This is a genomic window from Butyricicoccus sp. AF35-5AC, assembly GCF_003477715.1.
Classification (GTDB): domain Bacteria; phylum Bacillota; class Clostridia; order Oscillospirales; family Butyricicoccaceae; genus Agathobaculum; species Agathobaculum butyriciproducens.
Genome location: NZ_QUDX01000009.1, coordinates 56,865 through 105,034, shown reverse-complemented (window position 1 = coordinate 105,034; position 48,170 = coordinate 56,865). Strand labels below are relative to the sequence as shown.

54 protein-coding genes and 1 tRNA gene (1 of these 55 only partly in view) are annotated in these 48,170 nt (G+C 54.4%); 28 read left to right on the top strand and 27 right to left on the bottom strand.

The genetic code is table 11. The annotated features are described in order from the left end of the window. Positions 1–625 precede the first annotated feature (625 nt). Positions 626–1,540, top strand: coding sequence for a homoserine O-acetyltransferase MetA (gene metA / locus DWZ82_RS11675; RefSeq protein WP_118360959.1), 915 nt, complete (start codon positions 626–628; stop codon positions 1,538–1,540). 77 nt (positions 1,541–1,617) lie between these two features. On the opposite strand, the gene DWZ82_RS11670 is transcribed toward metA, so the two are convergent. From DWZ82_RS11670 to DWZ82_RS11650, 5 genes are all read right to left on the bottom strand, one after another. Beyond that, complete coding sequence (locus tag DWZ82_RS11670; protein ID WP_118480993.1) at positions 1,618–2,274, bottom strand: redox-sensing transcriptional repressor Rex; 657 nt, start codon at positions 2,272–2,274, stop codon at positions 1,618–1,620. A gap of 39 nt (positions 2,275–2,313) precedes the next feature. Beyond that, complete coding sequence (locus tag DWZ82_RS11665) at positions 2,314–3,471, bottom strand: isocitrate/isopropylmalate family dehydrogenase (protein ID WP_118480992.1); 1,158 nt, start codon at positions 3,469–3,471, stop codon at positions 2,314–2,316. A 106-nt stretch (positions 3,472–3,577) separates the two neighbouring features. Next, positions 3,578–5,500, bottom strand: a complete 1,923-nt coding sequence (locus tag DWZ82_RS11660; protein WP_118480991.1) for an aconitate hydratase — start codon at positions 5,498–5,500, stop codon at positions 3,578–3,580. 320 nt (positions 5,501–5,820) lie between these two features. Beyond that, positions 5,821–6,666, bottom strand: coding sequence for a type III pantothenate kinase (locus DWZ82_RS11655; protein ID WP_118480990.1), 846 nt, complete (start codon positions 6,664–6,666; stop codon positions 5,821–5,823). Between the two features lie 26 nt (positions 6,667–6,692). Then, positions 6,693–7,199: a metallophosphoesterase family protein gene (locus DWZ82_RS11650; protein ID WP_158575219.1), complete on the bottom strand. Its 507-nt coding sequence runs from the start codon at positions 7,197–7,199 to the stop codon at positions 6,693–6,695. A gap of 172 nt (positions 7,200–7,371) precedes the next feature. Between DWZ82_RS11650 and DWZ82_RS11645 the strand changes: the two genes are divergently transcribed. The 3 genes from DWZ82_RS11645 to DWZ82_RS11635 are packed head-to-tail and all read left to right on the top strand — an operon-like array spanning position 7,372 to position 8,269. Further along, entirely contained in the window at positions 7,372–7,638 is a 267-nt protein-coding gene (locus tag DWZ82_RS11645; protein WP_116705580.1) for a hypothetical protein, read from the top strand. 12 nt (positions 7,639–7,650) lie between these two features. Next, positions 7,651–8,016, top strand: a complete 366-nt coding sequence (locus DWZ82_RS11640) for a hypothetical protein (protein ID WP_118480988.1) — start codon at positions 7,651–7,653, stop codon at positions 8,014–8,016. A gap of 13 nt (positions 8,017–8,029) precedes the next feature. Next, a complete protein-coding gene (locus DWZ82_RS11635; protein WP_118480987.1) occupies positions 8,030–8,269 on the top strand; it encodes a hypothetical protein in 240 nt (79 codons plus the stop codon). Between the two features lie 168 nt (positions 8,270–8,437). Here the strand turns inward: DWZ82_RS11635 and DWZ82_RS11630 are convergent, their stop codons facing one another. Beyond that, on the bottom strand, positions 8,438–8,935 hold the full coding sequence (locus tag DWZ82_RS11630) for a GreA/GreB family elongation factor (protein ID WP_118480986.1): 498 nt from the start codon (positions 8,933–8,935) through the stop codon (positions 8,438–8,440). Positions 8,936–9,241: 306 nt separating this feature from the next. Here DWZ82_RS11630 and DWZ82_RS11625 point away from each other — a divergent pair, with 306 nt between their 5' ends. From DWZ82_RS11625 to DWZ82_RS11620, 3 genes are all read left to right on the top strand, one after another. Beyond that, the gene (locus tag DWZ82_RS11625; protein WP_118360975.1) at positions 9,242–10,885 is read left to right on the top strand and encodes a SulP family inorganic anion transporter; all 1,644 of its coding nucleotides are present in this window, start codon (positions 9,242–9,244) and stop codon (positions 10,883–10,885) included. Between the two features lie 201 nt (positions 10,886–11,086). Continuing rightward, entirely contained in the window at positions 11,087–11,209 is a 123-nt protein-coding gene (locus DWZ82_RS15880) for a hypothetical protein (protein ID WP_256372561.1), read from the top strand. A gap of 384 nt (positions 11,210–11,593) precedes the next feature. After that, a tRNA-Gly gene (locus DWZ82_RS11620) sits at positions 11,594–11,667 on the top strand. 154 nt (positions 11,668–11,821) lie between these two features. Here DWZ82_RS11620 and DWZ82_RS11615 read toward each other — a convergent pair. Further along, a complete protein-coding gene (locus DWZ82_RS11615; protein ID WP_118480997.1) occupies positions 11,822–12,454 on the bottom strand; it encodes an inorganic diphosphatase in 633 nt (210 codons plus the stop codon). 192 nt (positions 12,455–12,646) lie between these two features. On the opposite strand from DWZ82_RS11615, the gene ppk1 reads away from it, so the two are divergent. After that, entirely contained in the window at positions 12,647–14,776 is a 2,130-nt protein-coding gene (gene ppk1, locus DWZ82_RS11610) for a polyphosphate kinase 1 (RefSeq protein WP_118480985.1), read from the top strand. Between the two features lie 74 nt (positions 14,777–14,850). Here ppk1 and DWZ82_RS11605 read toward each other — a convergent pair whose 3' ends face one another. After that, on the bottom strand, positions 14,851–15,372 hold the full coding sequence (locus DWZ82_RS11605) for a CarD family transcriptional regulator (RefSeq protein WP_118480984.1): 522 nt from the start codon (positions 15,370–15,372) through the stop codon (positions 14,851–14,853). Between the two features lie 444 nt (positions 15,373–15,816). Then, positions 15,817–16,830 carry an ABC transporter substrate-binding protein gene (locus DWZ82_RS11600; RefSeq protein ID WP_118480983.1) on the bottom strand — a complete coding sequence of 338 codons (1,014 nt, stop codon included), beginning with the start codon at positions 16,828–16,830 and terminating at the stop codon, positions 15,817–15,819. 309 nt (positions 16,831–17,139) lie between these two features. Between DWZ82_RS11600 and DWZ82_RS11595 the strand changes: the two genes are divergently transcribed. After that, on the top strand, positions 17,140–17,535 hold the full coding sequence (locus DWZ82_RS11595; protein ID WP_118480982.1) for a CBS domain-containing protein: 396 nt from the start codon (positions 17,140–17,142) through the stop codon (positions 17,533–17,535). Here DWZ82_RS11595 and DWZ82_RS11590 read toward each other — a convergent pair. The 3 genes from DWZ82_RS11590 to pyk all read right to left on the bottom strand — a co-directional run bounded on the left by DWZ82_RS11590 (position 17,532) and on the right by pyk (position 21,537). Next, entirely contained in the window at positions 17,532–18,779 is a 1,248-nt protein-coding gene (locus DWZ82_RS11590) for a M16 family metallopeptidase (protein ID WP_118360985.1), read from the bottom strand. The two genes, DWZ82_RS11595 and DWZ82_RS11590, sit on opposite strands and share 4 nt — an antisense overlap. A gap of 123 nt (positions 18,780–18,902) precedes the next feature. Beyond that, positions 18,903–20,081: an LCP family protein gene (locus DWZ82_RS11585; RefSeq protein WP_118480981.1), complete on the bottom strand. Its 1,179-nt coding sequence runs from the start codon at positions 20,079–20,081 to the stop codon at positions 18,903–18,905. A 4-nt stretch (positions 20,082–20,085) separates the two neighbouring features. Then, a complete protein-coding gene (pyk, locus tag DWZ82_RS11580) occupies positions 20,086–21,537 on the bottom strand; it encodes a pyruvate kinase (protein WP_118480980.1) in 1,452 nt (483 codons plus the stop codon). Positions 21,538–21,820: 283 nt separating this feature from the next. Between pyk and DWZ82_RS11575 the strand changes: the two genes are divergently transcribed. From DWZ82_RS11575 to DWZ82_RS11560, 4 genes are all read left to right on the top strand, one after another. Continuing rightward, a complete protein-coding gene (locus DWZ82_RS11575) occupies positions 21,821–22,741 on the top strand; it encodes a nucleotidyltransferase family protein (protein ID WP_118480979.1) in 921 nt (306 codons plus the stop codon). Between the two features lie 16 nt (positions 22,742–22,757). Further along, positions 22,758–23,267 (top strand): hypothetical protein, encoded by a 510-nt coding sequence (locus DWZ82_RS11570; protein ID WP_118480978.1) that lies wholly within the window; start codon positions 22,758–22,760, stop codon positions 23,265–23,267. Positions 23,268–23,404: 137 nt separating this feature from the next. Beyond that, complete coding sequence (gene secG, locus DWZ82_RS11565) at positions 23,405–23,641, top strand: preprotein translocase subunit SecG (RefSeq protein WP_110436055.1); 237 nt, start codon at positions 23,405–23,407, stop codon at positions 23,639–23,641. 1 nt (position 23,642) lies between these two features. Next, the gene (locus DWZ82_RS11560) at positions 23,643–23,864 is read left to right on the top strand and encodes a hypothetical protein (protein ID WP_118480977.1); all 222 of its coding nucleotides are present in this window, start codon (positions 23,643–23,645) and stop codon (positions 23,862–23,864) included. Between the two features lie 157 nt (positions 23,865–24,021). Here the strand turns inward: DWZ82_RS11560 and DWZ82_RS16125 are convergent, their stop codons facing one another. From DWZ82_RS16125 to DWZ82_RS11535, 5 genes are all read right to left on the bottom strand, one after another. Beyond that, positions 24,022–24,861: a GIY-YIG nuclease family protein gene (locus DWZ82_RS16125; protein ID WP_158575217.1), complete on the bottom strand. Its 840-nt coding sequence runs from the start codon at positions 24,859–24,861 to the stop codon at positions 24,022–24,024. Then, on the bottom strand, positions 24,858–25,274 hold the full coding sequence (locus DWZ82_RS11550) for a flavodoxin (RefSeq protein WP_118360997.1): 417 nt from the start codon (positions 25,272–25,274) through the stop codon (positions 24,858–24,860). Before DWZ82_RS11550 ends, DWZ82_RS16125 begins: the two co-directional genes overlap by 4 nt. Positions 25,275–25,287: 13 nt before the next feature. Beyond that, on the bottom strand, positions 25,288–25,926 hold the full coding sequence (gene pth, locus DWZ82_RS11545) for an aminoacyl-tRNA hydrolase (RefSeq protein ID WP_117751949.1): 639 nt from the start codon (positions 25,924–25,926) through the stop codon (positions 25,288–25,290). A gap of 23 nt (positions 25,927–25,949) precedes the next feature. Continuing rightward, on the bottom strand, positions 25,950–26,438 hold the full coding sequence (locus tag DWZ82_RS11540; protein ID WP_110436051.1) for a deoxycytidylate deaminase: 489 nt from the start codon (positions 26,436–26,438) through the stop codon (positions 25,950–25,952). A gap of 84 nt (positions 26,439–26,522) precedes the next feature. After that, a complete protein-coding gene (locus DWZ82_RS11535) occupies positions 26,523–27,179 on the bottom strand; it encodes an ABC transporter ATP-binding protein (RefSeq protein ID WP_199667488.1) in 657 nt (218 codons plus the stop codon). A 158-nt stretch (positions 27,180–27,337) separates the two neighbouring features. Between DWZ82_RS11535 and DWZ82_RS11530 the strand changes: the two genes are divergently transcribed. After that, positions 27,338–27,961, top strand: a complete 624-nt coding sequence (locus DWZ82_RS11530) for a peptidase C39 (protein ID WP_118480975.1) — start codon at positions 27,338–27,340, stop codon at positions 27,959–27,961. 265 nt (positions 27,962–28,226) lie between these two features. Here the strand turns inward: DWZ82_RS11530 and DWZ82_RS11525 are convergent, their stop codons facing one another. The 3 genes from DWZ82_RS11525 to DWZ82_RS11515 form a co-directional block, all read right to left on the bottom strand. Then, the gene (locus DWZ82_RS11525; RefSeq protein WP_117488339.1) at positions 28,227–28,406 is read right to left on the bottom strand and encodes a hypothetical protein; all 180 of its coding nucleotides are present in this window, start codon (positions 28,404–28,406) and stop codon (positions 28,227–28,229) included. Positions 28,407–28,422: 16 nt separating this feature from the next. Beyond that, on the bottom strand, positions 28,423–28,965 hold the full coding sequence (locus DWZ82_RS11520; protein ID WP_118480974.1) for a stage V sporulation T C-terminal domain-containing protein: 543 nt from the start codon (positions 28,963–28,965) through the stop codon (positions 28,423–28,425). A gap of 113 nt (positions 28,966–29,078) precedes the next feature. Next, entirely contained in the window at positions 29,079–29,540 is a 462-nt protein-coding gene (locus DWZ82_RS11515; RefSeq protein WP_147356932.1) for a hypothetical protein, read from the bottom strand. Between the two features lie 50 nt (positions 29,541–29,590). On the opposite strand from DWZ82_RS11515, the gene DWZ82_RS15195 reads away from it, so the two are divergent. After that, a complete protein-coding gene (locus tag DWZ82_RS15195; protein WP_158575215.1) occupies positions 29,591–29,728 on the top strand; it encodes a hypothetical protein in 138 nt (45 codons plus the stop codon). A gap of 159 nt (positions 29,729–29,887) precedes the next feature. Here the strand turns inward: DWZ82_RS15195 and DWZ82_RS11505 are convergent, their stop codons facing one another. From DWZ82_RS11505 to DWZ82_RS11495, 3 genes are all read right to left on the bottom strand, one after another. Next, positions 29,888–30,724 (bottom strand): DegV family protein, encoded by an 837-nt coding sequence (locus DWZ82_RS11505; RefSeq protein ID WP_158575213.1) that lies wholly within the window; start codon positions 30,722–30,724, stop codon positions 29,888–29,890. 420 nt (positions 30,725–31,144) lie between these two features. Next, positions 31,145–31,915 (bottom strand): TraX family protein, encoded by a 771-nt coding sequence (locus DWZ82_RS11500; RefSeq protein WP_118361015.1) that lies wholly within the window; start codon positions 31,913–31,915, stop codon positions 31,145–31,147. Between the two features lie 265 nt (positions 31,916–32,180). Then, positions 32,181–32,426 carry a hypothetical protein gene (locus DWZ82_RS11495; protein WP_118480969.1) on the bottom strand — a complete coding sequence of 82 codons (246 nt, stop codon included), beginning with the start codon at positions 32,424–32,426 and terminating at the stop codon, positions 32,181–32,183. A gap of 445 nt (positions 32,427–32,871) precedes the next feature. On the opposite strand from DWZ82_RS11495, the gene DWZ82_RS15410 reads away from it, so the two are divergent. The 3 genes from DWZ82_RS15410 to DWZ82_RS11485 all read left to right on the top strand — a co-directional run bounded on the left by DWZ82_RS15410 (position 32,872) and on the right by DWZ82_RS11485 (position 35,229). After that, complete coding sequence (locus DWZ82_RS15410; RefSeq protein ID WP_199667486.1) at positions 32,872–33,024, top strand: hypothetical protein; 153 nt, start codon at positions 32,872–32,874, stop codon at positions 33,022–33,024. A gap of 287 nt (positions 33,025–33,311) precedes the next feature. Further along, on the top strand, positions 33,312–34,376 hold the full coding sequence (locus DWZ82_RS11490; RefSeq protein ID WP_118480967.1) for a helicase-related protein: 1,065 nt from the start codon (positions 33,312–33,314) through the stop codon (positions 34,374–34,376). A gap of 1 nt (position 34,377) precedes the next feature. Then, positions 34,378–35,229, top strand: coding sequence for a hypothetical protein (locus DWZ82_RS11485; RefSeq protein WP_118480965.1), 852 nt, complete (start codon positions 34,378–34,380; stop codon positions 35,227–35,229). Positions 35,230–35,473: 244 nt separating this feature from the next. On the opposite strand, the gene DWZ82_RS11480 is transcribed toward DWZ82_RS11485, so the two are convergent. Next, positions 35,474–35,821, bottom strand: a complete 348-nt coding sequence (locus DWZ82_RS11480; protein WP_243022945.1) for a helix-turn-helix domain-containing protein — start codon at positions 35,819–35,821, stop codon at positions 35,474–35,476. Between the two features lie 304 nt (positions 35,822–36,125). Between DWZ82_RS11480 and DWZ82_RS11475 the strand changes: the two genes are divergently transcribed. The 7 genes from DWZ82_RS11475 to DWZ82_RS11445 all read left to right on the top strand — a co-directional run bounded on the left by DWZ82_RS11475 (position 36,126) and on the right by DWZ82_RS11445 (position 41,553). Next, the gene (locus tag DWZ82_RS11475) at positions 36,126–37,040 is read left to right on the top strand and encodes a LysR family transcriptional regulator (protein ID WP_118480963.1); all 915 of its coding nucleotides are present in this window, start codon (positions 36,126–36,128) and stop codon (positions 37,038–37,040) included. A gap of 284 nt (positions 37,041–37,324) precedes the next feature. Further along, complete coding sequence (locus tag DWZ82_RS11470; RefSeq protein WP_118480961.1) at positions 37,325–38,491, top strand: hypothetical protein; 1,167 nt, start codon at positions 37,325–37,327, stop codon at positions 38,489–38,491. A 46-nt stretch (positions 38,492–38,537) separates the two neighbouring features. Further along, the gene (locus tag DWZ82_RS11465) at positions 38,538–39,725 is read left to right on the top strand and encodes a M20/M25/M40 family metallo-hydrolase (RefSeq protein ID WP_118480959.1); all 1,188 of its coding nucleotides are present in this window, start codon (positions 38,538–38,540) and stop codon (positions 39,723–39,725) included. 32 nt (positions 39,726–39,757) lie between these two features. Then, positions 39,758–40,402 (top strand): nucleoside recognition domain-containing protein, encoded by a 645-nt coding sequence (locus DWZ82_RS11460; protein WP_118480957.1) that lies wholly within the window; start codon positions 39,758–39,760, stop codon positions 40,400–40,402. A gap of 13 nt (positions 40,403–40,415) precedes the next feature. After that, entirely contained in the window at positions 40,416–40,934 is a 519-nt protein-coding gene (locus DWZ82_RS11455; RefSeq protein ID WP_118480955.1) for a nucleoside recognition domain-containing protein, read from the top strand. A 15-nt stretch (positions 40,935–40,949) separates the two neighbouring features. Beyond that, entirely contained in the window at positions 40,950–41,150 is a 201-nt protein-coding gene (locus DWZ82_RS11450; protein ID WP_118361023.1) for a hypothetical protein, read from the top strand. A gap of 46 nt (positions 41,151–41,196) precedes the next feature. Beyond that, a complete protein-coding gene (locus DWZ82_RS11445) occupies positions 41,197–41,553 on the top strand; it encodes a DDE-type integrase/transposase/recombinase (protein WP_158575211.1) in 357 nt (118 codons plus the stop codon). A 22-nt stretch (positions 41,554–41,575) separates the two neighbouring features. Here the strand turns inward: DWZ82_RS11445 and codB are convergent, their stop codons facing one another. The 3 genes from codB to DWZ82_RS11430 all read right to left on the bottom strand — a co-directional run bounded on the left by codB (position 41,576) and on the right by DWZ82_RS11430 (position 45,325). Beyond that, on the bottom strand, positions 41,576–42,811 hold the full coding sequence (codB, locus tag DWZ82_RS11440; RefSeq protein WP_118480951.1) for a cytosine permease: 1,236 nt from the start codon (positions 42,809–42,811) through the stop codon (positions 41,576–41,578). Between the two features lie 189 nt (positions 42,812–43,000). Then, positions 43,001–44,098 (bottom strand): hypothetical protein, encoded by a 1,098-nt coding sequence (locus DWZ82_RS11435; protein WP_192924471.1) that lies wholly within the window; start codon positions 44,096–44,098, stop codon positions 43,001–43,003. A 219-nt stretch (positions 44,099–44,317) separates the two neighbouring features. Further along, positions 44,318–45,325 (bottom strand): ATPase P, encoded by a 1,008-nt coding sequence (locus tag DWZ82_RS11430; RefSeq protein WP_118480949.1) that lies wholly within the window; start codon positions 45,323–45,325, stop codon positions 44,318–44,320. A 396-nt stretch (positions 45,326–45,721) separates the two neighbouring features. Here DWZ82_RS11430 and DWZ82_RS11425 point away from each other — a divergent pair, with 396 nt between their 5' ends. The 3 genes from DWZ82_RS11425 to DWZ82_RS11415 all read left to right on the top strand — a co-directional run. After that, on the top strand, positions 45,722–46,669 hold the full coding sequence (locus DWZ82_RS11425; protein ID WP_243022944.1) for an ABC transporter permease: 948 nt from the start codon (positions 45,722–45,724) through the stop codon (positions 46,667–46,669). Further along, on the top strand, positions 46,663–47,442 hold the full coding sequence (locus DWZ82_RS11420; protein ID WP_118480945.1) for an ABC transporter ATP-binding protein: 780 nt from the start codon (positions 46,663–46,665) through the stop codon (positions 47,440–47,442). Before DWZ82_RS11425 ends, DWZ82_RS11420 begins: the two co-directional genes overlap by 7 nt. A gap of 71 nt (positions 47,443–47,513) precedes the next feature. Further along, positions 47,514–48,170: the 5' portion of an ABC transporter substrate-binding protein gene (locus tag DWZ82_RS11415; protein WP_118480943.1), read on the top strand. Its footprint extends 534 nt past the window's final position; only the first 657 of its 1,191 coding nucleotides appear in the window; its start codon is at positions 47,514–47,516; its stop codon lies off the right edge, out of view.

The window sequence follows — 48,170 nt, the reverse complement described above, 5'->3', positions numbered from 1 at the left end:
CATCCTGAGCCAGGATCAAACTCTCTAAAAATTGTATTAGAACGAAATTTCTTTCGTTTTAACCGACTTTAGAGTCTGACGTGTCACTTTATTTTAACTGGAGTTGTGACTTCCAGCGATTTACCAAGAGTAAAAAACTCTCGAAATTTCAGGTTCGCACTACAACCTTCGTTCTTTTGAACAAAAGTTTAAGCACATCGTTGTTTAATTTACAAGGTACAATCTGCTGTTTTCAAAGAGTTTTCACAACTTTTCGTTGTTCTTAACCGCTCATCAATAGCTTATTTAGTATATCAAAACCAGAAGCGTTTGTCAAGAACTTTTTTCGATTTATTTTTCAATCAATTTTCGTTCATCGACTCGATTCTATTTTGACCGCTGTCGAAACAGCTTATTCAGAATACCAAACTTTTCGCCGTTTGTCAAGAACTTTTTTCAAGTTCTTTTTGGTACGCTGAACCGCTGTTTGAAAACAGCTTATTTAGGATACCATCGTTCCCCCTGTTTTGTCAATAACTATTTTTCATTTTTCTGCATTTTATGCAAACCCTTGAGATACCGCCGTAAATCTGCTATACTGAATATATTATATAAAGATTTGTGAAGAGAAAAAGGAGGTGTCGGCTTGCCTATCAAGATAGCCGACAGTCTGCCGGCACGCGCCGTATTGGAGAGCGAAAACATTTTCGTTATGACCGAACACCGTGCCGCGACACAGGACATTCGTCCTCTTCGCATCGGTTTACTCAACCTGATGCCATTGAAAATCATTACCGAGACCCAGATCCTGCGCTGTTTATCCAACACGCCGATCCAGATCGAGGTCGATCTGATCCAGACCGAAACGTACCATTCCAAAAATACGCCGGAGGATCATCTTCTCACCTTCTACAAGACGTTCGACGATATCCGCGACCAGAAATATGACGGTTTTATCATCACCGGTGCGCCGGTAGAGACCATGCCGTTTGAGGAAGTCGAATACTGGAAGGAACTGACCGAGATCATGGACTGGACTAAAACGCACGTTCATTCCACGCTGCACATCTGCTGGGGGGCGCAGGCCGGTCTGTATTATCACTACGGTATTCCGAAGTACATGCTGCCCGAGAAAATGTCCGGTATTTTCAAGCACCATGTTCTGCTGCCGAAGGAGCCGCTGCTGCGCGGCTTTGATGATATCTTCTGCGCACCGCACTCGCGCCACACCGAGGTGCGTGCCGCCGACATCCGCAAAAACGATCGTCTGACCATTCTCGCGGAGTCGCACGAAGCCGGTGTGCACATCGTAGAGGCAATGAATGGCCGTCAGATCTTTGTGCTGGGTCACGGCGAGTACGACGCCGACACGCTCAAAAAGGAGTATGAGCGTGATCTGGCTAAAGGCATGAACCCGGAGGTGCCGCGCCATTACTTCCGCAACGATGATCCCAACGAGGACGTACTGGTGACCTGGAAGGCACATGCCAACCTGTTTTACACCAACTGGGTCAACTACTATGTGTACCAGACAACACCGTATTATCTGGACAAAATGTAATACCAAAGCCGCTCATCCATTGGATAGCGGCTTTTTTCGCACAAAAAAGGGAGTATCAAAAGATACTCCCTTTCGTTTTACAGGTTCTGCTCTCTTTCCCCGTCTGCTGCGCCGACCAGATGGCACAGTGTCATCAGGCTGTCCGACAGATGCACGTTTTCGACCGGAACGCCCAGTCCCTCCAAATGAAGGTCCTCGCCGGTGAAATTCCACAGACCGCGGATACCGCGCTCTACCAGACCGTGTGCGATACGCGGGGCATCTCCGCGCGGAATGGTGAGCACCGCCACATCCGGCTTGTTGCGCTCAATAAACTCCGCAAGCGTATCCGCGCTGCGTACCTCATGGCCGCCAAAGCGCTGACCAATGAGCTGCGGATTTGCGTCAAACGCACACAGCAGCTCAAAGCCGCTGGCAGAAAAGTTAAAGTTATTAAGCAGTGCACGACCGAGGTTACCGGCACCCAGCAGAATCGCCGTGCGGCCGGTCCGCAGACCCATGATCGCACCCAGCTCCTCCTGCAGTTTGTCGATATTATAGCCGTAGCCCTGCTGACCAAAGCCGCCGAAGCAGTTAAAGTCCTGACGAATCTGCGAAGCGGTCAGTCCCATGCGCTCTGCCAGTGCTTTGGAGGAGATACGCTGCTCCCCTTCAGCCTTCAGCTCACAAATATTCCGATAATAGCGAGGCAATCGCTGAATTACCGCTTTGGAAACCTCTTGCTTGTGTTCCACAGACCCTCTCCCTCTCTCAAATTCTATTTCTCGTGTAAATTACAGCTTAGCGATGGTATCCAGCACATAATCGGTAAATTCCTGTGCGGTTGCACCGGTATCACGACCGGTAACAACAACCTTGTGCTCCTCTACCATGCAGATATCAAGTGCTCGGTCGAGCTTCTTTGCCAGTTCGATTTCACCGATGTGCTCAAGCAGCATAACGGCTGCACGCAGTACGGAGGACGGATCCGCGTACTTTGCACGGCCTTCCTGTACCATACGCGGCGCAGAGCCATGAATTGCCTCGAACATCGCATAGCGCTTGCCGATATTGGCAGAGCCTGCCGTGCCGACACCGCCCTGGATCTCAGCGGCCTCGTCGGTGATGATGTCGCCGTACAGGTTCGGCAGAACAACGACCTTAAAGTCGCGGCGGCGCTTGTCATCGAGCAGCTTTGCGGTCATGATGTCGATGTACCAGTCATCAAACTGTACTTCCGGATACTCCTTGGCTACCTTCTGGCAGGTATCGAGGAACTTGCCGTCGGTGGTCTTGATGATATTCGCCTTGGTGACGCAGGAAACGCGGTTCTTGCCGGTCTTGCGTGCATAGTCGAAGGCCAGACGAGCGATACGCTCGCAGCCCTGCGAGGTAGCTACGGTAAAGTCGATGAACAGATCGTCGTCGATCTGCACACCCTGCGAACCGACAGCGTAGCCGCCCTCGGTGTTCTCACGGTAGAACGTCCAGTCGATACCCAGCTCAGGTACCTTTACCGGGCGCACATTGGCAAACAGGTCGAGACCCTTACGCATTGCAACGTTCGCGGACTCTACGTTCGGCCACGGATCACCCTTGCGCGGAGTCGTGGTGGGACCCTTCAGGATAACGTGGCACTTCTTCAGCTCTTCCATAACGTCGGGCGGGATAGCGCAGCCGAGCTCGGCACGGCGCTCGATGGTCAGACCGTCGATCACGCGGAACTCTACCTTACCGGCCTTTACCTTGTCCGCCAGCAGAACCTCCAGCGCGTGCTGGGCCATGCCGGTGATCATCGGGCCGATGCCGTCGCCGCCGCACACGCCGATGATCAGCTTGTCCAGCTTGGAGTAATCAATAAAATCGTCCTGCGCCTTCATATCCATGATACGCTTGCGCTGGCTCTCTACAACTGCCTCAAATTTATCCAGAACAGACTGGTCGATAGACATGGTTTTGTCCTCCTACACCATTGATATTATTTTAACAAAAGAAAATATGGCTGTCAAGTCCGACCAGAGAACCCGCTTGGCTCTCCGGTCGGCATAACGTCTTGACTTACTTGCTCTGCTGACGTGCGTACAGCAGCGTGCCGCCTGCAAGCAGTGCGTGACGCTGGCGCTCGGAAACCTCACAGTCGGCCTTGAAGGTCTTGCCGCCGCAAACAACGGTGACCTGCTCGCCGTTCTTCACTTCCTCGAGCACGTTCGGCAGAGAGATTTCATCCAGCAGATTGATCGCATCGTAATCCGCCGGATCGGCAAAGGTCAGCGGGATGATACCGGAGTTGACCAGATTTGCCTTGTGAATTCGTGCGAAGGACTTGCACAGTACGGCCTTTACGCCCAGATACAGCGGAACGAGCGCTGCATGCTCACGGGACGAGCCCTGACCGTAGTTTGCGCCGCCGACAATTACGCCGCCGCCCTGCTCCTTGCAGCGGGACGGGAACTCCGGATCGACGTTGATAAAGCAGTAGTTGGAGTAGTACGGCACGTTCGAGCGGTACGGCAGCAGTTTTGCGCCGGCCGGCAGGATGTGGTCGGTGGTGATGTTGTCCTCAGTCTTGAGAACGACCTTGCCGGTGTAGGATGCCTCGAGTGCCTTGCCCAGCGGGAACGGCTTGATGTTCGGGCCGCGAACGACCTCAACCTCAGCCGGATTCTCGGCCGGCTTTACGATCATGTTGTCATTGATGGTGAAATGCTCGGGCATTTCGATCTCCGGCATCTCACCGAGGGTGCGCGGATCGGTCAGCACACCGGTCAGTGCAGACGCTGCTGCAACCTCCGGAGATACGAGGAAGATCTGTGCATCCTGGGTGCCGGAACGGCCCTCAAAGTTGCGGTTGAAGGTACGCAGCGATACGCCGCCGGACTCCGGCGACTGGCCCATGCCGATGCAGGGACCGCAGGCGCATTCAAGGATACGCGCACCAGCCGAAATGATATCCGCCAGAGCGCCGTTCTGCGCCAGCATATTGAATACCTGCTTGGAACCGGGGCTGATGGTCAGCGAAACCTCCGGGCTTACGGTCTTGCCCTTGAGGATGGAAGCGACCTTCATCATGTCGTAATAGGAGGAGTTGGTGCACGAACCGATGCAGCACTGGTTTACCTTGATCTCGCCGATCTCGGATACCTTCTTGACGTTATCCGGCATATGCGGCATAGCTGCCAGCGGCTCGAGTGCGGACAGGTCTACGGTGTACTCCTCGTCATACTCTGCGTCCGGGTCGGAGGACAGCGGTACCCATACGTCGCCGCGGCCCTGTGCTTCGAGGAACTTCTTGGTTGCCTCGTCGGACGGGAAGATCGAGGTGGTAGCGCCCAGCTCAGCGCCCATGTTGGTGATGGTGGCACGCTCCGGTACGGACAGGGTCTTTACGCCCTCGTCTGCGTACTCTACGATCTTGCCGACGCCGCCCTTGACGGTCATCTGGCGCAGTACGTCCAGAATAACGTCCTTCGCAGATACCCACGGCGACAGCTTGCCGGTCAGGTTGACGCGGACCATCTTCGGCATCGGAATGTAGTACGCGCCGCCGCCCATTGCGACTGCAACGTCCAGGCCGCCGGCACCGAACGCCAGCATGCCGATGCCGCCGCCGGTCGGCGTATGGCTGTCCGAGCCGATCAGGGTCTTGCCCGGTGCGCCGAAGCGCTCCAGATGCACCTGATGGCAGATGCCGTTGCCTGCCTTCGAATAGTAGATACCGTGCTTCTTAGCGACAGAACCGATATATTTGTGGTCGTCCGCATTCTCGAAGCCGGACTGCAGGGTATTGTGGTCAATGTAAGCGACCGAGCGCTCGGTCTTGACCTGATCGACGCCCATCGCCTCAAACTGGAGATAAGCCATCGTGCCGGTGGCATCCTGCGTCAGCGTCTGGTCGATCTTGAGACCGATCTCCTGACCCAGTGCCATTTCGCCGTCTACCAAGTGCGCTTTCAAAATCTTCTGCGCGATTGTCATACCCATGTGTGTTTCCTTCGCTCCTTTATGTCCCGACGCGAAAGGCTTTCGCTTTCGCGCCCCATTCTCGTCAGAATGGGTGGTTGCGGCTTCCACAGCCTTCTCCACGGTGTAACCCACACCGTGCCCAAAAACAAAAATAGAAGTGGTGTTCGCATACACGAAACCACTTCTATTTTACAACATTCTATCGGTTTTGCAAAGCACTTTTCACCGCAGTGATTTGAAAAAGTTCAAGCCTTTTTCTGCGTTTTTTCAGCAGAATTACTGTTTTCGGCAGAAAGTTACTTGTGTTTGCTGAAAAAGCGGTTCCGCGGCAGCTCAACTCACTTGTTCTCCTGCCATGTACCTTCCTCGGTCACTTCGATGACGCTGCTGGTCATATCCAGCTTGCGGTTTTCAAACGCCTCGCGGTTGTTCTCGTAGATGAGACGCAGACCCTCGAGCGTCAGGTTCGGGTCCACATCGTCAATGAGGTCGCAGTATTCCGCCATCATGCGGCCCATGCCGCCGGTAGCGACGACTCTCGCCTTGCCGCCCAGCTCCTTCTGGATATCCGTGATAATGCCGGTCAGCGCGCCGACATAGCCGCGCACCGCACCGGACTGCATGGACTGCACGGTAGTCTTGCCGATGGCATTCTCCGGGCGCTCGATGTCCACGCGCGGCAGCTTGGACGCCTTGAGGAACAGCGCCTCCATCGCCACCTTCAGACCTGGGAAAATCGCGCCGCCCTGATACGCGCCGTTCTCGTCAATGGCGTCAAAGGTAGTCGCCGTGCCGATATCCACAATAATGAGCGGCTTGCCATACTTGCGAACCGCAGAAACCGCGTTGACCAGTCGGTCCGCGCCGACCTCGCGCGGGTTGGCATAGCAGTTTTCAATGCCGATATCCGCATCGCGGCCTGCAATGACCGGCTGCACAAACAGATACTTGCGGATGGCATTGATCAGCGTATACATCACCGGCGGCACGACCGATGCGATCACGACCGCCGTCGTTTCCGCGCAGCTGATCTCGTGGAAGTGATAATACTGCGCGATCAGCATGCCCAGCTCATCCGAGGTGCGCTCAGAATTGGTGGAAATGCGGAACGAGCCGCGCAGCTTGTCTCCGTCATATAAACCGAACACCATGTTGGTGTTGCCTACGTCGATTGCTAAAAGCATAATGTTCTCCTAATTTTCTATTTCTCTTACAGACTCTCTTTTCGCAGCAGACTGCCGTCCTCATCGACCAGCTCGAGCAGCGCAGCCCGTCCGTTCTCGACAGTCAGCCGAGCATAGCTGGCCGGGCCGCCGCGCGGCAGACTGATGCTGCCCGGATTGCATACCCACACGCCGTTCTCCCGCTCGAGCATCATGCGGTGCGTATGCCCGAAAAAGGCAAGCGCGCAGTGCTCCTCGTAAGCCCGCTGGGACACAATGCCGCTCGACAGCATGCCGACACGCTCACGGTGGCCGTGCGTGATATAAATCCGCACGCCGCCCGGTGTCACAACCGCATTCAGCGGCACATCGGGGTCAAAATCGTTGTTGCCCCGCACGCGGTAGATCGGCATGGCCGGGAACACGCGCTCGATCTCGCGAGCATCCTCGGCGTGATCGCCTAAGTGAATGACCGCATCCGGTTCTTCCCTGTCTACCGCAAAGGCCATTGCCATGTTATAGCCGTGGGAATCTGCAAATATCAGCACTTTCATGTTGTTCCCTCTCTCTGCGCCGCACATATAGCTGTATTTTACACCGAGTATCCCGCGATGTAAAGTAATTTTCTTGCGATCAGCCACAATTTATTTCCCTGTGCACACACTTCTCCTCCCGGCGGCATATACTGTCATGAAACAACTTCTTATGAGAGAGGACGGGACGCGAATGGATCAGAACGAACTGCTCCGCAGACTTGCGGCACAGGCCGGCGGTGACGCGGCGCTCGAACGGCTTTCCGGTGCGCTCGGCACCGCAGACGGCAGGCGTGCGGTCGAGCAGCTGTCCGCACAGCATGCCGATGAGTTGGAACAGGCCGCAAAAGCCGCTCAAAGAGGTGACATGCGCAGCGCAGCACAGGCAGCGCAAAAACTCATGCAGACACCCGAGGGTGCGCGGCTTGCCGCTCAGCTTCGGCACATTTTCGGCAAATAAGGAGGCGTTTGGATGGAAAACGATATGCTTTCCTCGCTGCTGAGCGACCCGGAGTCACTGCAGAACGCGATGAAAACCGTGTCCGACCTGCTCGGCGGTCAGCCGTCCGCACAGGCAGAGCCGCAGAGCACCTACGATCCGGCCTCCGAAATGATGCAGAAGGCGCTTCCGGTCATCGGCGCGATCGCGCAGAGCGGGCAGAATGCCGTAAAACCGGAAAAACGTGCACTGCTCGGTGCGCTCAAGCCGTTCGTTGCCGAGGAGGTCTCCGGCCAGTTCGACCGTGCCCTCCGTCTGGTCAGCATGGCTCGGATGGCGCGCGCGGCACTCGGACAGGTGAACCTCTCTACAGACGATACCGCGCCGCGAACCTTATAGGAGGTGCTGACCCATGTATAACCGCTATCTTGCCGCCGCAGAGCAGACCGCACCGGAAACAAGCGAGCCGCCGCAGAGCAGCACCTTTTCCGGTCTCGGACGCACGCTGAATGAGCGTCTGCAGGGTGTCCGGCTGGACATGGATACTATGATCGCCCTGCTCATCGTGTGGTTCCTGCTGATGGACGATGACGGCGTGGTGGATTGGGAACAGTTTCTGCTCACCGCCGCCCTGCTCCTGTTTGGGCTGTGAGTACATGAAAAAACTGCTGCACCGAAGTTTATGCAGCAGTTTTTATTTATCATGTTGAATAATGGAAAATGGAGAATTGAGGATGGAGAATGAAGGTATCGTGCATAGCACGATTATTTAATCCGCGCCTTCGGCGCGCACATTCATTTTCCATTCTCCATTTTCCAATTACAAAATAGGTCCCGAGCCATCATCCTTCTCCTTGGTGATGGACTTGATCACAACAGTATAGCTGTCGCCCTCTTCGGTGGTGACATCCACCCGGTCACCGACCTTTTTGCCGAGCACCGCCTTACCGAGCGGTGCCTTGCAGCTGATTCTGCCGTTCAGCGGATCACACCGCACGGTCGTTACCACCTGAATGGTATCCGTGTCATCATCGTCCTCAAACAGCAGCTCCACCTTATCGAACAGACCGACCTCATCCGCGCCCGCTTTATCCTCAATCACATGCGCGGATTTAATCATGCGCTCCAGATAGCGGATGCGGCTGCGGTTGCGGTTCTGCACCTGCTTGGCGGCTTTGTATTCAAAATTTTCACTCAGGTCGCCGAACGCGCGTGTGCGCTTGACCTCCTCGATCAGCTCGGGCATCAGCTCCAGCTTGCGGTGGTCCAGTTCCTTCTGCATCATTTCAATGTCCTGTGCGGTCAGATCGTCATGCATAGCTTTTCATTTCCTTTCATGCTTCCATGCTCATGCCTTAGATTATATGCTGTTTAGCGGAATTTTGCAACGCCTGTCCTCCCGTCAAATTTCCGCATGGTCAACTTCACGTGATAACCGCGCAGAATGTTCAACAATTTGCACAATTTTCTATTTTTCTGCCATTTTGATTTGCTGTATCGTTTTCTATATGATATACTGTTGCTATACGCCTGTACACCACAAAGCAGGGTGCTGACGTTTTCCGTTGGCCGCCCTGCTTTTTGCTGTGTACGGGAGAATCACGAAAAGGGGAATAAAAACATCATGGGAACTGCATTTTTGCGGCAGCTTCAGCAGGAATTCAAGGGCTACAACGGGCAAAAGCTGGCCAAGGACCTGATGGCCGGTCTGACCGTTGCGGCAGTGGCGCTGCCTCTGGCACTGGCGTTCGGCGTATCGGCCGGTGCGACGGCGGCCTGCGGCCTGGTTACAGCGATTGTTGCCGGTCTTATCATCTCGGCGCTGACCGGCGGCTATTATCAGATTTCCGGTCCGACCGGTGCGATGGCAGCCATTCTCGGCTCGCTGATCGCGACCTACGGCATGCAGGGCATGTTCGTGGCAACCTTTCTCGCCGGTGCACTGCTCATCCTTGCGGCGGTGCTGCACCTCGGCAACCTGACCGCCTTCGTACCCGCGCCGGTTATCACCGGTTTTACCTCGGGTATTGCGGTCATCATCGCGATGGGTCAGATCGACAACTTCTTCGGCACGCACTCGGAAGGGGCCAGTGCGATTGCGAAGATCATCTCGTATAAGGATCTCGGCTTTCATCCGGATATTGCTACCACACTGATTGCGCTTTTTGTCGTTCTGCTGATGGTGTTCTTCCCGAAAAAATGGAACGCGGTCGTACCGGCCTCACTCATCGGCATTATCATCGCAACTGCGGCAACGATGATTCTGAAGCTCGATATAGCAACCGTCGGCGAGATTCCGAAAACGCTCATGCTGCCGGATCGTCTGTCTCCGGCACAGATTGACTGGAACACGGTTCCTGCTCTGTTGGCACCGGCATTCTCCATCGCGGTGCTGAACATGCTCGAAAGCCTGCTGTGCGGTGCGTCTGCCGGCCGCGCGACCGGCGTCAAGCTCAACAACGATCAGGAGCTGTTCGCACAGGGCGTCGGCAACATGGTGCTGCCGATGTTCGGCGGCATTCCGGCGACTGCTGCTCTGGCGCGCACCTCGGTAGCAGTTCGCTCGGGTGCGCAGACCCGTCTGACCGGTATCTTCCATGCGGTCGGTCTGTTGATCATGATGTTTCTGCTCGCGCCGGTCATTCAGAATGTGCCGCTGGCCGGTCTGGCAGGCGTGCTGATGGTCACTGCATGGCGCATGAACGAGTGGCACGCCATCAAGTACATGTTCAGCCACCGTTTCAAGGGTGCCATGGCGAAATTTATCGTCACCATGATCTGCACCATCGTATTCGATCTGACGGTTGCGATCGTAGTCGGTGTCGGTCTCGGCCTGATTCTGATGGTTGCCCGTCTGTCCAAGCTGCAGATCAACTACGAGCGTGTTGACATGTCCCGTATCAAAAACAACGACGAGGCGCTGAGTGAACGTTACCGCAACGCAATGGTCGCTTACATCACCGGTCCGCTGATCTTCGCCAACATCGACACCATCGAGCAGCTGACCGAGCGTGTCGGCACCTGTGATACGCTGCTGCTGTCCATGCGCGGTGTGCCGTATATTGATATTTCGGCAGCACAGGCGCTGATGGATATTCTTCGTTCGCTGCACGAAAACGGTGTGGATATCGTACTGTGCGGCCTGCCGAGCAGTGCCATGAATATGATGCACCGCTCCGGTATTTATGATATGGTCGGTGAACAGGGCTTCTACTGGAGTGTGGAACGTGCTCTGCTGGACCTTCGTCCGTATACCGGCAAAAAGTAACAATGCACAAGGCGTATGTTTGAGGCATGCGCCTTTTCTTTTATGGATATTATACAAATTCTTTTCATGGTTTTAATGCAATATAACGAAATTGCGTCTTGCGTTTTTTCTGAAATGCGCTATACTAATATCGTAATCAGAAAGAACAGAAAAAATGTTAGCTGCACCCGTCAGAAGACGGATTAAAGGAGGCTCATTATCATGACTAAGAAGAATTACATCCGCACGCTCGGTACGATCGCTGAATCCATGTTTATGCAGAACCCCGGCTACTCCTGGAGAGGCAGCACGGCTTGCCGCGATTTCTCCAAGACCCGCAAGTAAAATAAACAATAGAAAGACCGCTGTATGATTGTACAGCGGTCTGAGGCTGTCGAAAAACTAACGTTTTCCGAGCAGCCTCTCGATCGAAACCACGCTTTCGATCGAATTTCGAAGAAAAACCGCGCCTTGCAGGCACATTTTTTCTTCCCTTGTATAAATTCCGAGGTACACGCCCCCGGAATTTATGAATTTGCTCCGCAAATTCTATTTTATGCGTGCTGCCGCACAAAGCACAAGAGTTGAAATGCTGCTTTTTCGACAGACTGAGACCGCTGTATGATTGTACAGCGGTCTTTTTCCGGTTTGCACGGTGGAAACACCACGGATTCCCCGTCCGGGCACTTGACAAAAGCCCGTCAGACCTTTACAATAATACTGTTGTCTGCAGGGTTAGTTCATCGGTAGAACGGTCGCTTCCCAAGCCACAGAGGCGGGTTCGATTCCCGTACCCTGCTCCAAAAAACACAGCCATCCAAATGGATGGCTGTGTTTTTTTCATATAACGGGTGCCGAATCAAACGCACGGTTTCGCCCGAAGAGCAAGAGAAGCTCCCCGGAGAGACCCGTGTCACGCCGCTCGTTGATGCGAAAGCTGTCCTCGGCTCTATGTACTTAGCCCTTGCGGATATCCTTAATGAGCTTTTCCTTCTCCTTGGCCTCCTTCTTTTCTTCCTTGAGGCGCTTTTTCTCCGACTCGTATTCCTTACTCGGACACTTGCCGCAGTAATGAACCTCATATCGCTCGATACAGTCCTTGATCACCTTGACTGCCACCGAACGCGTCAGCGCGTCCGACGTTGCGGTGTACTTGTGCTCCAGACTCTTGTAAATCTCGAAGAAATGCGCGATCTCGTTGCCGTGATGCGGCGGCAGCTGGTCGATATCATGATAATAGTTCCAGTTCGGGTCCTCGAACGGAATGGCGATGATCTTATCGTCGATCTCGTCATCATCAATCATGCGGATCACGCCGATCGGATAGCAGTCCACCTCGACCATCGGGTCAAGCGTTTCACTGCACAGCACGAGCACATCCAGTGGATCGCCGTCGCCCGCATAAGTGCGCGGAATAAAGCCATAATTGGCCGGATAATGCGTTGAAGTATACAGAATACGATCCAGCCGCAGCAGACCGGTCTGCTTGTCCAGCTCATACTTTTTCTTGCTGCCTGCCGGAATTTCAATGACTGCCGTAAAGCTCTCCGGCGTTACGCGACTCGGATCAATGTCATGCCAGATGTTGATCATATCTGATTTTCTCCCTCTTTCTTCTTATTTTATATCCACAGTATAACAGACCTTTTCATTTCCCGCAAGACCTGCGGAGGAAAGAAACTTTTTATACATTTTACATGAAACGCATTGTTCCTTTACAAAAGCGCAGTATAATAGTAACGATAGAATGACGGCGTATGCCACCACGAAGGGGGACATGATATGACACAGAAGATTTGGGAGCAGGGCTACACCCAGAATCGTGAGCTTTCGTGGCTGCAGTTCAACGCCCGCGTGCTCGCCGAGGCGGAGGATGAGAACGTGCCTCTGCTCGAGCGTTTCAAATTCCTCGCAATCTTTACCAGTAATCTGGATGAGTTCTTCATGATCCGTGTCGGCAGCCTATGCGACATGGCCGCCGTGGACAAGGAGCATACCGACAGTAAATCCGGTCTGACCGCCAAAGAGCAGCTGCATCTGATCTACAAGGCGGTTGTGCCGCTCTATGCACGTCGTGACGCGGCGTTCTCCGATGTGGACAGCAAACTGAGTGCGATTGGTCTGCGCCGACTGACAATGGATTCGCTTGCGCCGGACGAACAGAAATACATCAAGCGGTATTTCAAAGATATCATTGCGCCGGTTCTCTCGCCGCAGATCGTGGACTCGCACCATCCGTTCCCGCACCTTGAGGGCAAGGTGCTGCATATTGCCGCGCTGCTCAGCCACAAAAAGACCGAACGGCTCGGTCTGCTGCCCGTGCCCGCATCGCTGCCGCCGGTTGTGTTCCTGCCGGAGACACCGTCGCGCTATATTCTCACCGAGGATATTCTGCTCGCCTACGCTGACCATGTGTTCGAGATGTACGACGTACTTGAAAAGACTGTGCTCTGCGTTACCCGCAATGCGGATATTCAGGTGGACGACGAGACCTTCGGCGTAGAAAGCGGAGATTTTCGCAAAAAGATGGAAAAGCTGCTGCGGCAGCGCCGCCGCATGGCTGTCGTCCGCGTGGAGATCAACCGTCCCATCAGCGACCACTTCAAAGAGCACTTCCGCAGCCGCTTTGAGGTCAGCGATGCACAGATTTTCCTGTCGCGCACAGCACCGCTCAAGCTCGGGTATGCGTTCTCGCTCGGCGAACACCTGCCGGAAAAAAAGCGTGCGTTTCTCAGCGACGCGCCCTTCACGCCGCAGCAGCCGGCCATGCTGTCTGCCGGTCAGAGTCTGCTCAAGGCCGCTCTGCAGCGGGATATTCTGCTGTCCTATCCGTATGAGAGCATGGAGCCGTTCCTGCAGATGATTCGTGAGGCGGCAAACGACCCGGCTGTACTGGCGATCCGCATCACGATTTACCGGCTGGCAAGCAAGGCAAAGCTGGTCGAATACCTGTGTGCTGCCGCCGAAAACGGCAAGGACGTTACCGCACTCATCGAGCTGCGCGCGCGCTTTGACGAGCAGAACAACATCGACTGGTCCGAACGCATGGAAGAAGCCGGCTGCAAGATCATTTACGGCTTTGAGGATTACAAGGTGCACTCCAAGATCTGCCTGATCACCCGCAGAGAACGCGGAACCGTCCGCCATATTACGCAGGTCGGCACCGGCAACTACAACGAGAAAACCGCCAAGCAATACACGGACGTGTCGCTCATCACGACGGATGAGCGAATCGGTCAGGACGCAGGCGCGTTCTTCAACAACATGGCGCTCGGCAACCTGTCCGGACGCTACAGCCGCCTGTTCGTCGCGCCGACCAGCCTGAAAAACAACATTCTGGCGTTGATGGACGAGCAGATTGCCAAAGGCAAGGACGGTTACATCCTGCTTAAGTTCAATTCGCTGACCGATATCGACGTAATCGCCAAGTTGCGTGAGGCATCCTGCGCAGGCGTTACAGTCGAGATGATCGTGCGCGGCATCTGCTGCCTGCTGCCCGGTGTGCCGGGCCACACCGAGAACATCACAGTGACGAGCATTATCGGACGTTTTCTTGAGCATTCCCGCATTTATGTGTTCGGCCGCGGTGTCGAGGAAAAAATGTATATCTCCTCCGCCGATCTGATGACGCGCAACACCGAACGCCGCGTTGAAATTGCCTGTCCGATCGACGATCCTGCCGTCCGCGCCCGCCTGCATGATATTCTCTATGCCATGCAGCACGATACTGTCAAGGCGCGTGTGCTGCAGCCGGACGGCACCTACTGCAAAAAGCCTGCCGTTCAGGACCCCATCTGCGCACAGGATCTGCTTATGCAGCAGGCCATTGAGAACGCCCGCAAGCAGGCCGCACAGCCTGCGCCGCATCCGGGTTTCCTCGAGAAGATCCGAAAATGGTTCTCCGGTTTCTAAACAAATAGACTGTCGAAAACTTCGTTTTCCTGACAGACTGAAAAAGAGAGGCTACAAAGCCTCTCTTTTTCCATTTATTCTGCAGTTTTCTTTGCCGTCTTTTTTTCCAGCTTGCCAATCCTCTGATTGATATACGCCGGAACTTCCTTGAGCGGAATACCGAGTGCAACCGAAAGCTCGCTGTTAAGCAGTTCCTCGGCACGTTTGCGGTAGCGCTGATCGACCTGACTGACACGGCGTCCGTGCCGGCGCGACTTGGCGTAAACCGTCTTGATCAGCTGCACAAGCTCCTCGCAGTCGTGGCTCTGCAGCGCCGCCTGATAATGCTCATTCGCCATGCGGACGCTGTGGCAGACAAAGTGGTCCTCTTCGATGTCAGGAATAGAGTTGATGAGTTCCTCTGCTTTTTCGCGGGAGATCACCGGACGGGTAAACACCGGCGAATCCGTCGGAATATAGATGGTCTCCGTGCCCGTTACCGGTACCAGCGTATAGTACAGCTTATCCTCCTCGGTCTCGAACGGCGGCTTGCCGATTGACTCTACCCGGCACACACTGTTGGTTCCGTACACAATGAACTCTCCTGCCTGATACATCAAGATGCCTCCTCACACATCGCGTTTCATTCTGTTTCCGTCATCCACTTTTTCTGATATCATTATAGCACATTTCCCTGCAAATTGTAAGTTTTATTTACTCTTTTCCTCATTTTTCGGCAATTTGACGTATATTTTCGCTGTAAAACCGCACGTCCGTGCGCAAAATTTCTCCTGCAGATGAAAAAGCACCGTACATAAAGTACGGTGCTGAGACTGTCGAAAAACTTCGTTTTTCCGACAATCTGTGTTTTGACTTTGCAAAACACGGACGTCCGAAAGTTCCCATGCGGAAACTTTCTCCCTCTGAAAGTATGAAAACCGAGGTACACGCCCCCGGTTTTCATGCGCGCTACCGCGCGGCAGCGGCAGCAGCGCTAAAACGGACTTTATTGACAAACCCAAAGCACCGTACATAAAGTACGGTGCTTTGGGTTTCAGCTTTTAGCCTTCGATTGCCGTGTAATCATCCGGAACGGTGATGCCCAGCTTCTCGCAGTTAGTCTTGTTGTACATCTTCGTGAAGTTCGGTGCAGGCTGTACTTCCATATCACCCGGGTTTGCGCCGTTGGCGAGGATCTCGTAAGCCATCTCACCGGTAGCCTGACCCAGCTCGTAGTAGTCGATCGACAGGGTAGCTACGCCGCAGCCGTTGCAGATGCCCTGCTCGCCTGCGATAACCGGAACCTTTGCCGGGATAACAACGTTTGCAATTGCCTCGGTGCAGGAAGCAGCGGTGTTATCGGTCGGGATATACATAACATCACTTGCCGCAGCAGCCTTCTGCGTTACGGAAGCAACGTCGTTGGAGTCGGTGAACGCATACTCGGTGCAGGTGTAACCCAGCTTCTCAAGCAGCGGCTTGATGGTGTCGATCTGGTACTTGGAGTTCGGCTCAGCAGAGCAGTACAGCAGACCTACGTTCTTGGCATCCGGGAACAGCTCCTTGAGCATGTCGGCCTGACCGTCGAGCGGTGCAAGATCGGTAGTACCGGAGATGTTGGTGCCGGTCTTGCCGGTCCAGTCGGATACGCCGAGTGCGGTGCCGTAGTCGGTTACCGAAGTGCCGAGGATCGGTATATCAGAGGTGCCGGCCTGTGCTGCCTGCAGTGCTGCGGTAGCATTGGCCATGATCAGGTCAACACCCTCGGAAACAAAGCCGTTTACAATCGTGGTGCAGTTTGCGGACTCGCCGGATGCATTCTGCGGATCAAATTCAACCGAACCGCCGTCAGCCTCGACCAGCTCCTTCAGCTTATCCTGGAAACCCTGCGTAGCCGCATCCAACGCCTCATGCTGAACCAGCTGAACAATGCCTACCTTGTAGCTGCCAGCCGAACCAGAATCGCTGCCGGAGGCTGCATTGCTGTCATCGCTGCCGGAGCTGCTGCCGCCGCAGGCAGTCATCGTGAGTGCCATGGCGCCAGCCATCAGCGCTGCGAGTAATCTCTTCTTCATGGGAAACCCTTCTTTGTTCAAATTTTACTTTTCACAGAACTTTTGCACTTCTGTTACTTCATCATTTTAGCAGTTAAAAGAGTGCAAGTCAAGTATACCGTTTAAATTTCTCACGACAAGAATTATCTATCCGTCATTTTTTACAATATCAACTTTGCAATTTGTTAACAATCTGTAAGGAATGTCAAATTCCAGTTGACCGCCGCTTCTGTCTATCGTACAATAGAGGTAACAAAAGCAGCACCGGTGAATCCGCTTCACGGTGCTGCTCTGCTACGATTTATATTACAATTTTTAAGGAGCGATACTATGAATATTTCGTTCTTCCTGAAACCCAAGGTAGAGGTTTCCTACTTAACCGAGAGCTGCCCGGTGCAGAAGGCCATTGACGACATGCTCCACAGCGGCTTCACAGCGATTCCTGTGGTAGATGCCAAGGGTAAATACGCCGGAACGATCACCGAAGGTGATTTTCTGCGGCTGGTGCTGCATTACCCGAAGGAAAACCTCGAACAGCTGACCGTCGGTCAGGTTGAGCTGCGGGTACACCACCGCTCGGTAAGCATTGATGCACGCATGGAGGATATGGTCGATCTGGTCACAATGCAGAATTTTGTACCTGTAGTGGACGGACGCGGTATCTTCTGCGGTATTGTCACCCGTCGGGATGTGATCACCTATCTGTGCAAGCAGCTCGGTAATTAGCGCAGCAGTTCGCGGTATGTATCCTCGCTGTCCGGCTGACCGACAACGGCCAGAGAAGCCTTCGAGCGGTCAAACACACGGCGGGCAAGGTTCAGGATATCATCTGCGGTCACACTGTCGTAGGAATCGAGCACTTCCTCGATCTTGGATACCTCGCCGCGCAGCAGCTCACTGCGGCCGATGGTCATCATGCGGTTGCCGGTGTTCTCCAGACCCATGAGCAGCGTTGTCTTGACCTGCTCACGGCAGCGCGACAGTTCATCCGGCGCCGGGCCGTTCTGGCAGAATTCATCGAGTTCACGCAGGATGAGATCGAGCGCCTTTCGCTCGGTTTCCTGTCCCAGACCGGTGTAGATGGACAGCAGGCCGGTATCCAGATGCGGCGTGGTGAACGTGTAGATGGAGTAGCACAGGCCGTTCTGCTCGCGCACGCTCTGGAACAGGCGGGACGACATGCCGCCGCCAAGGATGGAGCTGAGCAGGTTCATTGTAAAGCGGTCCTCGCTGACAAGCGATACGCCCGGAAAGGACAGACACAGGTGGTTCTGCTCGATCTCCTTATCCCTCAGGAACAGGCTCGGCTGATAGGCTGCCGGTGTGATAACGTTTTTGCCCTCGCCCTGCATCTCGGAGAACAGCTCCTCGATAAAGTCGAGATCATCATCGGTAAAGTGACCGGAAACCGCAACAACCGTATCCTGCGGGCGGTAATATTCGCGCATATACTTGTGCAGTGTTTCCGAGGTCATCGGCTCGAGCGTTTCCGCCGTGCCGAGGATTGGGCGGCCGAGTGCCGAACCGTCGTAGCAGCGCTCGAACAGCTTGTCGATGGCGACATCCTCCGGAGAATCCTCGTACATATCGATCTCCTCGAGAACGACACCGCGCTCCAGCTCCAGATCCTCCTGTGCAAAGCGGGAATGCAGGAACATATCCGCCAGCAGAGCCACTCCGTTTTTCAGCCGGCTGTCCAGAACCTTCATATAGTAGCAGGTGCATTCCTTATCTGTGAATGCATTCGCCTGCCCGCCTAATGCGTCGATCGCGATTGCAATATGGCGGGCAGAGCGTTTTTCTGTGCCCTTGAAGATCATGTGCTCGATGAAATGCGATACGCCGCCGAGCTCTGCGGGTTCGTATCGGCTGCCGTTGCCGACCCAGATGCCGACCGACACCGTGCGCATGTTGTCGATCCGTTCGGTAATCAAGCGCACACCGTTCGGGAGAATTCGTTTTACATACATAGGTTTTTACCTGCTTTCTGTTTGTACTCTTTCTCTCTATTTCTTATAGCAGTTATTGCCATATAAGAACAGGGGACATGATCGTCGTCATGTCCCCTGCTTCGTTCTCTAACGATCACAAGTTTAATAATACACCTTATTCCCGTTTTCGTCCAGACTGTATCGGTCACCATCGCAATCATAATAGTCACCGGTGTCGGAATCGTACCAGCCGCCTTCCTCCACAAGGGATTCCGGATCCACCGCAGTGGTATTCGACTTGGTATCCGTGCTCTTGGACGAATCGGTCGTATCCGTATCGGACTTGCTGTCCGTGCCTGTATCATCGTCGGTCGTGCCGCTGCTGATATCCGCGTCATCATAGATGTATGCATGGATATGGTCGGCTGCAACGTCCAGATCGTAGGTGATATACTCGCCGGAATTACCGGAATAACTCCACTCGCCATCCACCGGAACACGGGTGTGCTCAAGTGTCGGAATGCCGTTCTTGACCGCGCCGACGATCAGCGACGCCATAGCAGTCGGCGAAAGCGAGGTCGTGACATACGGAACCAGCTTGCGCATGCTGCCGATCAGCTCGGTGGCGCTTGCACTCTGCAGCTTGGTGAAGATGGCGTTCAGCACAACGCTCTGACGCTCCACGCGCGCCCAGTCATCGCCGGTATCGCCCTTGCGGATACGGCCGTAGCACAGCGCCTGCACGCCGTCCAGCGTCTGCAGGCCGGTCTTCTCCACGCCGGAGAACTCCTTGCCCCGCTCTGCGCCGTAGTCCTTGATGACACGGTTGAGCTCCTTCAGCTCGTTATCGTTCTGCACGTCGATGTCTACGCCGCCGATCGCGTCTACGATCTGCACCAGCTGCTCGAAGTCCACGGCAACATAATCCTTGATATCCGTGCCGAAATTCTCGTTGATGGTGCGGATGGCAAGACTCGGACCGCCGCGGAAATACGCCGCATTCAGCTTGTCCTCACCGTAGCCGTCGATATCTACCAGAGAATCGCGCATCAGGCTGATGAGCTTGATCTTGCCGCGCGTGTTGTCCACGGTAACGATCATCATGCAGTCCGAATGACTCTGCTTGTCGCCCTCGCGGGTATCCAGACCGAACAATGCAATATTCGTAATATTTTCGTCCGCTGTGACGCTCGCCGCCAGATCTTCATCGGACAGCGAGGAGTCATAGGTATAGCCGAACATCGTGCGGTAGCCGTACAATCCGATGCAGAACAGGACCGCCAGCGCCACAACAGCGGCCATCGTGCGGAACAATGCACGCTGCAAGCGTTTGAAAGACATAGTGTTAGTCCTCGAAAGACTTCTCGGTCAGTTCGTGTACACGCAGGGTATTGGTGTAGTAAACCTCGCCTACCGGCATACCTGCGGTGATGGTGATAACGTCGCCAACGCGCAGATCGAGCGCAGTTACCGCTGCCTTCTCGGACAGATGGTACAGCTCAGTGCCGGACTGCGGGCGCTTTTCAACCAGAATCGGCTTTACGCCCCAGGACATAGTCAGGCGGTTAAAGGTCTTTTCACTCGGGGTAGCGGCGATGATCGGCGCGCCCGGACGGTAGGTGGATACAGCGCGAGCGGTAGAACCGGACTCGGTGAACGCTACAATGCCCTTAACGCCCAGATCAGCGGAGGTAGAGCAGGTTGCGTGCGAGATTGCCAGCGTCTTCGTGTCGCCGTCTACGTCCATGTTCTGGAACTCAAGACGGGTTACACGGCGGCGGTCGTAGTGGATGGTCTTCTCTGCGTTCTCTGCGATGCGGCTCATGGTGCGAACGGTCTCTACCGGATACTTGCCGACAGAGGTCTCACCGGACAGCATGATAGCGGATGTGCCGTCGTAAACAGCGTTTGCAACGTCGGAAACCTCTGCACGGGTCGGACGCGGGTTCTTGGCCATGGACTCGAGCATCTGGGTAGCGGTTACAACGCGCTTGCCGCGGGAAATGCAGGTCTTGATGATGGACTTCTGGATCTCCGGCAGCTCCTCAAACGGAACCTCAACGCCAAGGTCGCCGCGAGCTACCATGATGCCGTTTGCCTCGTCGAGAATCTCCTGTACGTTGTTTACGCCTTCCATGTTCTCGATCTTGCAGATGATCTCAACATCTTCCTTGCCGTTTGCCTTGAGGATCTCCTTGATGTCGCGGACGTCCTGTGCGGAACGGGTGAAGGAAGCAGCGATAAAGTCGATGTCCTGAGACAGACCGAACTCAATATCCTCACGGTCCTTATCGGAAACGAACTTCATGTTCAGCTTGATACCCGGTACGTTGATGGACTTGCGGTTGGAGAGCGGACCGCCGTTGAGCGCCTTGCACACAATGTCGGTGCCATTCTTGATCTCCTCGACCTCGAATGCAACCAGACCGTCGTCGATCAGGATGCGGGTGCCCGGCTGAACGTCATTCGGCAGGCCTTCGTAAGTGATGGAAACGATGGTGTTGTCACCCTCGATATCGCGGGTGGTCAGCGTGAACTCCTGACCCTCAACAATCTCGATCTTGCCGTCCTTATAGGTCTTGGTACGGATCTCCGGACCCTTGGTATCCAGCATGATGCCGACCGGCATGCCAAGTTCCTTGCGGGCTGCCTTAACGGCGTCCATGCGAGCCTTATGCTCCTCATGAGAGCCGTGGCTGAAGTTCATACGGGCAACATTCATGCCTGCCTTGATCATCTCGGGCAGTACAGCATCAGTTGCGGGACCAAGCGTGCAGATAATCTTCGTTTTGCGCATCGAAACATATTCCTCTCTATAACAATATGGTTTTAATAATAAAATTCTCTATACGTATACGTTTTTTATTTTAGCAGTTTTCCCGTCACTTTGCAATCATCACCCGAACCCCATTCGGATTTTCATGCTTTTCGACAAAAAAGCAGACCTGCACCGCAAACATCTTGTGTTTTATGATACGCTCTTGTATAATAAAGGAGTATTCCCGTTTGAGGGTATGAAGAACATGAATGGAATGCTTTATTTGTATAAATAGATAAGGTTCTTTAGGAGGATATAGACTATGGCAAATCCGGTTTTGGTGATCATGGCGGCAGGTATGGGCTCGCGCTACGGCGGACTCAAGCAGATCGACCCGATCGGTCCGAACGGACAGATTCTGCTCGATTATTCCATCTACGATGCACACCGTGCAGGCTTTGACCGCGTGGTATTCATCATCCGTCCCGAGCTGCACGAGGCATTCGAGGATGCCATCGGCAAAAAGGCGCGCCGCTTCATGCAGGTGGAATATGCTTATCAAACGCTCGACAATCTGCCGGACGGTCTGACCGCACCGGAAGGCCGTGAGAAGCCGCTCGGCACCGCGCATGCCGTGTGGTGTGCAAAGGAGCTGACTGCCGGCTGCCCGATCGCCGTTATCAACGCGGATGACTTCTACGGCGCAGATGCATTCCGCAAAATGTATGATTATCTCGCTTCCGCGCAGGATGACGACAAATTCCGCTATTGCATGGTCGGCTATCAGGTCGAGAACACGCTCACCGAAAACGGCACAGTCTCCCGCGGCGTATGCACCGCAGACGAAAACGGTCTGCTGGCACATATCATCGAGCGCACCGCCATTCACCGCGATGCGGACGGCGTCATCCGCTACGATGCGGACGGCGATGCACCCGCCGGTGAGATTGCGCCCGGCACGCCGGTGTCGCTCAACCTCTGGGGATTCACTCCTTCCTTCCTGCCCTCGCTTGATGACGGCCTTCGTGAGTTTTTCGCAGGCAAGCTGCCGGACAATCCGATGAAGGCGGAGTATTATCTGCCGTTCGCGGTGGACGCGCTCATCAAGGACGGAAAGGCGACCGCAAAGGTACTCACCACAGATTCCCGCTGGTACGGTGTCACCTACCGCGAGGACAAGCCGACCATCTGCGCTGCCGTTGCAGCTATGACGAAAAACGGCGATTACCCCGCCGATCTGTAAAAAAGCGAGGTTATTTATGGATTTTTCTACTGAATTTGTTGCCTTGCGCGATAAGCTGCTGAACGGGCAGGATCCGCATTTCCGTTCCCAGCAGAACGTGCAGGTTTCCGGCCGAATGGCGGCGCTGCTGAGCGTTTTCAACTCCCGCACGCCCCGCAAAATCCTCGGTCTGATGCCGACCGGCGGCACGAGCCACGCACACGAATACCGTCTGCTGTTCGCCGTGCCCTCGCTCGATGAGCAGACGCTTGACGACTGGTGGAAGTACGCGCAGCAGGTCAGTGCCGAGCTGGTAAAGCCGGACGAAAACCACGATTTTTCGCTGCTTTCGGTCATTCTTGCCGCCGGCGAGATTGACAAATCCGTGCTCAAAAAGCTGAAAAAGCTGTCCGACGAGCGCAAATACCAGAGCGGCAAGCACGGCTGGTCGTCCATCCGTCTGGCGGTCGTGGATCTTGATACGCACAAGGTGCACACCAACCGCATGGGCGATTCGCTGAAAAACATTCTCCAGCCGCTTGTCTGAGACAAATTCCCGGATGAAAATACGGAAAACCTCTTGAAAAAGTACATTTAATATGATATAGTATCATGTACGCATATTGCGCGCATAGTCTCGTTATGCGCGATAAGAAAAATGAAAATCAGTGGAGGAAATTACCTATGACTACCGCACAAATCGCTCTCTCGGTCATCATGATCGTTGCAAGCCTGTTCCTGATCGTTGTTGTTCTGCTCCAGCATGGTGCACAGCAGGGTCTGGGCGCTGTATCCGGCTCCGCAGACACCTTCTACGGCTCCGGCAAGGCAAGCGCATCCGACCGTATCTTTGCTCGTCTGACCTCGATTGTCGGCGTTGTTTTCGTCATTATTGCAATCGTCCTGAACCTCATCCACTAAGATGCAGACGGTTCAGCGACTGCTCCTGCTGCTGTTTGCCGCGTTCGCCGCGCTGACAGTCCTGCAGCAGATCCGCTACGGCATGATCTGCGGACGCAGTGAGCAGGAGAACAAGCAGGATGATCCCAAGGCAAAGGCGTGCCGTCAGCAAAGCACGATCTACGCGATCGCAGCCGCGGTCAGTCTGATCGTCAATATCATCATCGGCGCACTCAGCAAGTAAAGCAAAAGCTGTCCTTTCGGACAGCTTTTTGTTTTGAAAAATGTCAAGTAAATGCAAAAATCCGCTGCTTTACAGCGGATTTCGGGTTCCATATTGATGAATGTCGATATTATAGGGCAGCCGTCTCCCCTTGTCAAGTGGGAGGCGGCTGTTCTTTTCAGTCAAAAAGTGCTTCGATACGCGGTTTCGCGCCCTGCCACTCCTCAGTGTGCAGACAGCAAAGGGATTCGTTCGGCATCTCCATCGTGCGTCCGTCCGGTGTCAGACCGGTGAGTGATGCGCCCTGCTCCTGTGCGGCGGCAAAGTCTTCCAGCGGCACGAACAGCATCTCCGCGACCTCCGGGCCGGGCCGGAACGGCGGAATGCCGTCGATACGCGCCAGAAATGTATACGCCAGCTCATCATCAAAGCCGACTTCGCCGCGCGAGTAGCGCTGACGATAACTGCCGCCGTCGATCAGGTCGGCTGCTGTCAGCTGCAGTCCGCTCTCCTCCCGCGCTTCGCGCAGAACAGCGGTCTGCGGCGTTTCGCCTGGGTCGATATGTCCGGTCGAGGTCAGGTCGAACCCACCCGGAAATAAAGGCCGGTCAAACTGCCGCTGCTGCAGCCAGATGCCGCACACGCCATCCCGCTTACCGACCACCCACAGGTGGCACACATGGTGGAACAGCCCCTGCGCATGCACGACAGCCCGCGGGCGTTCTCCGCAGGCGCGTCCGTCTGCATCGTAAACAGTGAGCAGCTCTCCGCCGTTCTGGCTGTCAATCAGCGCCTGCTTCTGCGGCCGCGTGAGCCTTTTAATTGCTGCTTCGCGCTGCATGGCCTCGCTCTGCGTGTCGAACATTTCGCTGTACGCCAGCGTCACCGGACCGCGTCCGCGCGTATATTTCGCACCTTTTCCGCTGTTGTGCGCCGCCAGCCGAGCCGTGAGGTCGTTCGTCCAGCCGCAGTACAGCGTATCATCCGCACAGCGGAGCACATAAGTATATCCACTCATCGGCTTGCCCTGATATCGCGCTGCGCAAGGATCGTACAGCCGCGCTTTTTGATTTGCAGACGCACCTTTGCCTTGCTCTTTTCACTGTTTCCGCTGCCGGAAACCAGTATTACTTCGACCTCCGTACCGGGCGGCAGCAGTTCCACCGCGCTGTTGAACACCGGCGCCGGATAACCCGCCCAGACCGGCGCCATCAGCACCACTCTGTCATAGCCGACAAACAGCGGCATACCGTCCAGCGCGACCGCCTTCTGCTTGACGGCCTCCGGACAGCCGCGCACAAACGCGGTGAACCGGTTGTACGGCGTTTTCGGCGTAAGCTCGATCAAATCGGCGTTCCGCGCCTTGGCTTCCGCGCGGGCGTATGACCGTGTTGTGCCGCCGAGCGAGTAATATGCTACTGCGGTTTTCATCAAAACCAACTCCTTAGATGCGTTTTCCGTTGAATTTCTGCGCGGCAGCGGCACAGTCCTCCGCGATGATGCAGGCAGCTGCGTTCACCGCGTCCTCGCACGCCTTGTCGATAGCCTTCTGATCCTCTGCCGGGAACTTGCCAAGCACCCACGCCGCCAGATCGTAATCCGGACGCGGCTTTTTGCCGACGCCGATCTTCACGCGCGGGAAGTCCTCGCTGTTCAGATGATAGATAATGTTTTTCAGGCCGTTCTGTCCGCCTGCCGAGCCTTTTGCGCGCACGCGCAGCGTGCCAACATCGAGCGATACATCGTCCGACAGCACGATAACGTGCTCCGGCGGGATTTTGTAGAACGAGGCCGCGTCACGAACTGCCTCGCCGGACAGGTTCATAAAGGTCTGCGGCTTGAGAAACAGCACGCGCTTGCCGCCGAGCATACCCTCACCCGCCAGTGCCTTGAACTTCATGCGGTCGATCTTCTGTCCGCTGCGGGCGCAGTAACCCTCAAGCGCACGGAAACCCGCATTGTGACGGGTGTTGTCGTACTTCGCGCCCGGATTGCCCAGTCCGACCACGATCCACTCGATCGGCTGGGATGTCTTTGCGGCTTTTTCTTCATCCAACTTCTTAAAAATATCGAATATTGACATATTTTTCTCTCTCCGATGTCTGTTTAGTATGCCATGCTGCTGCCGAGCGTGTCGTCATTCTCCACCCAGTCGTGCACGTTCACAGTGTCGTATGTATCCACATCACGGCGGATAACCACCTTCTCAATGCCCGCGTTGATGATGAGGCGCTTGCACATCGTGCAGGAGTTTGCGTCCGACATGATCTTTCCGGTGGACATATCGCGGCCGACCAGGTACAGCGTCGCGCCGATCATCTGGTCACGCGGAGCGGCAATAATGGCGTTCATCTCCGCATGCACCGAGCGGCAGAATTCGTATCTTTCGCCGCGCGGAATGCCCATCTTCTGACGAATGCAGGTGCCGATGTCGATACAGTTGGCACGACCTCTCGGCGCACCGTTGTAGCCGGTGGATACGATGACATCGTTCTTGACGATGACCGCGCCAAAGTTGCGGCGCAGACAGGTGCCGCGCTCGAGTGCAACCTGCGCCATGTCGAGGTAGTAGTTTGTTTTGTCCCGACGGTCCATTTTTGTTTCCTCCTTCTATATAGGAAAACCTGTTAGGTTTGATTGCGTTATTTTCATGCACTGATTATCCGGTGTCGGATAATCTCACCCGAAAATGCACCCATTTTCAAGATACATCCGCCTTGCGGCGCACTGCGCTGCCCGCTCATCGTGTGTGATGAGCACCAGCGTATGCCCCGACCGGTGCAATCGGTCAAACAGCTCCAGCACGCTGTCCGCCGCGGCAGGATCCAGTCCTGCGGTCGGCTCATCCGCCAGAATCACGCACGGTTCTGTCACAACCGCCCGTGCGATCGCCACCCGCTGCTGCTGTCCGCCGGAAAGCTGGTGCGGCCGGTGGTTCGCCCGATCAGACAGGCCAACCCGCTCCAGAACCGCCAGTGCGCGTTCGCTCCGCTCATGCCGCGGAACGCCCTGCAGCGCCAGCGGCAGCGCAACATTTTCCAGTGCTGTCATGCCTGTCAGCAGCCGGAACTGCTGAAACACAAAACCGATCTTCTCACTGCGCAGACGCGCCCGCTGTTTTGCCGGCAAATGCGCGACTGCTGCTCCGTCGAGCAGGTATTCGCCATCGGACAGGCTGTCCAGCAGACCCAGAATGTGCATGAGTGTGCTTTTACCCGAGCCGGATGCGCCGGTCACCGAAATGTAGTCACCGTCCTGCACGGTCAGATCGACTGAGTTCAGCGCACAAATACCGTTCTTAGCATATATTTTACTCGCATGAATCAGTTTTAGCAATGCCGATTCACTCCTTCCCACCTTATCTTTGGCGGGAAGCATACTTATCATACCATGAATATGCGCTTTCCGCAAATTTGTATTGACATTGATCGGCATTGACCTTACTATTATATAGTAATCCGATAGGAATACATCACACGAAAGAAGGCTCCCCCATGAAAAATCCGCTGCGCTACCAGCTTTCCGAATATGACTGCGGTCCAACCTCCATGCTCAACGCGCTCGCATTCCTGTTTGAGCGCGAGGATATCCCGCCGGAGGCTGTCCGCAACATCATGCTGTACTGTCTGGACTGCTACGGCTCGGACGGCGTAAGCGGCAAAAGCGGTACCTCCTGTGCGGCGATGATGTTCCTCAGCAACTGGCTGAACGGCTTTGGCAAGATCGGCCGCCTGCACATCTCCACGCAGTATCTGTCCGGTCCGGCGGTGAATTTCGGGCAGAACAGCCGTCTGCGCGATGCACTCCGCTGCGGCGGCGCTGCCGTGGTGCGCCTGCACTTCGACGGAGCGCACTATGTGACGCTCACCGGCATTGACGAAAACGACATGGTGCGCGTGTTCGACCCGTATTATCTTGATCAGCCGCTCGATACGGACGGCGTGCAGATGGTGTACGACCACCCGTGCGAATACAACCGGCTCGTTCCTTGCCCCTGCTTCGAGCGTGAGACCCACGAGGTTTACGCGCTTGGCGAGATCGACACCCGCGAAGGCATTCTCCTGTTTAATGACCAGACGCGCCTGACGGCAGAGAATACCATTGAATACATGATTTAACGCCAAACGGCGGAACGATTTGTATCGTTCCGCCGTTTCAGTCTGTAAAAAGTTATATCCCCGCCATTTCAAATAATCCGCGCGACAGCGCGCGTTAAATAGCATTTGCTTGCAAATGCCAAAAAAGTCAGGGCGTGTACCTGACTTTTTTGACTTCTATAGGGAGAAAGTTACCGTATGGGAACTTTCGGACAACTTTGGAACGGCCCACGACCCGTTCCCGCTTGTCGGCGAAGCTGTAGTTTCACGACAGCCTCCGCCGTTTTCATTTCTGCTGCTCCTCACAGTATTTCTCCGTGTAGGCCGTTGCTTTGGGATCGCCTTTCGGCTCGCGTGTCTGCTCCCACGGCGGCAGCTCGGCCACTGCTGCCGAGTCAATATGCGCCGCATCGTCGTACTGCGGGAAGGCCTTTGGCTCACGCTCTTTGTGATCGTGCCTGTGCATATAGAGAACGCTCCTTTCACACTGCAATGCGTTTGGACAAAAACTGCGCCGCCGACTGACACAGCTTGAGCAGCACCTCATCCGCCTTTTCGTCCTCTTTTTCGCTGACAAACGCGACACAGCCGCTGACATCGCCGTCTGTGATGATTGGTGCCGCCGCAACCACCGCGCAGCCGTCCTGAGAGGAGATAAGCACCTCCGGCTGCTCGTCCACACCGCGTTCGTAACATTCGCGGCGTTCCATCAGCTGCTCCAGCTCGGATGAAATACTCCGCTCCAGAATATCCTTTTTCGCACCGCCCGCTGCCGCAATCACCGCATCCCTGTCGCAGATAGCACAGCTCATGCCCGCTGTACGCGCCAAAGCCTCCGCCAGTTCGGCGGATACCGCGCCCATCTCTCCCATCGGGGAGTATTTCTTGAAAATCACTTCGCCGTCGCGGTCGGTATAGATTTCTAACGGGTCGCCCTCTCGAATCCTAAGCGTTCTTCTGATCTCCTTCGGAATAACAACGCGGCCGAGATCGTCGATCCGGCGCACGATTCCGGTTGCTTTCATAGCAATTCCGCCTCCCATTTTCGGTATTTCTGCTGCGATAGTGGTAGTATTTACTGAAACCGTGCAATTCATGTAGAAAAACCGTATGCACAATGTGTTCCTATTCATGAAAATTATGGTTTGCAGATCTGTTTCTTTCGCGTTAGCAGCTGCTCTGCACAGCGGACGCACGGCTGATATGTAATCTTCCAAATACCGTCTTCCCAATCCGCAACCCCCTTTGTCGTCCACTGTTTTTTCTGCCAGTCCTCGAAATATATTTGCAGCGAAACACGGGTCGTTCCATCTGTCGGCAAATAAATATAGCGGTAGCCCTCGCATACAGACATCGGCGGCAAAACCTCTTTTCCCAATGGGTACTCTCTGCCGTCAAAGAGATACCGTTCCAGATAAATCACATTGCCGCCCACATTTCGGATATAAATTGCAGGCACACTTTGATCTGGCTGTATACCGTCGGCACTTTTCAGCGTAATCGGCTGCGTCAGCAAATACAGCTCCACCTTGTTCTGCGCCTCTGCCTGCCATTTGCTGAGTTCGTACTGCTTTCTACCGATTTGAATACTGGAAATCAATGCAAGAACAGATACAATAAACGAAAAGAAATGGATGGAGTTAGTACATAATGATGGAAAATGATGTGCTGATGATGAGAATATGCAAAGGCATAATAGAAAGAAACTGGGTTTTGGCGCATTATCAAATCCGTGCCGTCCAAGAAGGCCGAGTCGCTCAAGGCATGGCTTGCCATGGTGGGCCGTGAGAGGATCTGGATGCGCTGCTGCAGGATCTGCTCACTGAGCTGCCTCCGGAGTTCCTTGCGGCGTGCAGTGCGGCGGATATGCAGGTGCTGTGAGCGGAAAACAATCAACCGAACAGAAAAAGGGCGAAACCATGCGGTTTCGCCCTTTGTTTGTTGAAATCAGTAGCTGATGATCAATCCGCCGCGCTCGGCGTAGTAGCTGCAGAGCCCGCGGGTCGGCAGGATCTCGATGCTTGTATTTTCCCAGATATCCAGAATGCTGTTTTTCAGCGTCTGAGCCAGTGCGAGATTATCACAATGGCTGATCGCGACATTTCCGCCGATGAATCCGTGCTCCTTCATGGTGCTGACCAGCGTCTGTACGACTTTTTTCGCACCGCGCGCCTTGCTTTCAAAGGTGATCTTTCCCTCGTCGCTGCCGCTGCCGATGCCCCAGATGCCGAGAGCCTTGGCGAGCATACCTGTCAGACGGTGGATGCGTCCGTTCTTGATCAGGTTGTCAAACGAGGAGAGCGCAAAGAGGATTTTGGTTTTCTGTAGAAAATTTCTGGCGTGCGCCGCAATATCGTCAAAGGAAAGGCCCTGACGGATCAGGCGCTCGATCTCCTTTACGCAAAGCAGAACCTCCGGTCCGGTGGATAAGGAGTCCAGAATGACGATCTTTTTATCCGGATTTTTCTCCAGCGCCATATCTCTTGCCGCAAGAGCGCTGTTCATACTGCCGGACAGCTGCGAGGAAATGGTGATCGCGATCGCGCAGTCCACCTGTTCAAACTGTGCCAGCCATGCGTCCGGCGTGGGGCAGGAGGTGTGGCCGGCCGAGTGTTCCTGCTCCATGGCGGAGAGCATTTCCATCGTATCCAGATGCTCGTCATCGACAAAATCCCGCTCCCCGATGCGGATGGTAAACGGCACACTGGTCAGCCGAATCCTTCCGTCCGGACTGGTGGAAGGGAGCAGATCACAGCTTGAATCCGTAATAATGTTCCAGTTCATATGGTTTTTCCTTTCTCTCTTACCGAAAATTTTCAGTGTTATCGTGGGGAAAGCGCTCTCTCTTGCAGTCGGTCGATCTGCACCGCATACAACAGCCGGCCTGTCCTGCACACTTTCCTTCATAAAACAGAAAATGCCTTAATGTTGTATTCATTATATAGCAGAACGCGCATTTGATAAATAAAAAGTTTTAAGGCAATACCGCATAATTGGACAAGAGCGATTTGCGAGTAAATTTTGCGCACTGACGAGGCGCGGTTTTGCGGTAATACTTGACGTATTACCGTGAAATCTCGGCAGCGCGGACGGAACTCGCGCAAGGAACCGAAGCCAAAGTCAGGGCACGAAATTTCCGCAAAGCGCCGCAGCTTTAATTGTGCGGTGTTGCCTTATAGATGTTTGCAGATGCCGGTATGGCCGTCAGCGGGTCAGATATTGCAGGATCAGCACAAGGATCAGCATATGTACGGGATAAAAGGCATAGCAGGCATACTGGAACGGCTTGCTGTGATAGCCCTGCCGTCCGCGGTACAGCCAGATGGGGATGAGCGCCAGAAGTGCAAGCCCCTGCTGACAGATCTCAAATTCCATGCCGAATATATGGACGGGATACAGCAGACCGCCCAGCAGCTGCACATTGACCCAGTAGAGGGCGAGAAGCTGCCCTGCCAGACACCACCACTTCCGTCCGCGGAAGAAGTAGAAGATAAAGATCGTCAGCACGCCGGTGCCGTAGTAGTCCACCATGCTCAGGGTGCCCAGCACTGTGCCGATCAGCACAACAAGCAGGGCGGTGAGCAGATACAGCCATGTTTTCTGCTTTTTGCGCACGGTTTCCATCAGATGAATGCCCAGAAGACCGAGCAGCAGCGTCCAGATCACGTTCTGGTGCACCGGATAAAACCAGGTTCCGCCGTACATCAGGTCGAACGGCACTTCGGAGAGCACGGCAAACAGCGCAAGCCGCAGGGCGTATTTCCGGAAGCTGTGGGTGTGAAAATATCCTTCCACCGCCATGAATGCGAAGATGGGAAAGGCCAGCCGTCCGGCACACGTCAGCCAGTCCTGCGCAGGCAGGAGGGTCGCCCAGAGATGATCCATCAGCATCAGCACCATGGCGAGAATGTGAAGTGCCGCGGCGCTGAGGGAAAAACGGCCGGAGGCGGGAGAGGACAGGTTGTTGGTTGACATACGGGTACTCCTTTATCTGAATCGTTCGGTAATCGCGAGGAGAGACACAGGAATCTGCTCTGCATTTATTATATACAGAAGAGCGGACAGCCGCAATGCCGCAGCGATAAACTTTTTGTGAATATCCGCGAGGCGGACACGGCACACAGACGGAAAACGCCCTGCCGACCGGTGCGGGCAGAGCAAGAAAAGCCGGAGATACAGATTCCCGGCACAGCTTTGCAGCCATGCCGGGAACGGTTGAGGGATTATGAAGATCAGAAAGTTACAGCTCACCGCGCGCTTCGCGCTCTTCGAGTTCTTTCATGATAGCGGGATACTTTTTGTCGAGCTGATACAGCACGCCGACGATCAGAACGATGGTTTCGGAAAGATACAGCGTGCTGTACATCCACGAGTCGTTATGGAACACATACTTGCAGTAGTACGGCAGGATCGTGCCGACAACAGCCTGATTGGTGCTCTGGAACATCCAGAGCAGCAGGACAGCGATTGCGGCCCAGATGCTCATTACCTTGACCCAGGCAGACTGATTGTTGCCAAACGTTGCACGCTACGTCACCGCCGCCGTAAGCCAGGCGTGTCAGAATATTGATTTTTCCGTTTTCAGAAACAGATCGTGTAGGCAGAACCGCCTCTGCCTGCATGGTTGGATTGGTTTTCACGAAACATTCTCTCCCTCTCTGGTTTCGCTTCCAATTTACAGCCGCCCCAATAAAATGCACCTGATCAAGCTGCGTTTTCCGGCCTGCTGCAAGCGGATAGGATTGTTTAGCGTGCAGCCTGTCTGCTTCACAGAGATCGTGCCTCGAAATTTACATCTTTTGCAAGGTGCAGACCGCATCTGTTATCATGGCACGAATTAACATGAATGGCATCACCACGGTGGTGGGTCTATCGGAAACGGACGGCCTTACGAGAAGCGTGGAAAATCTTTACGCAAAGACCCATGCGCTGTGCGAGCACTGGTTCCGGCATTTGTGGCAAACCTGTCTAAGCTGATGACCTCGCTTCCGAACATCATTATCGCGGTCGCGGTTGCACTGCGCTTCTGCCGCGTTGCAGAAGGCGATGTATTCGACTTCGTTCGACACCGTACCGCACGTTGAAGTGCCCAAAAAGTTAGACAAATAGTTTTAACAAAAATTGCAAGCGTCGTTGCAGATGGCATTGACAGCGTCAGAGCAGTTCGGTATCAGCATGCTGGAGCTGGGTAAGAGAATGGGATGGAAATAGTACATATACAACGTCTTTCGCTATTATTATATATTATATATCATGTTTTTCCTGTGAAATTATAATTCGATTACGCTCTCAACAATGGAATAAAGGCAGTTCAGACGAAATTTCAAAATTTCAATTTTGAACGAAAATTCTATGTTTTGGAGTGAAAATTATGACGAACAAACAGGAAAAGATGATATGTAATACCTTTGGCATTTCGAAACTTAGATCGTTTCAGAAGAAGGCAATCACAGACTTATCCGATGGTAAAGATGTACTCGGTTTAGCACAAACCTCCGAGGGCAAGTCGATCTGCTTTCTCTCGATGATTACCCTGCACCCGAATGGTCTGCTGATTGGTATTCTCCCGACCGTTGCACTCATGCGTGATCTGGTGCAGCGTTGCGAGGACAGTAAAATCCGAGCGGGCTGTCTGTACAGCGGAAACCGGAAGAATACCACCGTTATCGAACGGCTGACACATCGTAAACTCCAGGCAATCTTTGTCGCGCCGGAACGGCTGAGTGATCCTCACCTCTGGAAGGCAATTCAGAAGAATAGCGTACACACGGTTGTCGTTGCTGCTTTCAGCGCGACTGTTATGCCGGATGATATTTCATATATTGCGAAAAGTCTACGCATGAAAAATCCTGTTGTACATATCGGCAAGCTCAAACGTTCTAATCTGTCCCTCAAGAAAGCGTTTGTGAAAAATGATGTTGCTCGTTATGCGAAAGTCAGCAAAACGATTCAGAAATGCGGCAGTAAAGGAAAAGTTGTTATCTACTGCACTCGTGTCTGTGATGTAGAAGATATGCGTGACTTTCTTATTGAGGATTGCGATATTTCGGCTTCTGCTATTGCTCTCTGCCACAGCAGGCTGTCTAACCGAGCCGAGCAGGAAGCGCGCTTTCGTTCCGGTGAGGCACATATTATGATTGCAACTTCTACGTTCGGAATGGGCGTGAATGTCCCGGATATTCGCCTGATTATTGTCTCTCAGCTGCCGTTCAGCGTCGCGTCATTCTACCAGATGGCAGGCCGGGCCGGGCGCGACGGCAAACGCGCAAAGGCACTGCTGCTCTGGAATGACGCCGATTTTCAGATGAACCTTGATATCATCTCTGACACGGATTACCGTGCAGTGGACGCCGTCAATGAACTGTATGCAATCTGTGAATCATCGGACGATCTGCACGACGCAGTAATCGGCTGTTTTGCGAAAGGCGGTGTATGAAATGGATTTTCGTTACAGTATCCATACGATTGAATTATTTCACAGACTGTCCCAGAAGAGCTTTAACAAGGTGTTTCAGCATCTGAAAAGTCTGCATTTCGGCAAGCTCTACCCGGACGCGACATATCATTCCGAGAGCGGCATGACGAAGTATATCTGCACCTCGTACTGCGGTCAGGGTGTCGCACTTTACTTGTACAAGCAGAAGCGCAGCAAGAACAAAGCGAGCAAAAATATCGCCTGCTCTATTCGTTTCCGGCTCAATCCGCACACTCTGCTGCACGGAAGATATTCACCCAAGAAAGTGTTCACCGCGACGGAAAAGCAGCTGAAAACGCTTGACAGAGAGATGACAGAACTGCTGCATAAAATCGGTCTGGACCGCGAGTTCGAACAGCTGACGCTCTCGCGTATCGACTGCTGTCTGGACTACTTTCCCGAGTCGCAAAAATGGGTTGATGAGGCACTGCGTGTCATTCGCTGCAGCCCGTACATGAAGCAGTACAAGCTGTGCACATTCGGCAAAGAATTCCCCAATCACAAGGAAAAGAACGCGCATTCGTGGTGTATTTGCTGCAAGACGACCACATTGACGGTCTATGACAAGACATTTCAGCTGATGGAGGAGGATTTGCTGGAGCAGTATGATGCGCCGATGCTTCGGTTCGAGGTATCCCGCTCGGGAGCGAAGTTCAAGCGCGGCCTGTCTGAGCAGGTTAAGGGCAGCAACAAGAAAATCCTGAAAACCGTGATGAATGAGTCAGAGAAAACCATTCACTCATATATGAAAAAACTGCACGAAAATCTGCCGTTTGTGCGATATTCGATTGTATGGCGAAGATTGAGACCGTGAAACATGCTTCAACTCGCAAAAATATGCGTCTGCTTGTCAAAAAGCTGTCCGACTGCAAATGTTATGCACAGGCTGTGAAAAACAGTAAATTCTCTTCCGCTCCGTACTGTTCATTTTACGTTCCCCCTCGTGAGATGTATATGCTGCTACCAAATTTACTGCAGCTTATAATTAAGCTTTTGCATAATTTGAGTATAGCACATACGCCAAAATTTGTCACAAAAAAACGGTCTGATTTATTCAATCAGACCGTTTCATTTCTTAAGTTCTTGACTTGCTGTATCGTTGTTTCTAAGATTGAAAGCACCGCAGCAGTTTCTTCTTGCGTAAGTGATTGCAGCTGTTCAGAGAGCTTTTGCGCGTAATAATCTCGACCAGGCTTGGTTTCCAAGCCAATTAGCTCATCTGCCGATACATCCAGCGCATTTACGAGCTTAATAAAGGTTTTGAGACTCGGCATTTTGACACCGCGCTCGATCTCACCCAGATAAATCAGTCCGATATCTGCAGCCTCCGCCAGTGTTTCAGTATTTGTTTTCGTTCCTTTCGCAATGCGCGGATCTTCTGCCCCAGCTCCAGTTTGTTCACGCAAATAGCCTCCTAATTACGCTAAGGTCGGAGAACCACCATTGCTGATGGTTCTCCGGCTGTATGGGGGAAAGAAAAGGTGTCAAATGCGGCCCATGATGTAGTCTCGCAGGAAGTGTGTGCGCGCGGCGCCGGGATCAAGACTGCTGTCTAACCTTTTATGACACATAGCTGCCGCAATCGCGCACGCCGAGAATATTCAAATGGTTTTCGTCCATTTCCGCGGTATTCCCTCCTCAAGATCATCTGACATTTTCCGCCCGAATATGCTATACTAAAGATACTACATGCAAAAGAGGAAAAGAGTTATGCAAATTCAGCAGCTTACCTACTTTGTCGCCATTGCGGAGCAGGGCAGCATCAACAAGGCCGCGGAGAAGCTGTTTGTCACGCAGCCCAATCTGAGCAAGGCCATCAGCAATCTGGAAAACGAGCTCAAGGTGCGTATTTTCAACCGCACGAACAAGGGCGTCGTGCTGACTGACGAGGGCAAAAAGCTCTACCAGTACGCGCGCACGATCATCAACCAGATGGAGCTCATTCAGGGCCTGTCGGAGAAAGAGCACGCACCGGTGCTGTCTATTGCCTCCTATCCGATCATCACAATGGGGCGTCTGATGGCGAAGTTCTACAACGATTACCACGATAATCGCGTGGCGCTCAAGCTGGTGGAAAACCGTCTGCAGCAGGTGATCGAGAGCGTGGAGCATGGCGAAGCGGAGATTGGCTTTGTGATGAGCAACAACGTGCAGGTGAAGGAGCTCAGGCACATGCTGAAGTTCAAAAACATTCAATTCCACGCGCTGGGCACGGACACTTGGTATGCAAACCTCGGTCCGAACCATCCGCTGTACCATGCGGCTGAGGTGACGATGGAGCAGCTCCTGCCCCATCCGTTCGTCCGCCTTCCGGATGATTATTTTTCCAATCTGAGCTTTTATCTGGAGATCGACGGCGTGCGTCTCGAGCAGTTCAAGCGTGTTGTTTACGTCAACGACAGCGCGGCCATCCTGTCGCTGCTGCGCTCGACCGATGTGGTTCGCCTCGGTCCGGGACTGAGCGCGCCGGACTTTGCGGAGTACGGCATCCGCACCATCCCGATCCGGAACTGTCAAGTACAGATCAATGTAGGCTGGATTCAGCGCAGCCGAGAAATGCTGAGCACAGAAGCACAGGCATTTGTGAAGATGCTGGAGGAGCTTTACCCGAAGAATGCGAAATAAGACGTTTCGAGGGTTATAACGGGATATTCCGTTTTGTTATGACTGGGTTATAACAAAAGCGAAATGGACAAAAAAGCGCAGAATGGTATACCGAATAGTGTCAAAGCAAGGGCGCTGTGATTTAGTCACAGCGCCTATTCTTTTGTCTGTTTTTCCTGAAAAGCGGGCGTGAAACTGTACAGGAATACTATTCCGTTTCGGTTATAACGTCACTATAACTTTTATGATTTGGACAGGCATAACAAATTTATGATACGGTATAGACACAGAAAGGAATGAGGCTTATGACACCGATCAGCGCACTTGCGATTCTGTTCTGCATCTACGCAGTCAGCGATCTGATTGCGCAGAAGACCAAAGCAATATTCTCCACGGTGCTCAGCATTGCAATCCTGCTGCTTGCAGGCTTCTGGAGCGGTATCCTGCCGCGCACACTGATCGACGATGCGCAGATCACCGGGTTCGGCAACATCATTGCCGGCCTGCTCATCGTGTCGCTCGGCACGACAATCGACTTCGCGGAGCTACGTCGGCAGTGGAAGGTAGTCGTCACCGCGCTGTGCGGCGTGTGCGGCGCAGTTGCAGCAATCGTACTGATTGGACGACCGTTCATTGGCAGCGAGATGGCGATCGCCGGTGCACCGATCTTCGCAGGCGGCAGCGCGGCAACGCTCATCATGACGAGCACGCTCAAGGAGATGAACCTCACGACGGCGGCGACGTTCTGCATCGTGCTTTACGTGACGCAGAAGTTCATCGGCGTACCGATTGCGTCCCTTCTGCTGCGGCGCACCGCAAAGCTCATCCGCGATGACGCGGTGCTCGTGGAGCAGTACAGCACTTTGCAGGAGGAAAACGACGCGGCGCATCACGGTCCGCTGCATCTGCCGAAATGCTGCGAGCGTCCTTCGATGTATTTCGCCAAGCTGGCAGTCGTTGCGGTCATCGCGTACTATGCGTCCAAGCTGACCGGCGGTGCGGTTCACTACTTCGTCATGTGCCTTATCATGGGCGCGGTGTTCTTCGCACTGGGTTTCCTCGATAAAAACATCCTCGGAAAAACGCAGGCCTCCAGCCTGATCACGTTTTTCGTCACCATTCTGATCTTTTCCAATCTGGCGCAGACCACGCCGGAGCAAGTGTTATCCGTTCTGCCTGCGCTGCTGACCGCAGCGGCCTGCGGCGTTTTCGGAACCATGGTGGCCGCGCTGCTGTGCGCGAAGCTGCTGCACATACCGGTCAGCCTTGCGGCGGCCTACGGCATCAGCTGCACGTTCGGCTTCCCGACCACTATGCTCATTCCGCAGGAGGTCTCCGAGGCGTTCGGACGAAACGAGAAGGAAAAGAAAGCGATCTTGAATTTTCTGCTGCCGAAAATGCTGACGGCAGGCTTCGTCACCGTTACTATCGTGTCCGTGCTTATTGCAGGCGCGGCGGTAAAGATGCTGTGAACTAAGCCCCGGTACAACGGGCTTTCAATAGAGGAGGTATACGAAAATGGAGCAAATTTACACGCAGATCCGCCAGTACATCGACGAAAACAGACAACCGATGCTGAACCTTTGGCGCGAGCTGGTGAACATGGAGAGCGGCACGACGCAAATCGACGGCGTGAACGCGGTTTGCAGCATCCTGCGCCGCGAGATGGAGAACGCCGGCATCCACACCCGTGTCCGCGCCATTCAGAACTCCGGTGACATGCTCATCGGCGAGTGGAACCCCGGCAGCTCTAAAGCGCCGCTTCTGCTCATCGGCCACATGGACACCGTGTTCAAGGAGGGCGCGGCGAAGGAAAATCCGTTCCGCGTAGACGAGAACGGCATGGCGCACGGCCCCGGCGTGCTGGATATGAAGGCCGGTCTGGTCATGGCACTGTACACGGTCAAGGCACTCGACAGCGTGGACTGGAAGGAACGCCCGATCAAGTTCATCTTCGCAAGCGACGAGGAAAACCTGCATATGCGTTCGGACGCGAAGGAGATCTTCGCAGAGGAGGCGGCAGGCGCGCTTGCAGCGTTCAACTTCGAGACCGGCTACATGGACAACCGCTTCGTGGTCGGCCGCAAGGGCGGCGGCCCGGTCAGCATTAGGATTCACGGCAGAGCATCCCACTCGGGCATTGCGCCGGAGAAGGGCCGCTCGGCGGTGCTCGAGGCTGCGCACAAGATCGTCGAGATCGAGTCGCAGAACGACATCATGCGCGGCAGGCTGATGAACTGCGGCATGGTGGACGGCGGCATCGGTGAGAACACCATCCCCGACTCGTGCGAGGTGCGCATCGGCATCCGCTTCCCAAACGCGGAGGTGCGCGATGAGATTTTTGAAATTCTGCACCGTGCGACCGAGCATAATTCAGTGCCGGATACTACGGCGGAGCTCGATCTGAGCCGCGTCATGCAGTGCATGGACACAACCGATGGCGTGATGGCGCTGTTCCGTCATTTGCAGCGCACCGCGCAGGACTGCGGCTTCGGTGAGATCGACTGCTTCCAGGTCGGCGGTCTTTCGGACTCCGGCATCACGGTAGCATGCGGCGTGCCGACGGTATGCGGCATGGGCGTGCGCGGCGAGGGCAATCACACCCCGAACGAATATGCGGAAGTAGAATCGCTGTTTCAGCGCAGCGTGCTTGCGGCGTGCGCAGCGTATACGCTGAACGACGATTTTGCCAAAACTGCCGAATAAACGGCAGATAAGGGATAAGGAGGTATAAACTCATGGCAAACAAAGAGAAACAGGCGGAAAACAAGGAAAAGATCGGTATCGGCGCATGGCTGGCACTGATCGTCCTCATTCTCGTGCTCTCCGGTGCGTTCCGCACGGCGGAAGGACCGATCAAGGTGCTTGACTTTACTAATCTGGCAGGCTCGTTCGGACAGATCGGCGACACAGGCGCGAACCTCATCGGCAAGGGCGGCACCGGCGCGAAGGACGGCTTCATGGCAGGCTTCAATCTGATTCCGGCGGTCATGTTCTTCTGCGGCCTGCTCGGTGTATTCGAGCAGCTCGGCGCATTCAAGGCGTCGGATATCCTGTTTCGTCCCCTGCTCCGTCCGCTGCTCGGCATCCCGGGCAAGTGCGGCATCGCATTCATCTCGAGCTTTACCGGTTCGGACGTTGCGGCTGTCATGACCCGTGAGCTGTACGAAGACGGCGAGATTACGGACGACGAGCGCACGATCTTCGTAGCGTATCAGTACGCAGGCTCGGCGTGCATCAACAACACCATCACCGGCGGCGCACCGCTCGTGGCGATCTGCCCGGTGGCACTCGGCCCGTGCATCGTCATCATGTTCGTCTGCAAGCTGATCGGTGCGAACATCGTCCGTCTGATTCTGCGTGCAAAGCGCGGCAAGGCATAAGGAGGTAACGGAAATGAGCAATCAGGCAACCAATACGGCGGCTGCGGCCGCACCCGCAAAGGCAAAGAAACCTTCAATCGTAGATACCTTCCTCAAGGGCTGCGCAAAGGGCTTCAAGGTCGGCATTGAAAATATCACCCCTGCGATGATCCTCGGCTATGTACTGGTGTACATTCTGAAGGAGACCGGTCTGATGGACATTCTCGGTACGGTCATGTCGCCAGTCATGGGACTGTTCGGTCTGCCGGGCGAGGCTTTCGCGGTTCTGATCTCGGCGTTCTTCGCCAAGGCCTCCGGCTGCGCGACCGCCGCTTCCATGTATGAGGCAGGCGCTCTGACGCTCGGTCAGGCGTCTATGATGCTCCCGGCATGTATCCTGATGGGTACGCTCATCGGACACTATGCGCGTATCGTGCTCGTAACCGACACCAACAAGAAGTGGCATCCGCTGCTCATCGGTGTCTGTCTGCTTGATGCGGCTATCAGCCTTGTCATCATGCGCGTCATTCTGGCGGCAATGGGCGTTCAGTAAAAGGAGGCCGAGCATATGCTTTCTAAGTTATCGCGTCGGCGCGGCCTTCAGCTCGAAGCGCTCGGCAGCGTGCTGATCTGCACGGTGATGCTGGCCGATCGGTTCCTGTTTACCTTGCAGGACGGCTTTGTCCTCACCACAGCCATCATTTCCGCCGTGCTGCTGACGATCGGCATCCGCGTGGTCAAGCGGCACGACGAGAAAAATCAGAACTGATCCTTCGGGCGTTCCTGATACCCCAACCGCCCGAATTCACACCTCTTTGGGAAAGGGCCTGCGCTGTCAGGCCTTTTCTGTTTCTCCCCCCATTTTGCACAGCAGCGATCTGGTCAGCTACACGATTTCAGACCGTCCGGTACTGAGCATGGTAACGACTATGCTGGATAAGGCGTTTGCAAAAATTCCGGACGGAACAAACCTCATTCTCCATTCCGACCAGAGGTGGCAGTACCAACACAAACAGTATCAACGGATGCTCCAAGAGAAGGGCATCCGGCAAAGCATGAGCCGGAAAGGGAACTGTCTGGACAATGCTGTGATAGAAAATTTCCGCAAATTGCAAAATAAAAAATCCCCGATTAAACCGCAAGGTCAGCAAGTTCGGCTGACCTTGGGTTAAACGAGGATTTTTTTAATTCTGCTTATTTTTTCGCCTTGCTGCCGACCAGATAGCACACAGCAGCAACGATCATGCCGTTGATGGATGCGATACCCCACGGAACCAGATTTGCCACCACAGCGCCCAGCAGAACGCCGATAACCGCAAACCAGTTCACCGTTTCGGTGATCTCCATGTCGTTGTACTTCTCTCGGTTCATAAAGAAGCTCATCACCAGAATAATGCCGACCGGCGGCAGCGTACAGTTGAGGATATTCAGCCAGCCGGTGAAGTTCCAGTATAGCCAGACCGACAGCACCGTGCCGACAATACCGGATATCAGCACCATCGGCTTCTTTCTCTGGCCGAAGATGTTCGCCAGACCCAGACCGGCGGTGTACAGCGCGTTGTCGTTCGTGGTCCAGATGTTGAGACCGAGGACCAGAATCGCCAGATAGAACAGACCGAGGTTGATCATAACCTCAAAAATGTCATTGCCGCCGACGTAGACCGACGAAATACCGCCGAAGAAGAACATCAGCGAGTTGCCGATAAAGAACGCGATAACGGTCGTGATCGCACCAACCTTGCCGTTGCGGGCAAAGCGGGAGAAGTTCGGTGTTGCCGTGCCGCCGGAGACAAACGAGCCGATAACCAGACCGGCGCCGCCGACAACGGTCAGCGTACCGCTGGACTTGGCAAACTGATCAATCAGCGTGCCGTTGCCCTGTTTAACTGCCATCACCATGGCAACCGTACCCAGGATTGCAACCAACGGAACCGCAATATAGCTGATGAGCGTCAGCGATTTGATGCCGAAATACGCCGAGGCCGTCATGCACACACCCGCAATGATAACGAGCACCCATTCAGCCGCTGTGCTGCCGCCGAGCAGCTCATTTGCAACCGGAATGGCAAACATGGCGATACCGACGCCGAACCAGCCGATCTGCGTAAACGAGATCATCGCGCTCGGCAGGTACGAGCCTTTTACACCGAAGGCTTTGCGTGCCAACAGGTCAAGGCTCATGCCGGTTTCCGCGCCGACGTAACCGAGCAGACCGGTGTACAGGCTCAGGATCAGGCCGCCGATGATCATGGAGATGATAAAGCCGCCGAAATCCAGTCCGTCTGCCAGCTCCTTGCCGACCCACATACTGGCCGAGAAGAAGGTGAAACCCAGCATGATCATGAACATGGTTACGATGCCGCGGCGCGCATAATGCGGCACGGCCGCTTCCGCAAAGTCGATATCGACCGATGTGTTGTCATTTTTCATAGATTCTTATCCCCTTTTTGTGGCAATACCGCATAATTGAACAAGCGCGATTTGCGGGCAAATTTTGCATCCTGATTAGGCGCGGTTTTGCGGTAATACTTGCTGTATTACCGTGAAATCGTAACGACATCAGGGTACAAAATTTCCGCAAAGCGCCGCAGCTTTAATTGTGTGGTGTTGCCTTATTTATTAAAGAATGTACTTTTTGAGCGTCGTGGTGAACTCGTCAATGCGCTGACGCGCGATCTCCTCCAGCGTTACGTCCTTCAGGCTCTCGACAAAGCCGCGCTCCTGCTGATACAGCCAGCGCGTCAGCTTTGCGTCCAGCTTTTCGTAATGGCAGTCCTTCAGCCAGTCCTCATAGGAAATCGGCAGCGCATGACCCAGCTTTTCCTCCAACAGCGCCTGCTTGTCGATCTTGTCGGCACGCGCGAGAATGCCGTTCCAGAATTCCAGCACCTCTTCAATGTGCTCGTGGATTTCATAGCGGCGTGCGCCGCCATCGTAGATCGTGCACTTTTCAAACAGCGGATTCTGCATGGAAAGCGTCTGACGGCGGAACTCCGGCGCCACGATGCCGCCCTTCCAGTAAAAGTCGATGAGCGCACGGTTGATGCCGGAAACGCCCTTGTCGCCTTCCTCGTAGCAGCTGAAAACGCCCTCGTAGTACACGGTGATGAAGCCCTCAAAGTCCGGCCAGTAGGTACGGATTTCCCTGGTCAGCTTTTCAAGGATTTCAATGCCCTGGGTACCGCCGATGGTAAACAGCAGAATGTTGCGCAGCTTGGCGCCCTGCTTGCGGTAATAGTCGGTGACATAACGCAGGCACTGCACAAGCGTCTCGCCCGAGGCGATGATATCGCCGATCATCAGCGTGCTGTTGGGCACCATGGTCAGCTTGCAGTACTTGATATCAAGCGACATCTCATCATTCTCGCCAAATACGCGCTCACTGGACATAAAGCTGATGTCATGCACGCGGATATGCTCCTTATAGCAGCTTTCCTCGAGCGGATAGTTGAGTGCGCCGCGCAGAATGGACAGAATGTTCGCCGAAGTGATCTTTTTCTGCTCCTTGAGGTAGTACATCATCTGCGAGGTAGCTGTTACGAGTGACGCATACACCTCGTAGCCGACAACCTCCGGATGGTTCATCAGCTTGCGGGTCTCGGCCTCCGAGACGATGTAGTATTCATTGACAAAGCTGCCGCCCGCCAGACGGTAGCAGTCCACACCCTGATCGCTGAATTCCGGTACGATATGGACGTCATTCCAATTTTCGATCATATCAGTTTCCTCCCTAAAAAAAGGACCGACTGCCATTTTTGCGGGCAGAAGGTCCTTAGTTTTCATCGTTTTCCTATTGGATTCAACGGAACGCCGCATGTTCTTTTTTTACACAGCATATCCGTCCATCCCCTCTTTTTCGACTTCATTTTACTGAATTTATTATACGGGAGAAGCCATACCGTTGTCAACAGCTTTGCAAGCCTCAGGCCGGATTTCTTACTTATAATCCGCATTCAGAAACAGAGGCTTGATCGTAGAAATCTCGGCGTATTCCTCCTGCGAGACCTGCATATCCGCATTCATGGTCTGCAGATCGGTCTTGACGACCTCAAGTGCCTCCATGACGTTCAGCGCATGGCCTTCCGCGATGGCCTGCTGCATACGGCGCAGCACGATCGGGTGCGCGTACCGTGCGGGCAGCGGAAATGCCGGAAACCGGTCGATATAGTTCTGCATCTGTGCCCGCGCCTGCTTATCCCCGCGCAGAACAGCCGCATTGTTGTTGCGCGCCGTCGGCAGCAGGCGCCATCCGCCAAACAGGAAAGCTGCCGCCAGCAGGCACAGCAGCAGGTATCCGCCGGAGAAACCGCGGCACACGAGCGACACCACGCTGTAAATCAGCGCCGCCGCCCCGAGCACCATGATCGCTGCAGCCGCCCACCGATATCCTGCACTCCTGCTCTGGTAGTTGCGCCGCCGTTTAGCTGCACGACTGAGCCGCTTGTACAGCTCAGGTTTACACTCGAGGTACGCGATCGCATTCTCCAGCTCCTCAATCTCCCGCTCGGCGCGGATGCTGAGCGGCGGTCGTCGGCGTTCTTCCGCCCTCCGGCGCTCGCACTCGACCTCGAGTTCTGCCTCCTCTTCCTCGCTGACGCACGGAATCTCCGGATGCATCTTGTGCAGCACGCGCAGCAGCTCGTCGATCTGATCCTCGTACTTGAAACAGCACACCTGCTGCAGACCATTATCGTACTCCACAAGCAGACAGGCTCTGCCTGCAAGCACACTTCGGACACCGCCGGTGCCTTCTTCTATAAACTTAAATGCCCGCGTAATGGCGGAAAACGGCACATAATAATGCCGGTCAATAAAATAACTGTTCAAATATAATGCCCGGCGGCCAACACCGCACGGACCGATCCGGCGGCAGTGCTGCTTATCGCAGACGAGCGAAGCGTCATCGAGCATGGTTCTGCTGAGCGGACGCGGTTTAAAAATCATATTCATCACCTGTAAATATTGTAACACAAAAGCATGGATTCAGCCACCCGATCCCATAAGAAATCCTGCTGCATCGGTTCTTTATGAAAACCGACAAATTCTCTCTTTCAGACAAACCGTTTTTGGCACACTATCCAAAAATCATAGTATTCCTATTGACAATCAGGTTATTGAAGTCTATACTTTCAATCACCGAATCCCGATAGGATTTATATGAATTGAAAGGAGAACCTGTCATGAGCCGAATGTACTGTATGAATCGCTGCTGTATGTGTATGCACCGCTGCTCGTGTATGCGTTCCCTTGTGACCTGGCGAATGTGCGAATAACGCGCATATGCCATCCTGGCGGAAGGCATACGTCTTCTGCCTTTTTTATCGAAAGGAGTTCTCCCTTGTGAAGCATTTTGTTAAATCGCTGCCAGTTCTCTCCATTCTGCTGGCGCTCGCCTGCGATATTCTGCTGCCGGATTCCGCGCAGCATCCTGCCGCAGAACATCCTTATTTTACATGGGCGCTGCTCATCGGACTGGCCGTGTATGTGATTGCCCTGCTGATATCGCTCGGCAACACCAAGGTGCGCGATAAGCTGTCGTACAGCGCACTGTTCTATGCAGGAGCGGTTCTGGTGCTGAACATTCTCAACCTGCTGACCGCCAAGTTTGCGATTCTGCCGGTACTGTACTTTCCCTCGCTCGACCGCGTGTTCGGCGTTCTTGTCGAGGACAGTGCGTTCCTCGCGACCTGCCTTGCATACTCCGCACGCCTGCTGTTCTTCGGCTGGCTCGGCGGTGCAGTCGTCGGCATGCTGACCGGCATTGGCATCGGCTTCAACAAGACCTTCGCCTACTGGGTACAGCCGCTCGTCCGCGTGCTCGGTCCGATCCCGTCCACCGCGTGGATCCCGCTCGTGCTCATCGCATTCCCGACTGCGGTTTCCGCCAGTGCCTTTCTGATTGCGCTGGCTGTGTTGTTCCCGACCACCGTGCTCACCAGCAGCGGCATTGCTTCCATCCCCAACTCGTACTTTGAGGTCTCCTCGACGCTCGGCGCGGGCAGCTTCTACCGCATTGCCAAGGTCGGCATTCCGGCGGCTATGCCGCATATGTTCCTCGGCCTGTTCAACGGCACCTGCTCGTCGTTCATCACGCTGGTCACCGCCGAAATGCTCGGTGCCAAGTACGGCATCGGCTGGTACATCAACTGGCAGAAGGAAATGATGGCGTATGCCAACGTATATGCCGGACTGATCATCATTGCAGTCACCTTCTTCATTCTCATCACGCTGCTGTTCAAATTCCGCGACCGCGTGCTCGCATGGCAGAAAGGAGTTATCAAATGGTAGGAAGTATTTCGATTTCGGGTGTATCCAAGCATTTTGTCAATCCCACCGGAGAGCGCATTACCGCTCTCGGCAATGTTTCGCTCGATATTCCCGCCGGTTCGTTCATTTCACTGATTGGACCGTCCGGCTGCGGCAAGTCCACGCTGCTGCGTTTGATCTCCGGTCTGATCCCGATGGACAACGGCAGCCTGATGCTGGACGGCACACCTATCAAGGCCCCCGGTGCAGACCGCGGCTTCATGTTTCAGGAGCACACGCTGTTCCCGTGGCTGTCGATTTACGATAACATCGCGTTCGGTCTGCGCGCCCGCGGCATCTACAAGCAGGAAAAGGACCGCGTAGACGAATTTATCGAGATGGTCGGCCTCAAGGGCTTCGAGCATTCGTATCCGCACCAGCTTTCCGGCGGCATGTGCCAGCGCGCGTCTCTCGCAAGAGCACTCGTTGGCAAGCCCAAGGTGCTCCTGCTCGATGAGCCGCTCGGTGCACTCGATGCCTTCACCCGCATGAACATGCAGGACGAGATCCTGCGCATCTGGAAGGAAACCGGCATGACCGCCATCATGGTAACGCATGATGTGGACGAGGCCGTGTATCTTTCGGATAAGGTGGTCGTTATGACACCCCGACCGGGACGCATCACCGGTACGCTGGATATCCGGCTTGCCCGCCCAAGAGCACGCAGCTCGGAGGATTTTCTTCACTACCGTGCAGAAATCCTTCGTCAGCTCCATTACGGCGGCACAATCAAAGAACCCAACTACTATATTTAGGATCGCATTAAAGAACTCACGTTCATTATTATTACTTTTATTATATATTTTCCTCGAAAGGATAGAAAACTATGAAAAAGAACGGTATTTTATTTCGAGTGGCAAGCGGACTTCTCGCAGCTGCACTGACGCTCTCGCTTACCGCCTGCGGCGGTTCGAGCAGCAATTCGGACGCTTCCGCGGCAACGGATTCCGCTTCAGACAGTGGCGTAACCCATCTGCGTTTTGCCTACCACGGCAATCTCTGCGGCGCGCTGATCTACATGGCGATCGAGAACGGTTACTTCGCGGATGAAAACATTGAACTCGAGCAGGTAACGGTCGATGCGGCTCACGTTGGCGAAGCCATCGGCGCAGATCAAGTCGATGTCGGCATGGAGCTGCTCGGCAAAATGCTTCAGCCCATCGAGAACGGCCTGCCCATCAAGTTCACCACCGGCGTACACACCGGCTGCCAGAAGCTGCTCGTCCCGGGCGATTCCGACATTAAGACAGTCGCTGATCTCAGGGGCAAGAACATCGGCGTTCCGGGTCTGGCAGATGCAGGTACGCTCATCACCAAGCGTTCTCTCAATGCTGAGGGCATCGACATTTCCGATGGCAGCAGCGAAGTAACGTTCACCGTATTCTCCCGCAACGACCTTGCACAGGTGCTGCAGAACAAGGCTGTTGATGCCATCGTGCTCGGTGACCCGCAGGCCGCTGTTGCTCAGGAGCAGTATGGCCTG

Excerpts from the sequence above, each read along its gene's own strand:
- DWZ82_RS11665 (WP_118480992.1), bottom strand. The coding sequence starts at position 3,471 with ATGTCTATCGACCAGTCTGTTCTGGATAAATTTGAGGCAGTTGTAGAG.
- DWZ82_RS11660 (WP_118480991.1), bottom strand. The coding sequence starts at position 5,500 with ATGGGTATGACAATCGCGCAGAAGATTTTGAAAGCGCACTTGGTAGAC.
- DWZ82_RS11655 (WP_118480990.1), bottom strand. The coding sequence starts at position 6,666 with ATGCTTTTAGCAATCGACGTAGGCAACACCAACATGGTGTTCGGTTTA.
- DWZ82_RS11650 (WP_158575219.1), bottom strand. The coding sequence starts at position 7,199 with ATGAAAGTGCTGATATTTGCAGATTCCCACGGCTATAACATGGCAATG.
- DWZ82_RS11645 (WP_116705580.1), top strand. The coding sequence starts at position 7,372 with ATGGATCAGAACGAACTGCTCCGCAGACTTGCGGCACAGGCCGGCGGT.
- DWZ82_RS11640 (WP_118480988.1), top strand. The coding sequence starts at position 7,651 with ATGGAAAACGATATGCTTTCCTCGCTGCTGAGCGACCCGGAGTCACTG.
- DWZ82_RS11635 (WP_118480987.1), top strand. The coding sequence starts at position 8,030 with ATGTATAACCGCTATCTTGCCGCCGCAGAGCAGACCGCACCGGAAACA.
- DWZ82_RS11630 (WP_118480986.1), bottom strand. The coding sequence starts at position 8,935 with ATGCATGACGATCTGACCGCACAGGACATTGAAATGATGCAGAAGGAA.
- DWZ82_RS11625 (WP_118360975.1), top strand. The coding sequence starts at position 9,242 with ATGGGAACTGCATTTTTGCGGCAGCTTCAGCAGGAATTCAAGGGCTAC.
- DWZ82_RS15880 (WP_256372561.1), top strand. The coding sequence starts at position 11,087 with ATGACTAAGAAGAATTACATCCGCACGCTCGGTACGATCGCTGAATCC.
- ppk1 (WP_118480985.1), top strand. The coding sequence starts at position 12,647 with ATGACACAGAAGATTTGGGAGCAGGGCTACACCCAGAATCGTGAGCTT.
- DWZ82_RS11605 (WP_118480984.1), bottom strand. The coding sequence starts at position 15,372 with ATGTATCAGGCAGGAGAGTTCATTGTGTACGGAACCAACAGTGTGTGC.
- DWZ82_RS11600 (WP_118480983.1), bottom strand. The coding sequence starts at position 16,830 with ATGAAGAAGAGATTACTCGCAGCGCTGATGGCTGGCGCCATGGCACTC.
- DWZ82_RS11595 (WP_118480982.1), top strand. The coding sequence starts at position 17,140 with ATGAATATTTCGTTCTTCCTGAAACCCAAGGTAGAGGTTTCCTACTTA.
- DWZ82_RS11590 (WP_118360985.1), bottom strand. The coding sequence starts at position 18,779 with ATGTATGTAAAACGAATTCTCCCGAACGGTGTGCGCTTGATTACCGAA.
- DWZ82_RS11585 (WP_118480981.1), bottom strand. The coding sequence starts at position 20,081 with ATGTCTTTCAAACGCTTGCAGCGTGCATTGTTCCGCACGATGGCCGCT.
- pyk (WP_118480980.1), bottom strand. The coding sequence starts at position 21,537 with ATGCGCAAAACGAAGATTATCTGCACGCTTGGTCCCGCAACTGATGCT.
- DWZ82_RS11575 (WP_118480979.1), top strand. The coding sequence starts at position 21,821 with ATGGCAAATCCGGTTTTGGTGATCATGGCGGCAGGTATGGGCTCGCGC.
- DWZ82_RS11570 (WP_118480978.1), top strand. The coding sequence starts at position 22,758 with ATGGATTTTTCTACTGAATTTGTTGCCTTGCGCGATAAGCTGCTGAAC.
- secG (WP_110436055.1), top strand. The coding sequence starts at position 23,405 with ATGACTACCGCACAAATCGCTCTCTCGGTCATCATGATCGTTGCAAGC.
- DWZ82_RS11560 (WP_118480977.1), top strand. The coding sequence starts at position 23,643 with ATGCAGACGGTTCAGCGACTGCTCCTGCTGCTGTTTGCCGCGTTCGCC.
- DWZ82_RS16125 (WP_158575217.1), bottom strand. The coding sequence starts at position 24,861 with ATGAGTGGATATACTTATGTGCTCCGCTGTGCGGATGATACGCTGTAC.
- DWZ82_RS11550 (WP_118360997.1), bottom strand. The coding sequence starts at position 25,274 with ATGAAAACCGCAGTAGCATATTACTCGCTCGGCGGCACAACACGGTCA.
- pth (WP_117751949.1), bottom strand. The coding sequence starts at position 25,926 with ATGTCAATATTCGATATTTTTAAGAAGTTGGATGAAGAAAAAGCCGCA.
- DWZ82_RS11540 (WP_110436051.1), bottom strand. The coding sequence starts at position 26,438 with ATGGACCGTCGGGACAAAACAAACTACTACCTCGACATGGCGCAGGTT.
- DWZ82_RS11530 (WP_118480975.1), top strand. The coding sequence starts at position 27,338 with ATGAAAAATCCGCTGCGCTACCAGCTTTCCGAATATGACTGCGGTCCA.
- DWZ82_RS11525 (WP_117488339.1), bottom strand. The coding sequence starts at position 28,406 with ATGCACAGGCACGATCACAAAGAGCGTGAGCCAAAGGCCTTCCCGCAG.
- DWZ82_RS11520 (WP_118480974.1), bottom strand. The coding sequence starts at position 28,965 with ATGAAAGCAACCGGAATCGTGCGCCGGATCGACGATCTCGGCCGCGTT.
- DWZ82_RS15195 (WP_158575215.1), top strand. The coding sequence starts at position 29,591 with ATGATGGAAAATGATGTGCTGATGATGAGAATATGCAAAGGCATAATA.
- DWZ82_RS11505 (WP_158575213.1), bottom strand. The coding sequence starts at position 30,724 with ATGAACTGGAACATTATTACGGATTCAAGCTGTGATCTGCTCCCTTCC.
- DWZ82_RS11500 (WP_118361015.1), bottom strand. The coding sequence starts at position 31,915 with ATGTCAACCAACAACCTGTCCTCTCCCGCCTCCGGCCGTTTTTCCCTC.
- DWZ82_RS11495 (WP_118480969.1), bottom strand. The coding sequence starts at position 32,426 with ATGAGCATCTGGGCCGCAATCGCTGTCCTGCTGCTCTGGATGTTCCAG.
- DWZ82_RS11490 (WP_118480967.1), top strand. The coding sequence starts at position 33,312 with ATGACGAACAAACAGGAAAAGATGATATGTAATACCTTTGGCATTTCG.
- DWZ82_RS11485 (WP_118480965.1), top strand. The coding sequence starts at position 34,378 with ATGGATTTTCGTTACAGTATCCATACGATTGAATTATTTCACAGACTG.
- DWZ82_RS11475 (WP_118480963.1), top strand. The coding sequence starts at position 36,126 with ATGCAAATTCAGCAGCTTACCTACTTTGTCGCCATTGCGGAGCAGGGC.
- DWZ82_RS11470 (WP_118480961.1), top strand. The coding sequence starts at position 37,325 with ATGACACCGATCAGCGCACTTGCGATTCTGTTCTGCATCTACGCAGTC.
- DWZ82_RS11465 (WP_118480959.1), top strand. The coding sequence starts at position 38,538 with ATGGAGCAAATTTACACGCAGATCCGCCAGTACATCGACGAAAACAGA.
- DWZ82_RS11460 (WP_118480957.1), top strand. The coding sequence starts at position 39,758 with ATGGCAAACAAAGAGAAACAGGCGGAAAACAAGGAAAAGATCGGTATC.
- DWZ82_RS11455 (WP_118480955.1), top strand. The coding sequence starts at position 40,416 with ATGAGCAATCAGGCAACCAATACGGCGGCTGCGGCCGCACCCGCAAAG.
- DWZ82_RS11450 (WP_118361023.1), top strand. The coding sequence starts at position 40,950 with ATGCTTTCTAAGTTATCGCGTCGGCGCGGCCTTCAGCTCGAAGCGCTC.
- codB (WP_118480951.1), bottom strand. The coding sequence starts at position 42,811 with ATGAAAAATGACAACACATCGGTCGATATCGACTTTGCGGAAGCGGCC.
- DWZ82_RS11435 (WP_192924471.1), bottom strand. The coding sequence starts at position 44,098 with ATGATCGAAAATTGGAATGACGTCCATATCGTACCGGAATTCAGCGAT.
- DWZ82_RS11430 (WP_118480949.1), bottom strand. The coding sequence starts at position 45,325 with ATGATTTTTAAACCGCGTCCGCTCAGCAGAACCATGCTCGATGACGCT.
- DWZ82_RS11420 (WP_118480945.1), top strand. The coding sequence starts at position 46,663 with ATGGTAGGAAGTATTTCGATTTCGGGTGTATCCAAGCATTTTGTCAAT.